The following is a 57,671-nucleotide window of genomic DNA, read 5'->3' as shown; positions in this document are numbered from 1 at the left end:
TTAGCCTATGTAGGCCAGATAAGACGCGCCCGCGTCGCATCTGGCATCTGCACCCAAATACCGTGTCGGATGCGGCGTGAACGCCTTATCCGACCTACAAAACCTGCACGTTAGTTTCCCGATGGACATTTTTCCAGCAATTACACCTCCGTCGATAATTAACTATTGACGAAAAGCTGAAAACCACTAGAATGCGCCTCCGTGGTAGCAATTCTTTTTAAGAATTGATGGTATGCGAAGGTGGCGGAATTGGTAGACGCGCTAGCTTCAGGTGTTAGTGTCCTTACGGACGTGGGGGTTCAAGTCCCCCCCCTCGCACCAAAAACCACGTTGATATTGCTCGCACTGGGCGAAGGTGGCGGAATTGGTAGACGCGCTAGCTTCAGGTGTTAGTGTTCTTACGGACGTGGGGGTTCAAGTCCCCCCCCTCGCACCAAACGAGGCGATATCAAAAAAAGTAAGATGACTGTGCGAAGGTGGCGGAATTGGTAGACGCGCTAGCTTCAGGTGTTAGTGTCCTTACGGACGTGGGGGTTCAAGTCCCCCCCCTCGCACCAATTATCTTTACTTCCTTCCTTGTTTTTTCATCCCTGATTCAAATTCATTATCATCAGCATGACGCCAGCAATAAGCACCAGGCACGATGGTAGCAAAATGTAATGCCGTAACTGTTTGTGATACAACATCACCGGCGTCAACACCAATCCCATCAGAATGACAATCCGCCACTGATCCGGCGATAAATCCGCATACGTCAGCCCTGCAATCAGCAATCCTGGCAGAAACACTCCCCAGCCACTGCCCAGCATACGTTGCAACATGGTTTCATCTCTTTCATTGATAATGATAACCAATATCATATGATAATTTTTATCATTTGCAAGTCAGAGAAATCCCTTGCTATCGAATAAACCTATCGCTAGGATTAGCAATCATTATCATTTAGATTACTATCCCGATTATGGCCTATCGTTCCGCACCGCTCTATGAAGATGTTATCTGGCGAACGCATCTCCAGCCGCAGGATGCTGGGCTTGCACAAGCAGTACGTGCGACGATCGCCGAACATCGTGAACATTTGCTCGAGTTTATCCGTCTGGATGAACCCGCCCCGCTTAACGCCATGACGCTGGCGCAATGGTCATCACCGAATGCGTTAAGTTCTCTGTTAGCTGTTTATTCCGATCATATCTACCGCAATCAACCAACGATGATCCGCGAGAATAAGCCGCTGATCTCCCTGTGGGCGCAATGGTACATCGGCCTGATGGTGCCGCCATTAATGCTGGCCCTGTTAACGCAGGAAAAAGCATTAGATGTGACGCCGGAACATTTCCTCGTTGAGTTTCACGAAACCGGACGCGCCGCCTGTTTCTGGGTCGATGTGTATGAAGATAAAAACGCAACACCACATTCACCGCAGCAGCGAATGGAAACGTTAATCAGCCAGGCGCTTGTTCCGGTTGTGCAGGCACTAGAAGCAACGGGAGAGATTAACGGTAAACTTATCTGGAGCAATACCGGTTATTTGATCAACTGGTACCTCACTGAGATGAAGCAGCTGCTCGGCGAGGCGACGGTTGAATCGCTGCGCCATGCCCTCTTTTTTGAGAAAACGCTCACTACCGGTGAAGATAATCCACTCTGGCGTACCGTGGTGCTGCGCGACGGCCTGCTGGTGCGCCGCACTTGCTGCCAGCGTTATCGCTTGCCGGATGTGCAGCAATGTGGTGACTGTACGCTGAAATAGAAAAATTTGCCGGGGAAGTAAACCCGGCATTAAGCGTATTAATAGGGGTGCAACACGTTACTTGCTTCGCAATGACGCATACATAACAGAATGTCTGCGGCCTCCAACAACCCTGCATCAGAACTGACGCCCAGTTTCGACATTACATTAAATTTATGCGCGCGGATCGTTTTGATATTGCGTTTAAGCTGCTCGGCAATTTGTGTCATTGAGTAGCCACGCGACATAAAACGCAATATTTCTCTCTCCGTCGGGCTTAGCGTCCGGCTTTGGTTAATGTACCACTGATTGTTCAATCGGTCGGTCGCCTGACGCACACCATTTAATGACAAAAAGAGTTCCTGATGAAAAATCTCCAGCGTCGACGCTTTACTTAATACACCGTCCAGCGGTGATGGCGACAATGAACCAATCAGCCGAGCTTCAATATCATCATCCGCAATAACTAAACGTCGGGTACGCGGAAACTTAATCGCCAGTTCAGTCAGGCAAGATAATCCCTCTCTGCGTTTACTTCTCATGGCAGAAAAAGAAAAAATGACCGCCGCAAATGAGATCCGCGACATGGCATCCTGAAATGACTCCTGACTGGTATAGATATGGAGCTTATAAGGGTTACCTGCAAACTTTCTGAATAAACTCTCAATACCGATACTGCTCATGACGCATTTTTCTATGAGTGCGACATTTCTCTTCTTAATTCGGCTGTGTTCCATTCTGCGGCATCTCCATAAACAGAAGGCAAGTTAAGTTCTCTTGCACCCTGCGCGCTATTTATCCATGCATACATTTCAGCGTTGCTGTGAATTGCCAGTCGACGCATCGCACTGTTTTTTTGGGCGCTGATAGTTTTATTACTTTTCTTAAGCAATGAAGCTATCTGGTTGATGCCCCATCCTTTACCTAATAGCCGCAGTACTTTGCGCTCTGAAAGAGTGAGAATAACGGAGCGATAGCTAAAATCATGCGTTTCAGTCATTGCCGGAGAGGTCAGCATGGCACTGATACGCTCTGCGTGCGTATTGCCAGAACGCACGGTCTTGACCAGATTCTCAATGGGTTCAACATCAGACAATAATGTCGCCGTAGGGCACATGAGCAGTTCTACCGCCTGGGAATACCAGGAGCGTGACACCATGAAAACCCAGTGAATTTCCCGATATTGTGAGATTAAAGAATAATAATGCTCACAAACAGAACGAGGATCTTCACTTTCACCGGCTAAATCTGCAATAACTAATCCGGAACGACGTAATTGTAATAAGGTAAGGTCCTCCGCAGAGGCGCTGGATATTATTTCATATTCAGGGAAGTGAGTCCTCATGACCTCTTTTAACCCTGCTTGCATAACAGGTATTTTACTGATAACAATTCCATTTTTGCAGCATCCTGGCAACATATTTCCTCCACATCCACTGTCTAAAAATCATGATGGTCTATTCAGGATATTCATTCCTTAAATGTTTCCAGCAAATTAATAGATTAAGCGAATAAATTATCCTTTGCATTCACTTTCATATCAGCATACTCCTGCTGCACAATAACTCCACTGCATGTGTCAGAAGGTTAGCATCAAATGATAACCTGGTGAAATAGCCTGGAGACATTTAAAATATCTACATTAAGTTGTTAGAAATACTTAATGAAAAACAGAATTCTCATTCATTTAATTTATAATTAAAAAATATTTCTTCTCGCAAAATAAAAAATCACACAATCAATATTTATTCAATAAAATCTGATAGTTTTATCTTTTTTAAAGCCTAAAAAAGCACTCAGTTATTGATAATCCCGATTCGTAAAAACCAGACCATACATTCATTATGCCGATAATATTCACGTTATAATTTGTTTACAGCTTGAGATTATTCGTTTTTTACCCTCCGAGCCTCTCCCGATAACCAGGATTAATCAGCGCAATTTTGATCTTAACCTGCCGCAAAACAACCGCGCTTCATGATACAAATGGATTCTCATAATTTGAACAATACGCAGCGCGTCTATGACAAAGGGCGAGTTATGCAAACTGAGCAACAGCGAGCCGTAACACGGCTTTGTATCCAGTGCGGATTATTTCTTTTGCAACATGGTGCGGAAAGCGCGTTGGTCGATGAACTTTCCTCACGACTGGGTCGGGCGCTGGGAATGGACAGCGTCGAAAGTTCTATCTCTTCGAACGCCATCGTACTGACAACCATTAAAGATGGGCAATGCCTGACATCGACACGTAAAAATCACGATCGCGGCATTAATATGCATGTGGTGACTGAAGTCCAGCACATTGTGATTCTGGCGGAGCATCATCTGCTGGATTACAAAGGCGTAGAGAAAAGATTTAGCCAAATTCAGCCATTACGTTACCCGCGATGGCTGGTAGCCTTGATGGTCGGCCTTTCTTGCGCCTGTTTCTGTAAACTCAATAACGGTGGCTGGGACGGTGCCGTCATCACCTTCTTTGCCAGTACGGCCGCGATGTATATCCGCCAGCTGCTGGCACAACGTCATCTTCATCCACAGATCAACTTTTGCCTCACCGCTTTCGCCGCCACCACCATTTCCGGTTTGCTTTTGCAACTTCCCACTTTCAGTAATACCCCCACCATTGCGATGGCCGCCAGCGTTCTCTTGCTGGTACCGGGCTTTCCGTTGATTAATGCCGTCGCCGATATGTTTAAAGGCCACATCAATACCGGACTGGCACGCTGGGCGATCGCCAGTCTGCTGACACTGGCTACCTGCGTCGGCGTGGTGATGGCACTGACGATTTGGGGGCTACGCGGATGGGTGTGATCGAATTTCTGTTAGCGTTGGCGCAGGATATGATCCTCGCCGCCATTCCTGCAGTCGGCTTTGCGATGGTGTTCAACGTTCCCGTTCGGGCGTTACGCTGGTGTGCGCTGCTTGGTGCGATAGGTCATGGTTCCCGAATGATCTTAATGACCAGCGGGCTGAATATTGAATGGTCAACCTTTATGGCCTCTATGCTGGTCGGCACCATTGGTATTCAATGGTCGCGCTGGTATCTGGCACATCCGAAAGTGTTTACCGTGGCGGCTGTTATCCCCATGTTTCCGGGCATCTCTGCTTATACTGCAATGATTTCGGCGGTAAAAATCAGCCAGCTAGGTTACAGCGAACCGTTGATGATTACCCTGTTAACCAACTTTCTTACAGCTTCATCGATTGTTGGTGCATTATCCATCGGCCTTTCCATTCCTGGATTATGGTTGTACCGCAAACGCCCTCGCGTATAAAATTGCCTCACTTAAAGCACGCGGATGAGAGACAGCCTCCTCTCCTCCGTGTGTTACTATAAAAGTTATCTCCCTTCTCGTTCATCGTTCCATATTTGAGAAACAGTATGTCTTCCAGAGTTTTGACCCCGGACGTCGTTGGTATTGACGCCCTGGTACACGATCACCAAACCGTTCTGGCAAAAGCTGAAGGCGGTGTGGTTGCCGTATTTGCTAACAATGCCCCGGCGTTTTATGCCGTCACGCCTGCGCGCCTGGCTGAACTGCTGGCGCTGGAAGAAAAGCTGGCGCGTCCAGGAAGCGATGTCGCTCTGGACGATCAACTCTATCAGGAACCGCAAGTCGCTCCCGTTGCTGTACCCATGGGGAAATTCGCCATGTATCCGGACTGGCAACCCGATGCCGACTTTATCCGCCTGGCGGCGCTATGGGGCGTGGCGCTAAGAGAGCCGGTGACCACCGAAGAACTGGCCTCATTCATTGCCTACTGGCAGGCGGAAGGTAAAGTCTTTCACCATGTACAGTGGCAACAAAAACTGGCGCGCAGCCTGCAAATCGGTCGTGCCAGCAACGGCGGACTGCCGAAACGAGATGTGAACACGGTCAGCGAACCTGACAGCCAAATTCCACCAGGATTCAGAGGGTAACGATGAAAAACGTTGGCGACCTGATGCAACGCCTGCAAAAAATGATGCCTGCCCATATCAAACCTGCGTTTAAAACGGGTGAAGAACTGCTGGCCTGGCAGAAAGAACAAGGGGCAATCCGCTCCGCCGCTCTCGAACGTGAAAACCGGGCGATGAAAATGCAGCGCACCTTTAACCGCTCCGGTATTCGTCCACTGCATCAGAACTGCTCCTTTGAGAACTATCGCGTTGAGTGTGAAGGGCAGATGAATGCGTTAAGCAAAGCACGCCAGTATGTCGAAGAGTTTGACGGCAACATCGCCAGCTTCATCTTTTCTGGCAAGCCAGGAACCGGCAAAAACCATCTGGCGGCGGCAATCTGCAACGAGCTACTGCTACGCGGTAAATCCGTATTGATCATCACCGTGGCCGATATTATGTCGGCGATGAAAGATACCTTCAGGAATAGCGGTACCAGCGAAGAACAACTGCTTAACGATCTGAGCAACGTTGATCTGCTGGTGATCGATGAGATCGGTGTGCAGACCGAATCGAAATACGAAAAAGTGATCATCAACCAGATCGTCGATCGCCGCTCTTCTTCCAAACGCCCAACCGGGATGCTGACCAACAGTAATATGGAAGAGATGACCAAGTTGCTGGGCGAACGCGTGATGGATCGTATGCGCCTGGGTAACAGTTTGTGGGTGATCTTCAACTGGGATAGCTACCGTAGCCGGGTAACGGGTAAAGAGTATTAATCCCAATTTCTGGCGGTATACTGCGACACAATTCCACCTTGAGTAATGATGATGAAAACTATTAAACATCTTCTGTGCTGTGCCCTTGCTGCCAGCGCATTAATTTCCACCGGGGTGCATGCTGCATCCTGGAAAGATGCGCTCTCCAGCGCCGCCAGCGAACTTGGCAACCAAAACAGCACGACACAAGAAGGCGGTTGGTCGCTCGCTTCATTAACTAGCTTGCTTAGCAGCGGGAACCAGGCCTTAAGCGCAGATAACATGAACAATGCCGCAGGCATACTGCAATACTGCGCCAAGCAAAAGCTAGCTTCGGTAACCGATGCCGAAAACATCAAGAACCAGGTGCTGGAAAAGCTGGGCCTGAACAGTGAAGAGCAAAAAGAAGACACCAACTATCTGGATGGCATTCAGGGTTTGCTGAAAACCAAAGATGGTCAGCAACTCAATCTGGATAACATCGGAACGACTCCGCTGGCAGAAAAGGTGAAAACCAAAGCCTGCGATCTGGTGTTAAAGCAGGGGCTAAACTTCATTTCCTGATCCGCGAAACGCCGCGTTTTAGCTGTTACCCGGCTGACGCGGCTCTCTCCTGCCCTTTTCCCTGCTCCTGTACGGTTTTCCCCCTGTTACACGGGAAGCGACCGTAATCAAAAAAGTCTGTTTATAAACTAATTCCTAACAACATCGCATTTTTTTGACACTAGAATTGCAGCAATATGGCGACGCCATTACATTGTGCTTCTCAAAAAGCTTAAACGTTGGCTAAACGGCCCGGTTTAGTGAGGATCGCCCGTTGTCAGAACTACTCTCTTTCGCCCTTTTTCTCGCCTCTGTGCTCATTTACGCATGGAAAGCGGGACGTAATACCTGGTGGTTTGCAGCCACATTAACGGTGCTGGGGCTATTTGTCGTTTTAAATATCACCCTGTTTGCCAGCGACTATTTTACTGGTGATGGTATTAACGACGCGGTTCTCTATACCTTAACCAACAGCCTGACCGGTGCTGGCGTCAGCAAATACATTCTTCCGGGTATCGGCATTGTGCTGGGGCTGACGGCGGTGTTCGGTGCTCTGGGCTGGATCCTGCGCCGTCGTCGTCATCATCCGCACCATTTTGGTTACAGCCTGCTGGCACTCTTACTGGCGCTGGGTTCAGTGGATGCCAGCCCGGCATTTCGTCAGATAACGGAACTGGTGAAATCCCAGTCACGCGACGGCGACCCGGACTTTGCGGCTTATTATAAAGAGCCGTCGAAAACTATCCCTGACCCGAAACTCAACCTGGTTTATATCTACGGCGAAAGTCTCGAGCGAACCTATTTTGATAACGAAGCTTTCCCGGATCTCACGCCTGAACTGGGCGCGTTGAAAAATGAAGGCCTGGATTTCAGCCACACGCAGCAGCTGCCAGGAACGGATTACACGATTGCGGGCATGGTGGCTTCTCAGTGCGGCATACCGCTGTTTGCCCCCTTTGAAGGCAACGCCTCCGCTTCTGTTTCCAGCTTCTTCCCACAGAACATCTGCCTGGGCGATATCCTGAAGAACTCGGGTTATCAGAACTATTTCGTGCAGGGCGCGAATCTGCGTTTTGCCGGTAAAGATGTGTTCCTGAAGTCGCACGGCTTCGACCATTTATATGGCTCAGAAGAGCTGAAAAGCGTGGTGGCAGACCCACACTATCGCAACGACTGGGGATTCTACGACGATACCGTGCTGGATGAAGCGTGGAAAAAGTTTGAAGAGCTTTCCCGCTCTGGCCAGCGATTCTCACTGTTTACCCTGACGGTCGATACCCATCACCCGGATGGTTTTATCTCGCGCACCTGTAACCGCAAAAAATATGATTTTGACGGTAAGCCAAATCAGTCATTCAGTGCGGTAAGTTGCAGCCAGGAGAACATCGCAACGTTTATCAACAAAATCAAAGCATCACCGTGGTTTAAGGATACCGTTATCGTCGTCTCGTCTGACCATTTAGCGATGAACAACACGGCGTGGAAATACCTCAATAAGCAAGATCGCAATAATCTGTTTTTCGTCATTCGTGGCGACAAGCCGCAGCAAGAAACGCTGGCGGTGAAGCGTAATACGATGGATAACGGCGCGACGGTGTTGGACATTCTCGGTGGCGATAACTATCTCGGACTTGGTCGTAGCAGTTTATCCGGGCAGTCAATGTCGGAAATCTTCCTCAATATCAAAGAGAAAACGTTGGCGTGGAAGCCGGATATCATCCGCCTGTGGAAATTCCCTAAAGAGATGAAAGAGTTCACCATCGACCAGCAGAAAAACATGATTGCCTTCTCAGGTAGCCATTTCCGTTTGCCGCTGCTGTTGCGGGTTTCAGACAAACGCGTGGAACCGCTGCCGGAAAGTGAATACTCAGCACCGCTGCGTTTCCAGTTGGCCGATTTTGCTCCACGCGACAATTTCGTCTGGGTTGACCGTTGCTATAAGATGGCACAACTCTGGGCTCCGGAACTGGCACTTTCCACCGACTGGTGTGTCTCGCAAGGGCAGCTTGGCGGTCAGCAAATTGTCCAGCATGTTGATAAAACAACATGGAAGGGCAAAACGGCATTTAAAGATACGGTCATCGACATGGCGCGTTACAAAGGCAATGTCGATACGCTGAAGATTGTTGATAACGATATTCGCTACAAAGCCGACAGCTTCATTTTTAACGTCGCCGGTGCGCCGGAAGAGGTGAAACAATTTAGTGGGATTTCCCGTCCGGAGTCGTGGGGCCGCTGGTCCAACGCGCAGTTGGGCGATGAAGTCAAAATTGAGTACAAGCATCCGCTGCCGAAGAAATTTGACCTGGTGATTACCGCCAAAGCATACGGCAATAACGCCAGCCGTCCTATTCCGGTACGCGTAGGCAATGATGAACAAACCCTTGTGCTGGGCAATGAAGTAACCACCACCACGCTGCATTTCGATAACCCAACCGATGCTGACACGCTGGTGATTGTGCCACCTGAACCCGTCTCAACCAACGAAGGGAATATCCTCGGACACTCGCCGCGTAAGCTTGGTATCGGCATGGTGGAAATTAAAGTGGTGGAACGTGAAGGGTAATTCCTGACTGATTTGTAGGTCGCATAAGGTGCGACCTACACACCTTCTCCGGCACACAACACATTATTAAGAAACAAAAAAAACAGCGCCCAACACTTCCCCGGACGCTGCATGGCAACTTTAATAATCTCGCCTTATAAGAAAGTAATTACACCCTTAATCAACTCACGATTGTTAATCACATCGCGCTCATAGGTTTCTGCCAGCGTGGCGAACGGATAGCGATGGGTTAACATCATGTCGGCAGTGATTTTTCCTTCCGCCATCAGTCGACCGACTTTAGCGAAATCTTCCGGCGTGGCGTTGCGGCTGCCCATCATCGTCGTTTCTTTTTTATGGAATTCCGGATCGGAGAACTGCAACTCACCTTTAAACAGACCGACAAATACCACCGTGCCGCCGTGACGAATCAGATTTACGGTGTTATTCATCGCATGTTGATTACCTGTCGCGTCGATCACTTTCTGCGCCAGCGAACCACCAAACTGCGCCCGCAGCTGCGCGTCAAAATCTTCGGCTGACGGGTCCAGCACGGGCAACTCCAGACGCGTTGCCACATGTTCTCGGCGTGCCGGACTGGTATCCGCCACCACCACCTGTGCGCCATCAGCTTTAGCGATTGCCGCCGCGCCCAGACCAATTGGCCCCGCCCCGACCACCAGCACCTGCTCGCCGGGAGCAATAGCCGCACGACGCACCGCATGAGCGCTAATAGCGAAAGGTTCAATCAATGCTGCCGCCTGCGGGTCAATACCGTCTGCGGGCAAAATGTTCGCCACCGGCACGCTCAAATACTCACTAAAACCACCATCCTGATGCACACCAATAACTGAAATTTTTTCACAGCAATTGGTGCGACCGCTTTTACATGCCGGGCATTGCTGACAGGCAACATAAGGGATCACCGCAACTTGCTGACCATTTTTAAGATCAGCAATATTTTTACCCAGCCCAACAATCTCCCCACATATTTCATGGCCTAAAACGCGTGGATAACTAAAAAATGGTTGATTTCCACCCCAGGCATGAATATCGGTACCGCAAATCCCGACAGACTTAATTTTTATTAATACTTCATTGTCACCCGGAATAGGTATCTCGCGTTGTTTCCAGACTAATTCTTTCGGCTGCTGGCAAATTAAAACATTCATCGTAGACATGATTCGGCTCTCCATTTTTTGTTGCCTTAGATATCAATGAAAATGAAAAATGGCAGCGGAACGGAAAATCTGTTTTGTGAAAACACACGCATAAAAATGTTTTAAATCGGGTTTTAATGGACTCACAAGGAGGAAAATATGAGTCGCTCACAAAATTTACGCCACAATGTGATTAACCAGGTCATTGATGATATGGCGCGGGGTCACATCCCTTCCCCACTTCCATCGCAAAGTGCGCTGGCGGAAATGTACAACATCAGCCGCACCACAGTGCGTCATATTCTCAGCCACTTACGCGAATGCGGCGTCTTGACGCAGGTTGGAAACGACTATGTTATTGCGCGTAAACCTGACCATGATGACGGTTTCGCCTGTACTACCGCTTCAATGAGTGAACAAAACAAAGTGTTTGAGCAGGCTTTTTTCACGATGATAAACCAGCGTCAGTTACGCCCTGGGGAAACTTTTTCTGAACTGCAACTGGCGCGGGCCGCGGGTGTCAGCCCGGTTGTAGTAAGAGAATATCTTTTAAAATTCGGCCGTTATAATCTTATTCAAAGCGAAAAGCGCGGCCAGTGGAGCATGAAGCAATTCGATCAATCCTACGCCGAGCAGCTGTTTGAGCTACGCGAAATGCTCGAAACTCATTCACTTCAGCACTTTCTCAACCTGCCTGATCATGATCCCCGCTGGCTGCAGGCGAAAACCATGCTCGAACGTCATCGGCTACTGCGTGACAACATCGGCAATAGCTTTCGCATGTTCTCGCAACTTGACAGAGATTTTCACTCCTTACTGCTTTCAGCTGCCGACAATATCTTTTTTGATCAATCGCTTGAGATCATCTCAGTCATCTTTCATTTTCACTATCAATGGGACGAAAGCGATCTTAAACAGCGCAATATCATTGCCGTCGATGAGCATATGACCATTCTCAGCGCTCTGATTTGCCGCAGTGACCTGGATGCCACCCTTGCGCTCCGTAACCATTTGAATTCAGCTAAACAATCAATGATTCGATCCATTAATGAGAACACGCGTTATGCTCATTAAGTACGGATTAAAAACAGCAAACTATTAGCGGGTGCACGGTTTTATCAAAAGATAAATACCGGAAAATTCCCGCTTACCTATGCTCACAATCAGTCGACTAAAAATGTTTTTGTGAGCGGTAGTAAAGTCCTAAAACTTTTACCTGCCGTTAATGTCAACCTTGCGTAATGCACAATTACGTAAACAATTAAAATTATAAATACAGGAGTCCGGCGTGGAAAAAGAAAATATCACCCTCGATCCGCGTTCTTCATTTACTCCATCTTCGTCGGCAGATATTCCCGTGCCACCAGATGGATTAGTTCAACGCAGTACCCGAATTAAACGCATTCAAACCACCGCCATGTTGTTATTATTTTTTGCGGCGGTAATCAATTATCTCGACCGCAGTTCACTGTCGGTAGCAAATTTAACGATTCGTGAAGAATTGGGATTAAGTGCCACCGAAATCGGCGCTTTGCTCTCCGTGTTTTCACTCGCTTACGGGATTGCGCAACTTCCTTGCGGCCCACTATTGGATCGTAAAGGCCCGCGCCTGATGCTGGGACTGGGGATGTTCTTCTGGTCACTGTTCCAGGCAATGTCTGGCATGGTGCACAGCTTTACGCAGTTCGTGTTGGTGCGTATAGGTATGGGGATTGGTGAAGCGCCGATGAACCCATGCGGTGTAAAAGTCATTAACGACTGGTTCAACATCAAAGAGCGCGGACGCCCGATGGGCTTCTTCAACGCAGCTTCTACCATTGGCGTTGCCGTAAGCCCACCGATTCTGGCGGCGATGATGCTGGTGATGGGCTGGCGCGGGATGTTTATTACCATTGGTGTACTGGGGATTTTTCTCGCCATCGGTTGGTATATGCTCTATCGCAACCGCGAGCACGTTGAACTGACTGCCGTTGAACAAGCCTATCTCAATGCCGGTAGCGTCAATGCCCGCCGTGATCCACTCAGTTTTGCTGAATGGCGCAGCCTGTTCCGTAACCGCACAATGTGGGGAATGATGCTCGGATTCAGTGGCATCAATTACACTGCGTGGCTGTATCTGGCCTGGCTGCCAGGTTACCTGCAAACAGCCTATAACCTGGATTTAAAAAGCACCGGGTTGATGGCGGCTATCCCTTTCCTGTTTGGGGCTGCCGGGATGCTGGTCAATGGTTACGTTACCGACTGGCTGGTCAAAGGAGGAATGGCTCCGATTAAAAGCCGTAAGATCTGCATTATTGCCGGGATGTTCTGTTCTGCCGCCTTTACGCTGGTCGTACCGCAAGCGACAACATCCATGACAGCGGTTCTGCTGATTGGCATGGCACTGTTCTGTATTCACTTTGCCGGAACATCCTGCTGGGGCTTGATCCACGTCGCAGTTGCTTCTCGCATGACTGCGTCGGTGGGCAGTATCCAAAACTTTGCCAGCTTCATCTGCGCCTCTTTTGCGCCGATCATTACTGGTTTTATTGTTGATACCACCCACTCATTCCGTCTGGCGCTAATCATCTGCGGTTGCGTCACCGCGGCGGGTGCACTGGCATACATCTTCCTGGTCCGTCAGCCGATCAACGACCCACGTAAAGATTAATTTCCCTATGCCCGATAACATTTTGCTTATCGGGCATTTTTATGGCGATTAAAACGTTTCCCAGTTCTCTCCGCTATCTGCCACTGCCACTTTGCGCGGCGCAGATGGCGTCACAGTTTTTACTACTGCCGATGCTTCGCGCTGGCGTTGCTGCTCTTGCTGAATCCGGAACACTGCCACAGCTTCGGTCAGGCGACTGGCCTGCTCCTCCAGCGCGGCGGCGGCGGCGGCAGATTCTTCCACCAGCGCGGCGTTTTGTTGGGTTACTCGGTCCATCTCAGCTACTGCTAAGCCAACCTGATCGATACCACGGCTCTGCTCATCAGAAGCCGAAGCAATTTCGCCCATAATGTCCGTCACGCGGGTCACAGCGCTGACAATCTCTGCCATGGTTTCCCCGGCGCTTTCGACCAGCGTAGAGCCAACATCCACTTTGCCCACCGAGTCTTCAATCAGGCTTTTAATTTCGCGAGCCGCCTGAGCGCTACGCTGGGCCAGATTACGCACTTCTCCCGCAACCACCGCAAAACCGCGCCCTTGCTCACCTGCACGCGCTGCTTCAACCGCCGCGTTCAAAGCCAGAATATTGGTCTGGAAGGCAATGCCGTCAATTACGCTGATAATATCGGCGATTTTCTGCGAGCTGGTGGAGATATCGCGCATGGTCTGCACCACGTTATCCACCACTTTGCCGCCACGTTGCGCCGTTTCGGAAGCACTTAACGCCAGATGGCTAGCCTGACGCGCATTCTCGGCGTTCTGTTTCACCGTTGCGGTCAGTTGTTCCATGCTGGCTGCCGTCTCTTCCAGCGAAGCGGCCTGTTGCTCGGTGCGCGAAGAGAGATCGTTATTGCCGGTGGCGATTTCGCTGGCACCGCTATAGATAGCATTGGCCCCGTTGCGCACATCACCGACGGTACGCATCAGCTCCCCCTGCATATGGCGCAAACTCTCTGCCAGTTGCCCCATCTCATTAGAACCATCCACCTCAATCGGTTTCACCAGATCGCCACCTGCAATATGACGAATGCTGTCAATCAGGCGATTCATTGGCGCTACCAACGAGGCTTTAATACCGAACCAGACGGCGAAGATGACCGCCAGTACGACGATCATCACGCCCACCAGAATCCACATCGCCTGGCTGTAGGAGGCATTATTATCGCTGACGGCGATATCATAGAGCCGATCGTTTTGCTCCATGTAAGCCACATACTGCTTCTCGAAACCGTCCTGATATCCCTGAGTCGGCTGATCAAAGAATTCGTTGATTTTGCCTGCACCTAACAGTTGGATCAGTTCCGCCAGCGCATTGTGATAAATATCGTAATTACGTTTGATCTCTGCCGCTGCGGCGGTGCTCTGACGCGGGTCACGCGGCAATGCTTCGTAATCCGCCCAGTTTTTTTCCGCCTGTTTCAGCGAAATACTGGCACTCTGCATCAGCTCGGCAACGGTTGAACCGCTACCAATATTGTTCTGATCCATCATGTAGCGGATCCCCGCGCGGTTGAGGGTGTTACGCGTCTGCAACAACGCGACCCAGCTGCCATTCAGCGTGGATTGCTGCTGGCGAATGGTTTGTAAAACAGTGAAATTTTCTTTGTCATTCTTTAAGGCATTAAAGAACAGACCGCCTGATGTCAGTTGTAAAAGGCCAAAAACGGCCAAAACCAGCAGTAAGCTGGTCACGATCTTGATACGTTTTAACATGGTTTCTCTTTCCACTAGACAGATACACTGGTTGTCGGCCTGGTGGTGGAAAACTTTATGCTGTGGAAAAGCGTCGGCACTGCTTTTGTTGCAGCAAACTTGCGTTTTTTGTGAGGGTCACACTCTATAGCGGCAGTTTATGGTACAAAGTATCAATCTTCTTCGAACCAGTGATACTCCTATGGCTTATAGCATCGATATCATCTCCTGCATTACCGAACGATTTATGGCGTTAACAGCCACTGAAAAGCGTATCGCACAATTTATTCTTGATGACGTCTCTGCCGCAGTAGAGTTGCCAATTGCTGAGCTGGCACGGTTAACGCAAACCAGTCAGGCGTCGGTGACGCGTTTTGCCCGTGCACTGGGGTGCAAAGATGTCCGCGAGTTGAAAGTCAAACTGGCGCAGTCACTGGCTGTCGGGCAGCGGTTTATTCTCGATGTACCGGATCTTGACGGTGTTCAGGGGATCTACGAAGCGATTATTAGCGTGCTGGAAACGCATCGTCGTTCGCTGGATATGAATGCCATCAGCCAGGCTGTAAGCTGGTTAAGTCAGGCGCGGCAAATTCTTGCGTTAGGAACTGGCGGCGGTTCCACTATCTGTTCACAGGAGATTCAGTACCGTTTATTCCGTCTGGGGCTACCAGTGGTCAGTCAGAATGATGCCCTGATGATGAGAATGATGTGCTCGGCAGTGATGCCGCAGGATGTGGTGATTGTGCTGTCGCTGGGCGGTTATACACCGGAAATCATCGAAAGTGCGGCAATCGCCCGTCAGTATGGCGCGCGTGTTATTGCCATTACGCCAGCACAAACACCGCTGGCAGAACAGGTAGATCTGGTATTGCCGCTGCTGGTTCAGGAGAGTGATTACATCTTTAAACCCACGCCTTCCCGCTACGCGATGTTAGCCATGGTCGATGTACTGGCAACGGAACTGGCAATGGCAAATAAAGCGCAGGCGAAAGATCGCCTGCGGCGGATAAAACTGGTGTTAGACAGCCACCGTGGGGGCGCTAACCGCCAGCCACTTGGCGATTAGCATTGTCGGTTATGCTTCTTCAGGTTTGGTGATCACGACACTCTGGTTTTCACGCTCATTGGTGATAATAGCCAAAGCTTCTTCCCGGCTGACCTGACTTGCTGGCGTTACCAACGTCACCAGTACGCCAGCGACCAGGCTGCCCAGCACTGACGGAATACACGGGTTACCCCAGTAAGCCAGCCAGTCGGCATTCATCAGCACCACAATTGACATCACCATACCGCTCACTAACGCCGCCAGCGCGCCCTGCCAGTTAAAGCGTAGCCAGAAGCGACCGAGAATCGAGCAGATAAACAGCCCGGACATCAGCATCGAAATCATTTTGGTAATGTAGCTGATGATGTCATTAGAGGTCAGAGCAAAGACCAGCGCCAGGCCAATAACAAAGGTCAACATCCAGCGTGAGTAAGTAATGGCCTTGTCCTCCGGCGGCATTCTGCCGGTAATCATGGTGTAGACGTCGCGCATCATAATCGCCACTGCCGCAATGGCATCAGAACTGGCAGAAGACATGGTGGCAGAAAGCCCGGCAATCAGCACCACCAGCCCAAGAATGGCAGGTAAGAAGCTGGTCGCGAACAAGAAGGCATAGTTACTGTTTTCCAGATTCGGGTTCATGGTGAACGCCGCCATGCCGATAATGGCAGGCAGAATCGAGAAGAACAGATACAACACGCCAGTAATAACAAATGAACGCCGTACAGAGGGAACGTCTTTTCCCGAGTAAATACGCTGGCGATAAGATGGTGTGGCCAGTACGCCGACACCAATAACCAGCGCCAGCGAAAGCGCAGGCAGCACGCCCATTTTATCAATCGCAAACAGGCTCATCGCTTTTGGGTCCATCGCCTGCTCAATCGCACTCCAGCCACCAACGTGAACAACGGCAAGAATAGCCATTAATATAAAGCCAAAGAACAGAATTAGGGCCTGAATGGTATCGGTCCACACTACCGCCGAATAACCGCCGATAATAACGTAAATCGCAAAAGCTAAGGCAATAATTAATTTTGCCACCGTAAGATCAATACCTGTTGCCCAGGCAAGATACATACTTCCACCTAATATATGCGCCCCCAGCCAGCCAATAGAGGCAATAAATATCATCATGCCGACAATGTTTTTAATTAAATGACTGCCGCCAGTATAATAAGATATTTCTTCACTCATGGTCATAAAACGTAATTTACGTACCGGTGCAAACAGCCACGCCACCAGTAATATACCTACGGCCCCACCGACGCCATAAAGCATTCCGGCCCAGCCATTGCTGTAGCCAAAGCCCACTGCGCCCATACTGGAACCCGTGCCAACCATCGTGGCAACGGTTGACCCCAGCGTCAGAAACAGCGGCAGCGAACGCCCGCCCAGCAGAAAATCTTCTCCGCTTTTCTGATTACGAGAAACAAACCAACCAAGCCAAATCATGGCGATGGCATAAATAATAAAGCCGACTAAAAAGATATGACTGTTCATAATTCACATCCTGCCAGTAGAGAGAGAATAATGTAAGAGTTCCCGGAGTGCTGAATGTATTCAGCACTCAATTGCGGTCTGTTTTTTTAATTCTTAAATTTATTAGCGGGTCGCGTTATAACAGGTCACATCGACTTCGACTTTACAATCGACAACCAGATCAGCCACACAACAAATACGTGCAGGCGGATTCTCGCCAAAAAATTCTCTGAATACTTTATTAAATGACTGGAAATAGCGGGCGTCGGTCAGGATCACTTTCACGTGAACCACATCCGCCAGGCTATAACCGGCTTCAGTCATGATGTCGACACAGTTTTGGATCGCCAGTCGTGACTGTTCAACGATTCCGCCTTCTACCACTTCACCGTTTTTCATGGGTGTTTGCCCGGAGACGTACAGCCAGCCGCCCGCCTCAACCGCCCTGGCAAAAGGCAAATGCTGCCCGCCAGTGCCTGTTCCACCTTCCGTACCGTAACGTTTAATGCTCATATTCACTCCTTAATGTGAGGTCTGCCGGCGCAGGAAGCGTCCCGCACGGCCTGTAATATGTTTATCGCGACCATAGCTCATAACGCCGTTCACCATCACCGCCTCAATGCCATCTGCCGGGCGTTTGGGATCAGAAAAGCTGGCAACATCACGAATGGTTTGTGGATCGAACAACACCAGGTCCGCAAAATAGCCAACTTTCACCAGTCCACGCTGGGGCAGGCGAAAACGGCTGGCAGAAAGCCCGGTCATTTTGTGGATAGCCGTGGTCAGAGGGAATAAACCTTCATCACGGCAATAGTGACCCAGCACGCGAGGGAAGGCGCCCCATAAACGTGGATGCGGCATGGGATCATTGGGCAGGCCGTCAGAGCCAATCATACTGACTGGATAACTCAATACTCTGCGGACGTCGCGCTCGTCCATGTTGTAATAGATAGCCCCGGCAGGCATTAGCAGCTTCGCGGCCTCCAGCATACTCATCTGCCAGTCGATGGCGATTTGCGCCAGTGTTTTCCCGGCCTGCTGCGGATGTGTTTGTGACCAGGTGATCACAATATCGAATTCGTCGGTGACTTGTTTGAGATCCAGCGTTGAAGAGCTGGCTGAGTAAGGGTAGACATCGCAGCCAATTTCCTGGTGTTGACGCATTTGGTCAAAAAAAGCCAACGTTTCTTTTGTCCGCCCCCAGTTTTTCGCCCCGGCGCATTTATGGTGGGAAACCACGACAGGCACTTTGCCATGACGCCCAATACGAAACGCCTCATCCAGGGCATCGAGAATCGGTTCAAATTCAGAACGCAGATGGGTGGTATAAACGCCCTTCTCACCGGCTAATTCTTCCGCCAGCGCCATGACTTCTTCGGTAGTCGCCTGAGATGCTGTGGCATAGGCCAGCCCGGAACTTAACCCCAGCGCCCCCTGACTCAACGCCAGACGTAAGTCGGCGCGCATGGCGGCAATTTCATCCGCCGTCGCCGGGCGAAACAGGTCGTCCATATGGTTATTACGCAGCGCCGTATGACCAATCAGCGTGCCAACGTTCAGTGACGGCCTGGCTGCTTCCACTGCCTGGGCATAGCTTTCAACGGTAGGATAAATAAAGTGCTCCGCTTCCCCCAACAGATTCATCGGGTCAGGAACTTCGCCTTTCATTTTCGCCGACGCCGCACTGATCCCGCAGTTACCGACAATCACCGTGGTGATCCCCTGGCTGATTTTTGGCAGATATTCCGGGATGCGAATAACGTTGATATCGTCATGGGTATGAACGTCGATAAACCCTGGTGCCAGCACCCGCCCTTCCCCGTCAATGACCTGCTGCGCCGTAACGTTAAGCGCAGGGGCAATATCGACAATCCGATCACCTGTTATTGCCACGTCACCGCGAAATTCAGGGCCGCCGCTACCGTCGATAACGGTCACATTTTTGATTAACCAGTCAACCTGCATGTTCGTCACTCCATTTCTGCAATGGTGACAAGTTAACCATTTACAAGGATGAAAAACAGTGGAAAACTACGCAAAACCCAGATGATTTTATGATACTTTTATTCATAAACTATAAGATAAATAAACTAAATATTTATATTTCATTTAGTTACAAATGATACTCACATCCGATACGGTGAAAAACTTAAAAGGTAAATGTTATGAAATACCACTCAGAACCTCTGGTTCCCCATAAATCGGCCCTGATGCAAATGCCCGCAAATCTCCTTGCCGAAGATGTCTGTTTACCTGCCGCGATCATTAAAAAGCAGGCCCTGGAGAACAACATTACGTGGATGCAGCGTTATGCTGACGCGCGCGGCGTTTCGCTGGCACCGCACGGTAAAACCACCATGACGCCGTGGATTTTTCAGGCGCAGCAGGCGGCTGGTGCCTGGGCAATAGGTGTCGGTAGCGCATGGCAGGCTGGTGCGGCAATGGCGAGCGGTATTCAGCGAGTGCTGATGGTTAACCAGCTGGTCGGCAAGGCGAATATGCAGTTGATTGCCCGGTTGCAACAACATTACCCGACGGTCGATTTTATCTGCTGTATCGACAGCATTGAGAACGCCCGCGCTTTGTCTGCCTTTTTTGCCAGTCAGCAACAGACACTGAACGTGATGATTGAGCTGGGTGTTCCCGGCGGACGCTGTGGTTGCCGCTCAACGGATGCCGCACTGGCACTGGCTAAACAGGCGGCCCAATTACCAGGGCTACGTCTGCGCGGGCTTGAGTTATATGAAGGTGTTTTACACGGTGACGATCCACAACCGCAGGTAGAAGCTCTGCTGCGGGATGCCGCACAACTGGCCTGTGATATGGCAAGTCTGGTTGATGGCGAGTTTATTCTCACCGGAGCAGGCACGGTCTGGTATGACGTGGTGTGCAATATCTGGCTGGCGGCAGAAAAGCCTGATAACTGCCGCATTGTTATTCGCCCTGGCTGCTACATCACTCACGACACCGGGATCTACGACGCGGCACAACAACAGTTGCTTGCCCGCGATCCTGTGGCCTGCGATCTTGCAGGCGATCTCACATCTGCGCTGGAACTGGTCGCCATGGTGCAATCGGTGCCGGAAGCTGATCGTGCGGTGGTAAATTTTGGTAAGCGTGATTGCGCCTTCGACGCCGGACTGCCGCAACCAGTCGCCCACTACCGCAACGGCAAATCACTGGCATTTGATCCACAGGCGATTCGCAGTACAGGTATTATGGATCAGCACTGCATGTTGCAACTGTCAGCTAATAGCGACGTGCAAGTGGGGGATATTCTGGTGTTTGGCACATCGCATCCGTGCCTGACCTTCGACAAATGGAAAACGTTGTTATTGGCTGATGACGACTACAACGTACTGGCAGAGCTGGATACGCTGTTTTGATAGCGCAGATGGCGGGTTCCTTCCCGCCATTAATTGTATGTATATCCTTAAGTATCTATCAGCTACTTATGGATCGAATATCATCATAGATTGACTGGCTGATCTCTACCCCCTGTTGCTCACTGCGCAATCGTGCCTGGTAGCGACGTTCTCCCGGCAGGCGCGCGCCCTGAGCCTGCATCTGACTAAACAGCGTTTCCGCCCTTGCCAGATGCCTCCCTGCATCCTCACCAAGAAAACGCTGCGGATCGAGTGCCAGGATCAACTCTCCACCATACGGCAAACCACCTGCACCGTTATCCCACGCAAGAGACTCAGCACTGGTCATATCGCCAATCAGTGGTCCCGCAATCAGCTCCACCATCGCTGCCAGTGCCGAACCTTTATGACCGCCGAAGGTTAACATTGCTCCGTCCAACACAGCTTGTGGATCGGTGGTGGCATTGCCATGGCTGTCGATCCCCCAACCTTCAGGAAGTGATTTCCCGGCTCGCTGATGTAACTGAATCTCCCCGCGTGCCGCCGCACTGGTCGCCATATCAAAAATAAATGGCGGCAGCTTGTCGCGCGGCCAACCAAACGCGATTGGGTTAGTACCAAAAAGAGGTTTGCCCCCCCCTTTCGGCGCAACCCAGGCATGGCTTGGCGTGGTCGCCAGCGCCACCAGTCCGGCTTCAGTCAGCGGTTCAACATCCGCAAATAAGGCGGAGTAGTGAACACAATGATTAATTGCCAGTGCTGCAATCCCGCACTGACGCGTTTTCTCGATCAGTAACGGTAGTGCCTGCTGATAAGCCAACAGCGAATAGCCACCTTTGGCATCGGCCTTAACGATTGCCGGAGCCTGAGATTCCACTGTCGGCAGAGCATCGGCAGAGACTTTCCCTTTTCGCAGCGTGTCAACAATCCCCAGCAGTCGCCATAAACCGTGCGAGGCACAACCGTCGCGCTCCCCGGCGGTAACGTTTTTCGCGATCACCACTGCATGTTGCTCACTAAATCCGTTACTAATGAGCGCATGATAGGCTAGTGCGTAAGCCTCTGATAACGAGAGGATTACTCTATCCATTTTCTACTCCTTTATTCTTCTTCATCCCCGTTAAAGTTCGCCCGAGGAAGACAGGTGTATGCGCCCCAGTAATAAATTCCCAACGACATCAGCGCGACGACGATAGTATCCCACGGGTGCCCTATAATGCCGCTACCGCCAAAGCTACCCAGCCAGGAAAACAGCATAATCAGGGCATAGAAGGCAATAAGCCACAATGAAGATTTAATCTGCTGCGCCAGGCTGACATGCTGAACAGGCACTTTCGACTTGCAACTCACGTAAACCACAAACATTACGATTTGTAGCCCCAGCAGCCAGGAAAGCGTCCCCCAACCAGACCAAAAAACAATCAGTGCGGAAATCATAAAAGAGAGTGGGCCAAGCACCGCAAAACCACGAACGCGGAACGGGCGCGGCATATCAGGTGCATTACGGCGCAGTCCTGCAGCTGTAACCGGCGCGATGGCGTAGCTCAGTACCAGAGCCGCAGAAACCACGCTAATCAATTGCTCCCACGACGGGAACGGTAGCGTCCAGAAGATAGATAAACCAAACGTCAGCCACAGTGCCGGACGTGGAATACCTGACTCCTTATCGATATGAGTAAAGGTTTTAAAGAATGTCCCCGCCTTCGCCCAGCCATAGATCACACGCGGTGTCGCATTCATGTAAATATTGCCAGTGCCGCTGGGAGACATAATAGCATCACATACCACCATAAATGCCAGCCAGCCCATCCCGAGAGTAATGGCGATATCGCGATATGGCAGCGAATAGTTCTTACTGATCTCCGCCCAACCACCACTTAGCGATTCAGTTGGAATACTGCCCAAAAAGGCGACCTGCAACAGAACGTAGATGATGGTCGAGAGAATTACCGAGAGGATCAGCGCAAATGGGATGGTACGTTGCGGATTTTGCGCCTCGCTGGCTACGGAGATAATCGGTGTCAGTCCAAGGTAAGCGAAGATAATCCCACCCGCGCTAATTGCCGCTTCCACTCCTGACATACCAAATGGAGCCATACCCTGTATATGCAGATTCTCCGGTTTGAAGAAGGCAAATAACGTTATTACCACCAGCAACGGCACCAGAAACTTCAGCACGCTAATAAAATTGTTCGAGCGAGCGAAAGTTTTAACACTGTAGTAGTTCAGGGCAAAAAAGAAGCACAACAGTAAGAACTGCACCACCCAGCCTAACAGCGTCGGGTCACTACTCCCCGTCTGCGTCAGCGCAGGAAACCAGGCGGCGGCATATTGCCGTGCGGCTACAATCTCAATGGAGATCAGGCTGGAGAAGGCAATCAGGGTAATAAAACCCAGCAGATAGCCCATCAATTCGCCGTGCGAAAATACCGGGTAACGAATAATACCGCCCGCGCGGGGAAGCGCCGCCCCCAGTTCGCAGTAAATAATCCCCAGTAGCAGCACCGCAAAACCGCCAATAACCCAGGAAGCAATCCCTGCTGGGCCAGCGATCGATGCGACATGGCTGGCAGCAAACAGCCAGCCAGAACCGAAAATCGCCCCCAGACCAATAAAGGTCAAGTCGGTGAGCGTTAACTGCTTTTTAAACTTCCCCGACTCAACAACGACGGTTTGCGTGCTTTGGGTAGAAGGAATTGTCATAGTGATGCCCTTCAATGAGTCAACAAGGAGGAAATGGCTTCCCGGGTCCACTGGCCGTTAACCAAGCGCAGCAGGTTTAATGGATTACTGTCCTGCAGCGCAGGCGGTAATAGTGCAGCGGGTGCATTTTGCAGGCATACCGGGCGCAGAAAACGAGTAATGGCCAGCGTGCCTACGGACGTGCCGCGCGCGTCGGTGGTTGCCGGGAACGGACCACCGTGTACCATGGCATCGCAAACCTCGACGCCGGTGGGATAGCCATTGAACAATACGCGTCCGGCTTTATCAGCCAACAATGGCAATAAACGACCAGCCAGTTGCCGGTCATCCTCATCCGCCTGAAGTGTGGCAGTAAGTTGCCCTTGCAGAGCGTTAATTACCTGCAACAACTCCGCTTCATCAGCGGCTTCAACCACAATCGCGAGCGGCCCGAACACTTCCTCCTGCAACAGAGGATCTTTTTCAAGTATGTTTGCCGCCTGAGCCTGATAGAGACGAGTTTCTGCTCGTCCGGCTTGATGATTATCGTCCCCCGCCAAACACCGAATAGTCGGATGTTCTGCCAGTTTCTCCACGCTGTGGCGATAGTGCTCAAGCGTGGAGGCGTTTAGCATGAGTTGCGGTGTGGCGGCATTCACTTTCTCAACCAGTTGCTGTAAAAAGTCCGCGTTTTTCTCCCCTTTCAGCAACACAATCAGGCCTGGTTTAGTGCAGAACTGTCCACATCCCAACGTGAACGACGCGACTAAATCGCGGGCCAGCGTATCGGCACGTACTGATAGCGCCTGCGGCAGAATGAAAAAGGGATTGAGAGCCGACATTTCGGCAAAAACCGGTATCGGCTGTGGACGCTGTTGGGCCAAACGAAAGAGCGCCATGCCACCACGTAATGAGCCGGTAAAACCCACCGCCTGAATTGCGGGATGTTTCACCAGTTCAGCACCGATATCAGTACCGAAAATCATATTGAATACGCCTGCGGGCATGGCGCATTTAGTCACGGCACGAGCGATCGCTGATGCGATAATTTCTGCCGTTGCCATATGCCCAGGATGCGCTTTCACAACTACCGGGCATCCTGCAGCCAGTGCCGCTGCTGTATCACCACCGGCGATAGAAAAAGCGAGTGGAAAGTTGCTGGCACCAAATACCGCCACCGGCCCGAGAGCCGTTTTATACTGGCGCAAATCCGGTCGAGGCAGAGGCTGACGCTCCGGCAACGCAGTATCAATTCTTACCTCAAACAGATCGCCCCGACGTAATAACCCGGCAAACATGCGCATCTGCCCGCTGGTTCTTGCCCGCTCTCCCTGTAAACGCGCCAGGGGTAACGCTGTCTCCTGATGTGCCGTAGCGAACAGTTCGTCGCCTGCTGCATCAAGTTCATCGGCGATGGTTTCTAAAAAATCGGCACGTTGCCCGGCATTGGTCAGTGAATAGCACACAAAAGCCTGCTGCGCCGCAATAGCCGCCTGCTCGGCCTCCTCCACGGAGGCCGGGTAAAAACGTTGCCCGGTAGGTTCGCCATCCTGCGCTCGCAGGCTGACCAGCGACGGTTCACCGCTGGCAACACGTTGCCCGGCGATGAACTGTTGCCCGGTGAAAGGGAAAGTTTCAGTCATAATCTCTCCCCCACCTCAAAGGCCCACGTCCGGCAGCGCAGGGCGAGTCGCCAGCGATTTCTCAACGATCGCCACAACCTGGGCACGCGTTTCGCCTTCCAGCGCCAGACGCGGCGGGCGAGTAACCTCACTGCCACGCCCCAACAGGGCTTCACACAGCTTGATACACTGCACCAGGTCAGGGCGCGCATCGAGATGTAGCAGTGGCATAAACCAGCGATAGAGCGCCATAGCCTCGGCAAAACGCTGTTGTTTTGCCAAACGGAACAACGTCTCACCTTCGCGTGGGAAGGCGTTTGACATCCCGGAAATCCAGCCTTCAGCGCCCACCGCAATGCTCTCAACCACGACATCGTCCAGCCCGGCAAACAGCACAAAGCGATCGCCTACCGCATTGCGAAGATCGATAAAGCGCCGGGTATCACCAGAGGAATCTTTAAAGCAGACGATATTTTCGCAATCAGCTAGTGTTTCCAGGATATCAGGGGTGACATCGTTTTTATAAATCGGAGGGTTGTTATAGACCATGATCGGCAGGTCGGTCGCCATTGCCACACTGCGGAAGTGCGCTGCAGTTTCATGAGGCTTAGATGAGTAAACCAAAGCAGGCATCACCATAACGCCATCAACACCGACCTTCTCGGCCTCTTTTGCCATCGTCCGGGCAAAGGCAGTGGTGAACTCAGCAACCCCGGCAATCACCGGAATTTTTCCGCCAGCAGCATCTTTCGCTACTTCGATGATTTGCAGTTTTTCCTGAGTGGTAAGTGACGTGTTTTCTCCAACGCTGCCGCACACTACCAGGCCAGAAACCCCATCTTTAACCAAGTTTTTCATCACCGCATGTGTGGCATCCAAATCAAGTGAGTAATCACTACGGAACTGAGTGCTAACCGCCGGAAAAACGCCACTCCAGTTAATCGCTTTATTGCTCATCTTTGGTTTCCTTATTGTCAATCTGTTGCGTCAATGTGAATTAAAAGTGAATCTTCATTAACAGATTGACCTCTCCTTGCGCTGGCGGCTTGTCGATTTTCTTTCCCCAGGATGACGAAATTAGCACAATGCCCAGTTGTGATTTGTCGTGTTACCCCATCAACGTCATCCGAAAATCACGCGGAGTTGAGCCTGTCATCGCCTTAAATTGACGGCTGAACGCACTATGGTCGGTATAACCGCACTGCAAAGCGATATCGGTAATCGGCGTAGTTCCGGCAAGTAACTCGGTGGCCTTTTCCAGTCGAACTTTGTGGATCATCTGGCGAGGCGTCAGGTGAAAAATCCGCTTACAGTAGCGTTCAATTTGCGCCACAGACATTCCGCTCATTTCAGTCAACTCTTCCATAGAGATCGCACGGTAGTAGTGATTGCGAATGTGCTCATCGATGATCGCCAGGCGTTGCCAGGCTGGATGACGCGCATGTGCTTCCTGGAGATCATGTGAGATCCCCGCCATTCCGATCACACGCCCCTGCATATCGCGCAGTGCCAGTTTCTGCGTCAGACACCAGCCGCGTTCGCGACCGTTATAGAGATGCATCTCTAGTTGATCACGTAACGCAACCCCTTCGCGTAGCACACGCAGATCCTGTTCGGTATATCCTCGTCCCAATGCAGAAGGGAAAACATCTGCCGATGTCTTCCCCAGTAGCGATGTCACATTTTTAAACCCGCAGCGTCGCGCCAACGTCATATTGACTAACAGATAACGGGCCTGCATATCCTTAATAAAAAACACCACATTAGGAATGGCGTTGAGAAGTGGCGCAATCAGCGCCAGTGCATTTAACAACGCCTGAATATTTTGTGGACGCTGCCGCGCCAGCCCCTCGCAAATCTGACTAAGTTCATCAACGGCCAGCGCAGTTTCTTCACAAGGGGAAAACTCAAAAGTCTGATGACATATGCTGGACATAGTTGTTCCTCATAGCGATTGAGGATGAATGTTTATTAACCTTTGATTAACATGACAAGTACTGAAAGTGCATTTTGCGATCCTTCCGTGTATTTCCACTTTCCGTTGCTCTCACTACTGACGAACGCTTGTTCCTGGTCTAACACATCACTAACAAAATGATTAATATTAAAAAAACATGACCACTCCTGGTGTCGCGAAATAATTCACTGTGCTGATTTCGTCATTTCCCTTGCAGAAACCCTTCAAGCGATAAAGTTGCAATTACGCCAGCATTTAGAAACATTTTGTTAACCACATGGAGCCAGAGCATGCATGTTCCTCACCAAATCACTGAACTCAGGGCTATCGACTCCCATACCGGAGGCGAGCCGACCCGGTTGATTATTGATGGCTTTCCCGATCTCGGTAGCGGCAGCATGGCCGAACGGCGCGAACGTTTTACCCGGGAATTTGACTGTTGGCGCAAAGCCATAATTCTTGAGCCACGCGGCAACGACGTGCTGGTCGGCGCGCTACTGTGTGAGCCGCTTTCCCCTCATGCCACGGCGGGTGTCATCTTTTTCAATAATGCCGGATACCTGAATATGTGTGGGCACGGCACTATCGGGCTTGTTGCCTCACTGGCCTGGTTGGGTCGTATTAAACCGGGCGTTCATCGCATTGAAACCCCTGTCGGAGATGTAAACGCCACATTGCATGATGATGGCAGTGTGTCAGTTGAAAATGTTCCGGCCTGGCGCTGGCAAAAACAGGTAAGTGTGGAAACAGCGGTGGGTACAGTTACAGGAGATATCGCCTGGGGTGGTAACTGGTTTTTTCTTATTAATGATCATCCATTTGATATTGTGCCGGAACAAATCCCGCAGTTAACTGAATACGCCTGGGCGGTACGGGAAGGGCTCGATAATGCGGGGATCGTCGGTGAAAACGGTGGCATTATCGATCATATCGAACTTTTTGCCGATGACGATCAGGCGGATAGCCGTAGCTTCGTCCTTTGCCCAGGTAAAGCGTGGGATCGTTCTCCCTGTGGCACAGGCACCAGCGCCAAGCTGGCCTGTCTGGCAGAAGACGGAAAACTCGCCCCCGGCGATAGCTGGCGCCAGGCCAGTATTATTGGTAGCCAGTTTACGGCTCACTATACCCGCCATGGCGAGAAGATTATCCCCACCATTCGTGGAGAAGCCTGGGTATGCGGCGACAATCGCCTGCTCCTTAATCCGGACGATCCCTTCTGCTGGGGGATTAGCCTGTGAACAGCACGGAGGTCATTGTCATCGGCGCAGGCATCATCGGGGCCTCCTGCGCATGGCAACTGGCAAAACGTGGTGTGAGAGTCACGCTAATTGACAACGGCCGAGCCGGAGCGACAGCTGCAGGAATGGGGCATCTGGTCTGTATGGATGATGATCCCGCAGAACTGACGCTCTCTGCCTGGTCGCTGGAACTGTGGCGCACGTTGACGCCTCAGTTACCGGAAAGCTGTGCCTGGTGCGGCTGTGGCACATTGTGGCTGGCGGAAACACCAGAAGAACTGGAAATTGCCCGAGAGAAGCAGCGACGTCTGGCATCGCATGAGGTCAACAGCGAAATGCAAAGCGCTGCACAATTGGCTGAGCGGGAAGTTATGCTACGCCCGGGGTTATCCGGCGGGTTATGGGTGCCGGGCGATGGCATCGTCTACGCCCCAAACGTTGCCCGTTGGTTTATTGCCAATGCAGGCGATAAGCTGACACATCTGGTTGATCCGGCCATTCGTCTGGAAGAACCTACAGTGACATTACAGAGCGGTCGCCAATTACGCGCCGATGCGATCGTCGTCGCCTGTGGTCTGGGGGCCAATACGTTACTGGGGGAGCCATGGCTGCGCGCGAAGAAAGGCCAACTGGCGATTACCGATCGCTATGGTCCACTAGTCAATCACCAACTGGTTGAACTTGGCTACGGCGCCAGTGCTCACGGCAGCGGCACGTCAGTGGCCTTTAATGTGCAGCCTCGTCCCACCGGACAACTGCTGATTGGCTCTTCACGTCAGTTCGATAACGAGGATCGCGAACTGGACCTTCCACTCCTGGCCGCGATGCTGTCCAGAGCGCAACACTTTCTGCCGTCTCTGGCAACGCTCAATATTATTCGTTGCTGGAGCGGTTTTCGCGCCGCCTCGCAGGATGGTAATCCCCTTCTCGGCCCGCATCCTTCCCGTGCTGGCGTCTGGCTGGCTCTTGGTCATGAAGGGCTTGGAGTGACTACTGCCCCCGCCAGCGCGTCGCTGTTAGTCGCACAGTTGCTGGGTGAACGCAGCCTCGTATCTCCTGCCCCCTGGCTACCCGCAAGACTTATCTCCCTGGAGGCCAGCGCATGAGTGGCACCATTAGAATTTTTATTGCCGGACAGCCCTGGTTTGTCCCGACGGGTATTAGCGTAGCGGCGGCACTGGCCTTAACTGATAACCCCATTACGCGCCTTTCGGTGAGCGGGCAACCACGTACGCCCTTCTGCGGCATGGGCGTTTGCCAGGAGTGTCGGGTGAGCGTTAATGGTCGTCGGGTACCCGGTTGTCAGACCCTTTGCCAGCCAGACATGCAGATTGAAAGGAGCGGATATGCAGACCTTACAGTGTGACATTTTAATTCTCGGTGCAGGCCCGGCGGGGCTATCAGCGGCTCTGGCCGCAGCAAAGTGCGATAAGCAGGTCATCATCCTTGATGATAATCCGCTTCCTGGCGGTCAAATCTGGCGCGATGGTCCACAAAGTCAGCTTCCTCCACTGGCCCGCCATTACCGTGATGCCGTTGCCAACGAATCGCGGATTCGTGTGCTCAACGGAGCGAGGTTAATCGCCCGCCGCAGCGAAAATTGTGTACTGTTCGAAACTGCAGAAGACTACGGCACAGTAAGCTGGAATAAGCTGATTCTCTGCTGCGGCGCACGTGAACTTGCATTACCGTTTCCAGGCTGGACGCTGCCCGGTGTCAGTGGCGCGGGTGGGCTACAGGCACAAATGAAACAGGGGCTGCACATGGCAAATCAAAAAGTGGTTATTGCCGGAAGTGGGCCACTATTACTGGCCGTTGCTGACACCGTTCGCCGTGCCGGAGGCGAAGTGGTGGCGATTGTGGAACAAGCCCCACGCGCAGCGCTATTGCGCTTTGGCTTCGGACTATGGCGTTGGCCGGGTAAGCTGCGCCAACTGGCGACACTATTTCCTCGTCGTTATCTCAGTGCAAGCCAGGTTATCGCTGCACACGGCGACGCCACATTGCGTGCTGTCACCCTCCGACACAATGGTAGGGAAATCACACTGCCATGCGACAAATTAGCTATTGGCTATGGTCTAGTGCCTAATCTTGAACCTGGGTTGTTCTTCAGTTGTGCCATCAGCAATGATGCCGTGCAGGTGGATGAACTGCAGCGAACCTCGGTTAAAAACATCTATGCAGCCGGTGAATGTACTGGATTTGGTGGCAGTGAACTGGCGCTGATAGAAGGTGAAATAGCCGGACTTTGTGCGGCCGATCGCGCCCATGAAACAAAGTTTCTGCAACAAAAACGCACCAGGTGGCAGCGCTTCGCCCTCGCGCTTCATAAAACCTTTGCCCTGCCCGAAAGTCTCAAGCGCGTTGCGACACCAGAAACGCTGCTTTGCCGCTGCGAAGACATTCGCTGTGGCGATGTAGAGCAAGCACAAAGCTGGCTGCAGGCCAAATTAACGACCCGCTGCGGCATGGGAGCCTGTCAGGGGAGAACCTGCGCCGCTACCGCACGATGGTTGTACGGCTGGCCATTACTGGAACCGCGAGCCCCCCTTTCCCCCTCTCGCAGCGAAACGTTAATTGCCCTGGCGCAACAACCACCTTCGCCACATTAAATCCCTGATAATAATTTGGCGTTAAGGGCTTATCTGGTCTGGTAAATCTTACAAATTCAATATATTGCAGAATCTATCCAGGCCAGATAAGCGTAGCGCAGCTGGCAATTATTGAGCCGTAAACGAGGAATCTACCCAGAAAAAATTTCGTGATCTCAATCACATATTAGCTCGATGAATAATTCTTGCCCAACCGCTCACCGCCATTCCTGACCGCTTACGTCCCAAATATAACCACTCAGTTATTTACCTTACTTTACGCGCGCGTAACTCTGGCAACATCACTGCAGGATAGCGGTCAATTTACCTCCTCAAACGCAACGCAAACCTAGAACGGCTTCGGCCAACTATTAATCAATACATGCCAGGTTTTACTATGGATACTAAAAAGATATTCAAGCACATACCCTGGGTGATTCTTGGAATCATCGGTGCATTCTGCCTCGCGGTAGTTGCATTACGTCGGGGGGAGCACGTCAGCGCCCTGTGGATCGTGGTCGCCTCTGTGTCAGTGTATCTGGTGGCTTATCGCTACTACAGTCTGTACATCGCCCAGAAAGTGATGAAACTCGACCCCACGCGCGCGACGCCTGCGGTTATTAACAACGACGGTCTGAACTATGTTCCGACCAACCGTTACGTGTTGTTTGGTCACCACTTCGCTGCTATCGCCGGTGCGGGTCCGCTGGTTGGTCCGGTTCTCGCCGCGCAGATGGGTTACCTGCCTGGCACACTGTGGCTGCTGGCGGGGGTAGTGCTGGCCGGTGCGGTACAGGACTTTATGGTGCTGTTTATCTCTTCTCGCCGTAACGGCGCATCTCTCGGTGAGATGATCAAAGAAGAGATGGGGCCAGTACCGGGGACTATCGCGCTGTTTGGCTGTTTCTTAATCATGATCATCATCCTCGCCGTTCTGGCGCTGATTGTGGTTAAAGCCCTGGCCGAAAGTCCGTGGGGTGTCTTCACCGTTTGCTCAACCGTACCAATTGCGCTGTTTATGGGTATCTACATGCGCTTTATCCGTCCTGGGCGTGTAGGTGAAGTCTCTGTTATTGGTATCGTGCTGCTGGTTGCCTCTATCTACTTCGGTGGCGTAATTGCTCACGATCCGTACTGGGGTCCGGCACTGACCTTTAAAGACACCACCATTACCTTCGCACTGATTGGCTATGCGTTTGTTTCCGCACTGCTGCCGGTGTGGCTGATCCTCGCACCGCGCGACTATCTGGCAACCTTCCTGAAAATCGGCGTTATCGTCGGCCTGGCGCTGGGTATCGTGGTGCTGAACCCGGAACTGAAAATGCCTGCGATGACCCAGTACATTGACGGTACTGGCCCGCTGTGGAAAGGCGCTCTGTTCCCGTTCCTGTTCATCACCATCGCCTGTGGTGCGGTATCTGGCTTCCACGCGCTGATCTCTTCCGGTACGACGCCGAAACTGCTGGCTAACGAAACCGACGCGCGTTTCATTGGCTACGGCGCAATGCTGATGGAGTCCTTCGTGGCGATTATGGCGCTGGTTGCTGCGTCCATCATCGAACCGGGTCTTTACTTCGCGATGAATACCCCGCCTGCGGGCCTTGGCATCACCATGCCTAACCTGCATGAAATGGGTGGCGAGAACGCGCCGATCATCATGGCACAACTGAAAGACGTTACCGCACACGCGGCAGCGACTGTCAGCTCCTGGGGCTTCGTGATTTCGCCAGAGCAGATCCTGCAAACCGCGAAAGACATTGGTGAGCCTTCTGTCCTGAACCGTGCAGGTGGTGCGCCGACGCTGGCGGTAGGTATCGCTCACGTGTTCCACAAAGTGCTGCCGATGGCTGACATGGGCTTCTGGTATCACTTCGGCATTCTGTTCGAAGCCCTGTTCATCCTGACCGCGCTGGATGCGGGTACCCGTTCTGGCCGCTTTATGCTGCAAGACCTGCTGGGTAACTTCATCCCGTTCCTGAAAAAAACCGACTCTCTGGTTGCCGGTATCATCGGTACTGCGGGCTGTGTGGGTCTGTGGGGCTACCTGCTGTATCAGGGCGTGGTCGATCCGCTGGGCGGCGTTAAGAGCCTGTGGCCGCTGTTCGGTATCTCCAACCAGATGCTGGCAGCCGTAGCGCTGGTACTGGGCACCGTTGTGCTGATTAAGATGAAGCGCACCCAATACATCTGGGTGACTGTTGTTCCGGCTGTATGGCTGCTTATCTGCACCACCTGGGCGCTGGGCCTGAAACTGTTCAGCACCAACCCGCAGATGGAAGGCTTCTTCTACATGGCAAGCCAGTACAAAGAGAAGATTGCTAACGGTACTGACCTGACGGCACAGCAGATTGCCAACATGAACCACATCGTTGTGAACAACTACACCAACGCAGGCCTGAGTATTCTGTTCCTGATTGTGGTGTACAGCATCATCTTCTACGGTTTCAAAACCTGGCTGAAGGTGCGTAACAGCGACAAACGTACTGACAAAGAAACACCGTACGTTCCAATCCCGGAAGGCGGCGTGAAGATTTCTTCGCACCACTAACCGGTTGCCGGATGCGCTGCGCGTATCCGGCCTACAAAGTGTCTATCGTAGGCCGGATAAGGCGTTTACGCCGCATCCGGCAAATCCCCGGCCCGGACCTTCCGGGCTTTACGCATATCTGGAAGGCAAAATGTTTGGTAACTTAGGACAGGCAAAAAAATATCTCGGCCAGGCGGCAAAGATGTTGATTGGCATTCCAGACTACGACAACTACGTCGAGCATATGAAGACCAACCATCCCGACCAGCCGTACATGAGCTATGAAGAATTCTTCCGCGAACGCCAGAACGCGCGCTACGGCGGCGATGGTAAAGGCGGTATGCGCTGTTGTTAATGGAGAGAGCATGAACCCGATTGCAGTTACCCTACTCACCGGTTTTTTAGGCGCAGGCAAAACCACCCTGCTGCGCCATATTCTTAATGAACAGCACGGCTACAAAATTGCCGTGATTGAAAACGAATTCGGCGAAGTCTCCGTTGATGATCAACTGATTGGCGACCGCGCCACGCAGATCAAAACGCTGACCAACGGCTGCATCTGTTGTTCGCGCTCCAACGAGCTGGAGGACGCGCTACTCGACCTGCTGGACAATCTCGACAAGGGCAATATTCAGTTCGATCGTCTGGTTATTGAATGCACCGGCATGGCCGATCCCGGCCCGATTATTCAGACCTTTTTCTCCCATGAGATTTTATGCCAGCGCTACCTGCTGGACGGCGTGATTGCGCTGGTGGATGCGGTACATGCCGATGAGCAGATGAACCAGTTCACCATCGCCCAGTCACAGGTTGGCTACGCCGACCGTATTCTGCTGACCAAAACCGACGTCGCAGGCGAAGCAGAAAAACTGCGTGAACGCCTGGCGCGCATCAACGCCCGCGCACCGGTCTACACCGTCACCCACGGCAACATCGATCTGGGCCTGCTGTTCAACACCAACGGTTTTATGCTGGAAGAAAACGTTGTCAGCACCAAACCGCGTTTCCACTTTATCGCGGATAAACAAAACGATATTTCGTCGATTGTGGTAGAACTGGATTATCCGGTAGATATCAGCGAAGTTTCCCGCGTGATGGAAAACCTGCTGCTGGAATCGGCAGATAAACTGCTGCGTTACAAAGGGATGCTGTGGATTGACGGCGAACCTAATCGCCTGCTGTTCCAGGGCGTCCAGCGCCTCTACAGCGCCGACTGGGACCGCCCGTGGGGCGATGAAAAACCGCATAGCACAATGGTGTTTATCGGGATTCAGCTGCCGGAGGATGAGATTCGGGCAGCGTTTGCGGGGTTGAGGAAGTAATTTTAGATGATGGCCGCCATGTGGCGGCCTGAATTATTTTTTATTCTGATCGCGCAGCATCGCTTCACGTAAAATTGCGTTCAGGCGAGTTTGATAGCCTTTACCTGGTCGCTTCAACCATTCCATCACATCAGCATCAATACGCACCGAAGCCTGAGTTTTCAATGGCCGATAAAACTTACCGCGTTCTGCGTTAGACCATTGCTCATCGCTGGAAGGTGGGATATCACTGTAATCAATATCTTCGTCGGATTTATTCGCCAGCGCCTTCAGTTCGGCCTCATGCTGCACATCGAGTGAAGAGGAGGTCCCTCGTTTATGTTTAACCATGCTCATAGCGGCTCCGTTCGTTGTGGCTCATCAAACACTAACACCGCATCTTCAAAGCGGATGCCATGTTTCACCCGATTACTTTTGGCCTTGTTTGCATCCCATTCAAACTCCATTGGCATAGTTGCCATCCCCAATTGTATATACAAAAATGTATCTACAATCATTCTGCAATTATAGCGTTGATGTTGGAAATAGCATCACGTTTTGGATAATCAACCATGAAATTGACAATGAGTGAGTTGGACTTGATTCATCCAATAGAATTTCTCGCCTGACATGGCACACTAAACACCTCGCTGTCGTTAAGGGATTACCGTGAAAAACTACAAAGTTATTACTCCGCTTTTTCCTACCTATGCGCAAGTTAAGGCTATGATGAAAGCCGTCTCAGGCTATTCCCTGAAAGCGGTACGCAATATGATTACCGCCATTCACGAGCAAACCGGTACGCCGCAAAAACCCGTTGACTGGTCGGAACCTGACCTGTGGATCAGCGAACGCTTAACGGGTGAAGATGCCGACATCGCCCGTCGTATTTGGGATACCGATAATCACATATTGAACCCGCGCCACAGCTACGGCTGCTACTTATTTCTCAACTATCCTCAGTTTGAGCTGATGGAAAGCACGCCAGATGATACCTGGCAGCCCACCTCGCGCGGGCAAAAATTCCTGCAAGATGACGAAAAAACGCTGCGTTCACTGGACGACCAGGAAGGCATTCTGCAACTGCTTGAGCTGCTGGCTGGCCGGGAAATGTCGCGCCGCGCCGATTTATTGCCGGAATGGCAGGCCTTTTTGCATCAGCATTCGAAATTCGCGTCAGCAAGTTCAGTGAAAAGCACGCTCTACTCCCGTCTCTATAACCTTATCGACCGTGACATGGTTAACCGTGAAGGCATGAGCTATCGCATCACCGATACCGGGCGCGCCTGGCTTGGAAAAGCGTTGCCTGCACGAAAAAGCGATCCGCGTAAAGAGCTGTTGGAAGCGGTAAAACGCTATAACGAACAGCAAAAAGAGCTGCTGCGCGAACAAATCAGCACGATGAACCCGTACAAATTTGAGCAACTGGTTGGTCAATTACTGGAAGCAATGGGCTACGAACAGGTTGAAGTGACCAAAGCCTCAGGCGACAAAGGTGTGGACGTGATTGGTCAGGTGCAGGTCGGCATCACCACTATTACCGAAGTGGTGCAGGTCAAAAGAATGCTGAACACTATCACTCGCCCGTATATCGACCAGTTGCGTGGGGCGTTGCCTTACCACAAAGCCATTCGCGGTACGCTCATCACCACCGGGAAATTTGCGGCGAAATGTGCAGAAGCGGCGCTCTTTCCGGGTGCCGCGCCCATTACGCTTATCGACGGCGATCGTTTACTGGAACTGTTAATCGAAAATAACGTCGGCATTCGCCGCAGCAATGCAGTGGAATTGCTGGATGTAGATTTGCAGTTGTTTGATGAGCTGGAGATGGATTAAAGGGCGAAATCCGCCGCCTCAACCATTACAATAGCGACCCAATTTATCTGAACAGAGTTCATCATGGCCAAAGCACCAACTAAAAAAGCCAAAGCAAAAAAAGGCTTTGAAGAAACATTATGGGATACCGCAAACCAGCTTCGCGGTAGCGTTGAATCCTCCGAATACAAGCACGTGGTGTTGAGCCTCGTGTTCCTGAAATTCATCAGCGATAAGTTTGAAGCACGCCGCAAAAAAATGATTGCCGATGGGCAAGCAGACTTCCTTGAGATGGAAGTGTTCTACCAGCAGGACAACATTTTCTACCTGCCGGAAGAGGCGCGCTGGTCATTTATCAAACAAAATGCCAAACAGGACGATATTGCGGTCCGTATTGACACCGCCCTCTCGACCATTGAGAAACGTAACCCAACGCTGAAAGGCGCGCTGCCAGACAACTACTTCAGCCGTCAGAATCTGGAAACCAAAAAACTGGCGTCACTGATTGATACCATCGACAACATCGAAACGCTGGCACACGAAACTGACGTTGAAACGTTATCGAAAGAAGACCTGGTCGGACGCGTTTACGAATACTTCCTCGGTAAGTTTGCCGCAACTGAAGGCAAAGGCGGTGGTGAGTTCTACACGCCTAAATGTGTGGTTACGCTGTTAACTGAAATGCTCGAACCCTTTCAGGGCAAAATTTATGACCCGTGCTGCGGCTCGGCAGGGATGTTCGTGCAGTCGGTGAAGTTTGTCGAGAGCCATCAGGGTAAAAGTCGTGATATCGCGCTGTATGGTCAGGAACTGACAGCCACGACGTATAAACTGGCAAAAATGAACCTCGCTATTCGCGGTCTTTCAGCTAACCTCGGCGAACGACCGGCAAACACTTTCTTTAGCGACCAGCACCCGGACCTGAAAGCTGACTACATTCTGGCGAACCCGCCGTTCAACCTGAAAGACTGGCGCAATGAAGCCGAATTAACCAAAGACCCACGTTTTGCTGGGTATCGTATGCCGCCAACCGGTAACGCCAACTACGGCTGGATTTTGCATATGCTCTCCAAGCTGTCGGCTAACGGCACAGCAGGTTTTGTACTGGCAAACGGTTCGATGAGTTCTAACACCAGCGGCGAAGGCGAGATCCGTGCACAGATGATCGAAAATGATCTGATCGACTGCATGATCGCCCTACCTGGACAGTTGTTTTACACCACGCAGATCCCGGTGTGTTTATGGTTTATGACCAAATCGAAGGCTGCCGACCCGGCCAAAGGTTATCGTGATCGTCAGGGCGAGACGCTGTTTATTGATGCGCGTAACCTCGGCACCATGATTAGCCGCACAACTAAAGAGTTAACAGCGGAAGATATTGCCACAATCGCCGATACTTACCATGCCTGGCGCAGCACGCCGGAAGAACTGGCTGCACGGATTGCGCGTGGTGACAGCAAGCTGGAAAAATATGAAGACCAGGCTGGCTTCTGCAAAGTTGCGACCCTGCAAGACATTAAAGATAACGGCTACGTTCTGACACCGGGCCGCTATGTAGGTGCAGCTGAGCAGGAAGAGGACGGCGTGGCATTTGAGACCAAAATGCGTGAATTGTCGAAGACGTTGTTTGAGCAGATGAAGCAGGCGGAAGAACTGGATCGTGCGATTCGCCAGAATCTGGAGGCGCTGGGTTATGGGGAGTAAGTGGGAAACAGTTAGACTTGGTGATTTAACAAAGTGGTCATCAGGTGGAACACCTAATAAATCGGAGGATTCATATTGGAATGGTACTATTCCGTGGATTAGCGCGTCCTCTATGGAAGGTCATTTATATAGCGATTCAAAGCTAAAAATAACTGAAGATGGCTTAATAAATGGCTCTCGACTCGCCCCTGCTAATAGCATTCTTCTTTTAGTAAGAGGCAGTATTCTTCATCAAAAAATTCAAGTAGGTTTGGCTACAAAGGCTGTTGCATTTAATCAAGATGTAAAATGTCTCATAGTCAATAATGATATGATTGATCCTTGGTATCTTTTGCTATGGTTTAAAGCAAAAGAACAAGATCTACTAAAAATAGTAGAAAGCACTGGGATAGGCGCAGGGAAGCTTGACACTAAATTATTAATGGATTACCCAGTTGAAATTCCACCAAAAGAGATTAAAGAATATATCCGTTTTTTGGGGAAAGCGATTTTTGATAAAATAACGCTCAACGAAAATATAAACTATAATTTGGAAAAAATGTCCCAAACCTTGTTCAAATCCTGGTTTGTGGATTTTGATCCGGTGATTGATAACGCTCTGGATGTCGGAAATCAAATCCCGGAAGCCCTGCAAGCTCGTGCCGAATTGCGTCAAAAAGTACGTAATAGTGCAGATTTCAAACCACTTCCGACGGAAATCCGCTCGCTTTTCCCAAGTGAATTTGAAGAAACGGAGTTAGGTTGGGTACCAAAAGGTTGGGAAATTGGAAAACTTCAAGACTTACTTATTTTACAAAGAGGATTTGATCTTCCTTCTACCCAAAGAAATATCGGTTTACACCCAATAATAGCTGCTAGTGGCTATAATGGCACACATGACATCGCAATGGTGAAAGCCCCTGGGATTGTTACTGGCCGCTCTGGTGTATTAGGTAATGTTTTCCTAATCCTTGAAGACTTCTGGCCTCTGAATACAACGTTGTGGGTAAAAGAGCTAAAACATGCTACACCATGTTACGGATATGAGTTACTTAAAATGATAGATTTCTCTTCATTTAATGGCGGTTCAGCTGTTCCAACATTAAACCGTAATCATATTCACAATTTGGATTACTTGCTTCCACCAAGAAATTTAATTGAGAAATTTGAGTTATTTTCTATGTCGTTATATAGACAAGTTCACGAATTCAAAAAACAAGCCCAAACCCTAACAGCCCTCCGCGACACCCTGCTCCCGAAACTCATCTCCGGCGAGCTATCCCTGGAAGATCTTCCGGATCTCAGCACCGATACAGAAGCTGCATAACGCATTTTGCCCCTGTAAAATCAGGGGCTTTCTGGTAAGGTTTTCTACTGATACGGGAATGCTTACCAGAAATTAGCCAGGGTTGGAGCGCGATATGAGTCTCTCTTTCAGTGAAGCAAAATTAGAACAAGCGATCATTGAACTGTTACAGGATCAGGGATATCAACACCTGATCGGCGATAATGTCCCACGTTCAAGTCTCGATCAGGTCATTATCGAAGACGATCTCCGTCATTATTTAGCGGCACGCTACCAGCCTGATGGCATTACTGAAGAAGAGATTCAGCGACTGATCAAACAGTTCACCACGCTCCCCGCTTCCGATCTTTATGAAAGCAACAAAACATTTTGTCGCTGGCTGGCAAATGGTTTTCTGTTCAAACGCGACGATCGGCAACAAAAAGATCTCTATATTGAATTGCTCGACACCCGGCATCTACCTGCCGCACTGCGCCAGATATTTGACGCCGAAGATGTCCCGTTGCAACAGGCGGCGGAACTCCCGCCCTCCTATATTAATCCGCCGCTTAACCGGATTAAGATTGTTAACCAGCTTAAAATCTCCGGTAAAGATAATCAGACTCGTATTCCTGACGGCATTCTCTATATCAACGGTCTGCCACTGGTCGTCTTTGAATTTAAAAGTGCGGTGCGCGAGCAGGATGCCAGTATTGGCGATGCCTGGAAGCAGCTCTGTAAACGCTATCGCCGGGATATTCCGCAACTGTTTATCTACAACGCGCTCTGCATTATTAGCGATGGCGTAAATAACCGGATGGGCAACCTGTTTGCGCCCTATGAATACTTTTACTCATGGCGCAAAGTCACCGGTAATGAAAACCGTGAACAGGACGGAATTCCGTCATTGCACTCAATGATTCAGGGGCTGTTTCATCCGGTACGTCTGCTGGATGTGATTAAAAACTTTATCTGCTTCCCGGATAAAGCCAGGCACGAAGTAAAAATTTGCTGCCGATATCCGCAGTACTATGCCGCCCGCAAACTCTATTACAGCATCAAGCAAGCGCGTAAACCTTTCGGTAGCGGTAAAGGCGGCACCTACTTTGGCGCAACGGGCTGTGGCAAAAGTTACACCATGCAATTTTTAACGCGTCTTTTGATGAAGAGCGTGGAGTTTGCCAGCCCGACCATTGTTTTGATCACCGACCGCACCGATCTGGACGATCAGCTTTCTGCGCAAATGTGCAATGCCAAAAATTACATTGGCGACGACACCATCGTTCCTGTTACCAGCCGTGAAGATTTGCGTAATCAACTGGCGGGACGCAATAGTGGCGGTGTATTCCTGACAACGATCCATAAATTCACCGAAGACACCGAACTCCTTTCTGAACGCAGCAATATCATTTGCATCTCGGACGAAGCACATCGCAGCCAGGTTAACCTCGACCAGAAAGTCATCGTCGATAAAGAAAGCGGAAAAGTGCGCAAAACTTATGGCTTTGCGAAATACCTGCACGATTCACTGCCAAACGCCACCTATGTTGGCTTTACCGGCACACCGATTGACGCGACGCTCGATGTCTTCGGTGAGGTGATCGACAGTTACACCATGACCGAATCCGTTCAGGATGAAATCACTGTACGCATCGTGTACGAAGGCCGTGCGGCTAAAGTGATCCTGGACTCCAGCAAACTGGAAGAAGTCGAAAAGTATTACGAAGAGTGCGCAAACGCAGGCACCAATGAGTGGCAAATCGACGAAAGCAAGAAAGCCACGGCTACCATGAATGCGGTTCTGGGTGATGAAGATCGGTTAAAAGCCCTCGCGGAAGATTTTGCTAAACATTATGAAAAACGCGTAGCCGAAGGTTCCACCGTAAAAGGCAAAGCCATGTTTGTTTGCACCAGCCGTGAAATTGCCTGGGATTTCTACCGCCAGCTTAAAGCTATTCGCCCTGCCTGGTTTGAAGTGAAGCAAGCCCCCGATGGCGTCGTCCTGACGGAACAGGAGCAGAAAGAGTTACCTCCTTCAGAAATGGTGAAGATGGTCATGACGCGCGGTAAAGATGACGACGAGGCGCTTTATGATTTACTGGGCACAAAAGAATATCGTAAAGAGCTGGATAAGCAGTTCAAAAACGCTAAATCGAATTTCAAAATTGCCATTGTCGTTGATATGTGGCTGACCGGTTTCGACGTTCCTGAACTGGATACTATCTATATTGATAAACCCTTACAAAAACATAACCTTATCCAGACCATTTCTCGCGTTAACCGTAAACTGGAAGGCAAAAGTAAAGGGTTAGTGGTGGACTATATCGGCATTAAGAGTCAGATGAACCAGGCACTGGCAATGTATTCCCGCATTGATGCCACCAACTTTGAAGATATTCAGCAATCGGTAATAGAAGTTAAAAACCATCTCGATTTGTTGGGGCAAGTCTTTTACGAATTTGACAGTCGGGATTATTTTAGTGGTGAGCCGCAAGCGCAATTATCCTGCCTCAACCGCGCGGCGGAATTCGTTCTGAGTACCCAGAAAGTTGAACGTCGTTTTATGGGACTGGTTAAACGCATGAAAGCCGCCTACGACGTCTGCTGCGGCAGCGAAGCATTATCACAGACAGAACGTGACTATATTCACTATTATCTTGCTGTTCGTTCAATTGTTTTCAAACTGACGAAAGGTGACGCACCGGATGTTACCCAGATGAATGCACGCGTTCGCGAAATGATTGCAGAAGCGTTAAAAGCTGATGGCGTAGAAGAGATTTATTTTCTTGGCGATAAAAAAGCGGAATCCATCGATATTTTTGACGAAGATTATCTGGCGCGAATTAACAAGATCAAACTTCCGGCAACGAAGATCCAGTTATTACAAAAATTACTGGAAAAAGCAATCAGCGACTTCAAGAAAGTGAACCAGTTGCAAGGGATTAACTTCACCCGCCGCTTCCAGGCGATTATAGATCGTTATAATGAGCGGCGAGAAGATGATGTACTCAACGGTGAAGAATTCGATACATTCAGTCAGGAAATGACCGATATTATCTATGATATTAAAACCGAAATGGGCACCTGGGCCGACTTAGGCATTGATATTGAAGAAAAAGCCTTTTTCGACATTCTTGCTCATATGCGCGATAAATATCAGTTCACCTATGACGATGAAAAAATGCTGTCACTGGCAAAAGAGATGAAAAGCGTGGTTGACAACACATCGAAATATCCTGACTGGAGTAAACGCGATGATATTAAAGCGAAACTGAAAGTTGAACTTATTCTGCTTCTACACAAGCATAAGTTCCCGCCAGTAGCGAATGATGATGTTTATATGGGTGTGCTGGCACAGGCAGAGAATTTTAAAGAACATCATATGAGTGCTTTAAATTACTATGAACGCCGGATACACTTTGTTATCCGGCCATTGTGAATTAACGTTAATTTCTCTTCCAGATATCTCCAGTAACGCTTTTATTATTTTCTATTTTTAGCTGGACTTTCCCTGTATTTACTGATGATATGTCCAGGTATTTAGCGCGGTGCGGATGTGCGCCAACACACCCGCACCGCTAATCACAATCCCTATTTCTAAGGAATAGTAATCATGACTGACACGCATTCTATTGCACAACCGTTCGAAGCAGAAGTCTCCCCGGCAAATAACCGTCAATTAACCGTGAGTTATGCGAGTCGCTACCCGGATTACAGCCGTATTCCCGCCATCACCCTGAAAGGTCAGTGGCTGGAAGCCGCCGGTTTTGCCACCGGCACGGCGGTAGATGTCAAAGTGATGGAAGGCTGTATTGTCCTCACCGCCCAACCACCCGCCCCCGAAGAGAGCGAACTGATGCAGTCGCTGCGCCAGGTGTGCAAACTGTCAGCGCGTAAACAGAAGCAGGTGCAGGAGTTTATTGGGGTGATTGCCGGTAAACAGAAAGTCGCCTGATACATTGACCCGGTAGCGCCAGTGCTACCGGGTATTATTCGCCACGTTATACCAACGCGCTCTCCATCTGTTTTTCAAATGCCTGACGGATTAATCCCATAATGTAAGGAAGTTGTGCGAGGTCGCTGAAACCAATTTCTACATCGCCATTGCCCCAGCGCCCAACATTTGTGACATCTTTGGCAATACCTTTCGGATCGACCAGTTCATGAAACTGCATATTAAGCGACAATCGCAGTCGGCTTTTTTGCGGCACAACATCAACAAAATTCGTTTCCGCTTTAAACGCAATATAGAGCTTCAATACTTCCTGCGTGATCCCTGCGTCCAGGCGCATAACTTCATCGCGAAGATGATCGAATAACACCCGGCTATGCGAACCATCAGCAAGAAAAGGATAATCACTCAGGCTGTAACTGGTTTTGTTCTCCGGCTGCGCCCGATAAACAGCTAAAACCTCTTCAGGAAGAGCAGGCGCTTGCCAGACCTGAACCGCGAGATCGGCCAGACGATCGGCTCGGGCGTGAATGGCAGCTTCATCCCATTTTTCGCACTGTCCAAGACCGATATTCAAATAGAGCGGGCTATGTTTAAAGCCATCTTCAATATCGCGTTTTTCCGCGAAAGGTCTGTCACTGTAGCGGGAGTTATAGCGCGTTAATGTGAGATTCCCCAACGTATGCAACAGTTCTTTATGCACACGCTGCCAGTCGCTTCCCAGCTCTTCACGCCATTTAGCCGACAAATTTTCGTTCTGCGGCATAATGTGCTCAATCGTAAACTCTTCCACGCGCTCTCTGCGTTTATCGTTTTCCAGTCGTCGTAACCAGTAACTGCGACTGCGGAAGTTATAGAGATCGCGAACTTTTAATTCCCGTTTAAATTCATCATCGTTGGGGAAACGACGATATGAAGGTAGATTCAGAAAATGTACCTGAATACTTTCCAGATAATTTTCTTTATTAATAACTTTATAAAAAGTGGCAAACGTCTTGTTAAGAGAATTTGTCGGAATCGCACATACTGCACGGCGGAAAACATAAGATTCAATTGAACGAATTATGCTCAGGAAATCTTCGTGAGACAAATCGCCATTTTTATAGTCATGATAAAGCGCCAGTAAGAAAGGATACGCTACATCGACCTTTAACTCGCGCAAATCCTGAAAAGCCGTAGCAAGCGATTTGTCACTTTCTTTTCCCAATGCCATTGCACAGTAATACTCCGCGTAGATGTGAATATCTTCAACCAGCCGATCTACGCCTTTTTCAGCAACACTCTGGCTACGGGCATGTAGTTTAAATGCCTCATAGACTTCATCTGTCCGAGGGATCTCCCCCGTTTTTACCGTCAGATAATGACGCATAAAACTGTCAAAATATTCGCTGTAACCTTGCTGACCAAAAGCGACTTCCATTGGACGCCAGTGATCTTCATACAACCGGGTTTGATGCTCTGGTTCGAGGCCCATCAGGATAAAATTGCGCACCAGATCGGCCTGACTTAACGCCTTACCGGTGGAGTTCATACTTTCAAAAATCAGTTGCGGATTATCCTGGCCACGATTAAGTGCCACATCGACAATTAATAACTTTGCTAACCCACGACATAAGGGGATCAAGTCATCACCGAGTTTGGCAATTTGCTCATCAAAGAAAGTAAAGTTTTCCATTATTCGATGGGAATAGTTTTCTGGCATTGGTCTTTGTTTTATTAACGCCAGTAGACTGTCTTTATCAGTCTCGGTCAGCAGTAATTTAAAACCTTTCTCGCCGGACTCATAAGGATTGAGCAAATAATAATTACGCAATTTCATTGCCGAAAAGCCATCAAAAACTTCGTCTTCGCCAAGATGGCGCGATAAAGCCTCAATCAGCAACATTGCGGTCGTCAGCCGCTGCTGACCATCAATGACCAGCAACGGAGAAATACCAGAAACCTGATACAACCCCTGCTCAATATAAACAACCGAACCGATAAAATGCGCTGATATATCGTCACGCTTTCCGGCACGAATGATGTCGTCCCAAAGTTGCCGACATTGTTGCCCGGTCCATGAATAGGTGCGTTGATAAATGGGAATAACAAACTGCTGCGAACGTTTTAAAAAATCGAGTAGGCGAGCCTCTGTGGCTTTCATCCTGGCGTCCTTCCGTGAAGCAATAATGACGCAATAATAACCACTTCCTTGTGAAGGTTATAGCGAAATCCGGTTTATCCGCGATGAATTGCCCCCTCACTCCACATCCTCCCTGCGTAACCCAATATCTCTCAACCGCTCATCACTCATCTGCTGTAACACGCGTCGGGTCTGCATTTGCCGCCGCCAACGCCTCACCGCCTGCCAGAGTTGCACCAGGCCGATAAACGGCGCTTTAGCTCTGTTTTCGTGAAATTCCATCTGCTGCCTCCTCATCTTTCAGAGGCTTCATCATCCGCCTTCTGGCAGTTCACAATACAGATGCAAATATTAGTTTTATTTAACATACAGACAGGTTAAAACAACATCTGCATCCGGTTTTTTAGCCTCATCTGTACCGGTTTTTCTCTCTGTATGGTCCAAATAAGGAGTACAGCATGACGCGTTATCAACATCTGGCGACTCTGCTTGCCGAACGGATTGAGCAAGGGCTGTATCGTCACGGGGAGAAATTGCCGTCGGTGCGTAGCTTGAGTCAGGAGCACGGCGTCAGCATCAGCACCGTGCAGCAGGCGTATCAGACGCTGGAAACGATGAAGCTCATCACTCCGCAGCCGCGTTCGGGGTATTTTGTCGCACAACGTAAAGCCCAGCCGCCAGTGCCACCAATGACGCGTCCGGTGCAGCGCCCGGTGGAAATTACCCAGTGGGATCAGGTACTGGATATGCTGGAGGCGCATAGCGACAGTTCCATTGTTCCGTTAAGCAAAAGCACGCCGGATGTCGAAACGCCCAGCCTGAAACCGCTGTGGCGGGAGCTAAGCCGGGTGGTGCAGCATAATCTGCAAACCGTTCTCGGTTATGACTTGTTAGCCGGCCAGCGGGTATTGCGCGAGCAGATTGCCCGCCTGATGCTCGACAGCGGCTCGGTGGTCACCGCCGATGACATCATCATCACCAGCGGCTGCCATAACTCGATGTCGCTGGCGTTAATGGCAGTGTGTAAACCGGGCGATATTGTCGCGGTCGAATCCCCCTGTTATTACGGTTCGATGCAGATGCTGCGCGGCATGGGCGTGAAAGTGATTGAAATCCCAACCGATCCAGAAACTGGCATCAGCGTTGAAGCGCTGGAACTCGCGCTGGAACAGTGGCCGATTAAAGGCATCATTCTGGTGCCAAACTGTAATAATCCGCTGGGATTTATTATGCCGGACGCACGCAAACGGGCCGTTCTCTCTCTCGCTCAGCGTCATGATATTGTGATTTTTGAAGATGATGTCTACGGCGAACTGGCGACGGAGTATCCGCGCCCGCGGACCATTCATTCCTGGGATATCGACGGCCGGGTGCTGCTGTGCAGTTCGTTCAGTAAAAGCATTGCACCAGGCCTGCGCGTGGGCTGGGTCGCGCCGGGACGTTATCACGATAAACTGCTGCATATGAAATATGCCACCAGCAGCTTTAATGTGCCGTCCACGCAAATGGCGGCGGCAACGTTTGTGCTGGAAGGTCATTATCATCGCCATATCCGGCGGATGCGGCAGAATTATCAGCGCAATTTGGCGCTTTATACCTGCTGGATACGGGAATATTTTCCCTGCGAAATCTGTATTACGCGCCCGAAAGGCGGATTTTTACTGTGGATAGAATTGCCTGAAAAGGTCGATATGGTCTGCGTCGCGCGACAGCTGTACCGCATGAAAATCCAGGTGGCGGCAGGCTCGATTTTCTCGGCTTCCGGCAAATACCGTAATTGTCTACGCATCAACTGCGCTTTACCGCTCAGCGAAACCTATCGCGAAGCACTGAAGCAAATTGGCGAGGCCGTGTATCGGGCAATGGAATGAATTCGAAATAGTGGCGAAGCGCCTGATTTCCTCTCACGAATCGCGTGTGACTCGTTTTATCTTTGCAGGGTCATCGTCACGTTCCAGCCTGAATTAAGCAAAGTACGCTTTGTTCATGCCGGATGCGGCGTGAACGCCTTATCCTGCCTACAAACCGCGCAAATTCAATAGATTGTAGAGAAAATGTAGGTCTGATAAGCATAGCGCATCAGGCAGCTTTGCGTTTGTCATCAGTCTCTGATTAGTACTCGATCCATGGATCACGCTTGCTTTCAGGCAAGGGCTGATCTAATGCCTGCATTTGTTCTGCCGAAAGTCCGGTATATCGTTGTATCCATTCAGGATCGGCCCCATTCTGCAACAACAATCGGAGGAGGCTCCGTTCCCCTTCTACTTTCCCTTCTTTCCTCCCCCTCTCCCTTCCCAACAGCCATCCATCATTATGAATTCGCTCTGCAATTGTCATTATTCGCTCCCTGTGGTGTGGCATTCGCCTGGTAAGTTCGCTGATAAACGCCTTAAAACGCGCTTCATCGCCAGTCAGTAAAATGTAATTTAACAGCGCAGTTATCTGGCTGTCATTAGCGCACCCTGTAACCAGTAATACTGCCAGTTGATCAATAAGCCCCATTAGATCGCGCTGGCGAATATGCTTTTGGATCAACTCCAACAGGGCGACTCTGCGGTGTTGCACAATCTCGTCGTCTGGCACGACAGTGATATCCACCAGCGGGAACGCGGCGGTATAAAGCTTCCGTGCGATAGTCGGGTCGGCAAATTCGTCCAGCCAGCACAAAGACCAGGGATAAGGACTACGGCTACCGTGATAAAACAGCATCGGGATGACCAGCGGTAGCGGTCGGCGTTTATCATGTTCGATATGGCGCTGCATCACCGCCATGGAATAGCGCATCAGGCGAAAAGCCATGTGAATATCCTCGCGGCTCTGATGTTCAATCACCACATAGATATAGCCATCGCCTTCGCGGGTCTTTACCGACCATAAAATATCGGAGTGTAGCGCCCGCAATTTTTCATCGACAAAGCTGGCGGATTCCAGTTTTAAGGTGTCGAGATCGCACAGTTCACGTAAATCTTTAGGTAAGTGAATCTCCATAAAATCCCGCGCAGTGTCAGGGTGCGTGAGAAAGGTTTTAAATAATGCATCATGCGGCGTACTGGTCGTGAAGTTTGTCATGGCGATCCGTCACCTGTAGATAAGATGGTCTGACTTTAGCGGCTAACAAAACCACTCTCACCCGGCAATTTCCCATTCCCCGAGGCGCTTTCCAGGCTATTTTTATTCTTCTGCAAACGATACATTTTTCCGGAAACAAGCTCGCGTTTTACATGTCCTGTACCCGGCAGATATTCCCCTTCCCACCGCGCTCTTTTGATTAACCGCAAATTTTAATTACACTTAAGGTGTATATTTTCTATGCAACCCATCAATTAAAGAGGTGTAATGTTCTGATGACTATTTGTAATCGTTATACATTCTGACCCGAAGTCAGAAAGTATTTCTCTGTCTGTGTGTTCACAGGCAGTGTGGTTGATTACATGAAATTCAGTACATTTGCAGTCTCGTTGCCCTTCTCACCTGCCTTTCGTCATTACCGACGGTATTGAATTTCGTTTTCCCCGTTGAGGTTCTCCGGACAAGGAGTTGTTTGTTATGCCACGTTTTTTTGCCCGCCATGCCGCCACGCTGTTTTTCCCGATGGCGTTGATTTTGTATGACTTTGCCGCGTATCTGTCGACGGATCTGATCCAGCCTGGGATCATTAATGTGGTCCGTGATTTTAACGCCGATGTCAGTCTGGCCCCGGCTGCCGTCAGTCTCTATCTCGCTGGCGGTATGGCGTTACAGTGGCTGCTGGGGCCGCTCTCCGACAGAATTGGCCGCAGGCCGGTGCTGATTACCGGGGCGCTAATTTTTACCCTTGCCTGCGCCGCGACAATGTTCACAACGTCTATGACACAGTTTCTTATCGCGCGTGCAATTCAGGGCACCAGTATCTGTTTTATTGCCACCGTTGGTTATGTCACGGTGCAGGAGGCGTTCGGACAGACAAAAGGGATCAAGTTGATGGCGATTATCACCTCCATCGTACTGATTGCGCCGATTATCGGCCCGCTTTCCGGCGCAGCTCTGATGCACTTTATGCACTGGAAAGTCCTTTTTGCCATCATTGCGGTTATGGGTTTTATCTCATTTGTTGGCTTACTGCTGGCGATGCCAGAGACAGTGAAGCGCGGCGCGGTTCCGTTTAGCGCCAAAAGCGTATTACGCGATTTTCGTAATGTCTTTTGCAACCGTCTGTTCCTCTTTGGCGCAGCAACCATCTCTTTAAGCTATATCCCGATGATGAGCTGGGTGGCTGTCTCGCCGGTGATCCTGATTGACGCAGGCGGCTTAACAACTACGCAGTTCGCCTGGACACAGGTTCCGGTGTTCGGCGCGGTGATTGTTGCGAATGCCATCGTGGCGCGTTTCGTTAAAGATCCGACCGAACCGCGGTTTATCTGGCGTGCCGTACCCATTCAACTGGTCGGCCTCTCGCTGTTGATTATCGGCAATCTGCTGTCGCCGCACGTCTGGCTGTGGTCGGTGCTGGGCACCAGTCTGTATGCTTTCGGGATTGGTTTGATTTTCCCGACCTTATTCCGCTTTACGCTGTTTTCCAATAACTTACCGAAAGGGACCGTCTCCGCATCGCTAAATATGGTGATCCTGATGGTGATGTCGGTCTCGGTCGAAATCGGCCGCTGGCTGTGGTTTAACGGCGGTCGCTTGCCGTTTCATCTGTTAGCCGTTGTGGCGGGCGTTATCGTCGTTTTCACCCTGGCGGGATTGCTCAATCGCGTGCGCCAACATCAGGCTGCCGAGCTGGTGGAGGAGCGGTGATTTTTGCGCGATCCTGCCGTCAGGCTCTATTCTTAACGTTATGAATAAACTCATCGAACTCAGACGCGCCAAAAGGTTGGCGCTCTCTTTACTGCTTATCGCCGCTGCTACCTTTGTCGTTACGCTGTTTTTGCCGCCCAATTTTTGGGTGAGCGGCGTGAAGGCGATTGCTGAAGCGGCGATGGTCGGCGCGCTGGCTGACTGGTTTGCGGTGGTGGCGCTATTTCGCCGCGTGCCGATCCCGATCATTTCTCGTCATACGGCGATTATCCCGCGTAATAAAGACAGGATTGGTGAAAATCTCGGCCAGTTCGTGCAGGAAAAATTTCTCGATACCCAGTCGCTGGTGGCATTGATTCGACGTCACGAACCGGCGTTGTTGATTGGCAACTGGTTTAGTCAGCCGGAAAACGCCCGCCGCGTTGGTCAGCATCTGTTGCAGATCATGAGCGGTTTTCTTGAACTGACCGATGATGCACGCATTCAGCGCCTACTTAAGCGCGCAGTCCATCGGGCGATTGATAAGGTCGATCTCTCCGGCACCAGTGCATTGATGCTGGAGAGTATGACCAAAAACGATCGCCATCAGGTGCTGCTGGATACGCTGATCGCACAGTTGATCGCCCTGCTTCAGCGCGATAAATCGCGCAAGTTTATCGCCCAGCAAATTGTTCGCTGGCTGGAGAGCGAGCATCCGCTAAAAGCCAAAATTTTGCCCACTGAATGGCTGGGCGAACATAGCGCGGAGTTGGTTTCTGACGCGGTGAATTCTTTGCTTGATGATATTAGTCGCGATCGTGCGCATCAGATCCGCCATGCGTTTGATCGCGCCACCTTCGCCCTGATCGACAAGCTGAAAAACGATCCGGAAATGGCAGCGCGAGCCGATGCCGTAAAAAGCTATCTGAAAGAAGATGAAGCTTTTAACCGCTATCTCAGTGAATTGTGGGGGGATTTACGGGAATGGCTGAAAGCGGATATCAACAGCGAAGATTCTCGTGTGAAAGAACGTATCGCACGAGCGGGTCAATGGTTTGGCGAAACGTTAATTGCCGATGATGCCTTGCGGGCGTCGTTAAATAGTCATCTGGAACAAGCCGCGCACCGTGTCGCGCCTGAGTTTTCCGCATTCCTGACGCGCCATATCAGCGATACGGTAAAAAGCTGGGATGCGCGGGATATGTCGCGGCAAATCGAGTTAAATATTGGCAAAGATCTGCAGTTTATCCGTGTCAACGGTACGCTAGTTGGCGGTTGTATTGGGCTAATTTTGTATTTGCTGTCGCAGCTCCCGGCCTTGTTCCCCCTCGGCAATTTTTAGAAATCCATGAAAAACTAAGTGGCTAACCGCGAGAGAGATCAAATAAACCACACTAAAAGAATGGTAATAATGTGGCCTCTTTTCATTATCTCCCGTGGTACGGGGAAGGAAAATCATGTCACTTGTCACCGATCTACCCGCTATTTTCGATCAGTTCTCTGAAGCTCGCCAGAAAGGCTTTCTCACCGTCATGGATCTCAAGGAGCGCGGCATTCCGCTGGTTGGCACCTACTGCACCTTTATGCCGCAAGAGATCCCGATGGCAGCCGGCGCGGTTGTGGTTTCGCTCTGTTCCACCTCTGATGAAACCATTGAAGAAGCCGAGAAAGATCTGCCGCGCAACCTCTGCCCACTGATTAAAAGCAGCTATGGCTTCGGCAAAACCGATAAATGCCCCTATTTCTACTTTTCTGATCTGGTGGTCGGTGAAACCACCTGCGACGGCAAAAAGAAAATGTATGAATACATGGCGGAGTTTAAGCCCGTGCATGTGATGCAATTGCCCAACAGCGTTAAGGACGATGCCTCGCGTGCATTATGGAAAGCAGAAATGCTGCGCTTGCAAAAAACGGTAGAAGAACGTTTTGGGCACGAGATTAGCGAAGATGCTCTGCGCGATGCCATTGCGCTGAAAAACCGCGAACGTCGCGCACTGGCCAATTTTTATCATCTTGGGCAGTTAAATCCTCCAGCGCTTAGCGGCAGCGACATTCTGAAAGTGGTCTACGGCGCAACCTTCCGGTTCGATAAAGAGGCGTTGGTTGACGAACTGGATGCAATGACCGCCCGCGTTCGTCAGCAGTGGGAAGAAGGCCAGCGACTGGACCCGCGTCCACGCATTTTAATCACCGGCTGCCCAATTGGCGGCGCAGCAGAGAAAGTGGTGCGCGCGATTGAAGAGAATGGCGGCTGGGTTGTCGGTTATGAAAACTGCACCGGGGCGAAAGCGACCGAGCAATGCGTGGCGGAAACGGGCGATGTCTACGACGCGCTGGCGGATAAATATCTGGCGATTGGCTGCTCCTGTGTTTCGCCGAACGATCAGCGCCTGCAAATGCTCAGCCAGATGGTTGAAGAATATCAGGTCGATGGCGTAGTTGATGTGATTTTGCAGGCGTGCCATACCTACGCGGTGGAATCGCTGGCGATTAAACGTCATGTGCGTCAGCAGCACAACATTCCTTATATCGCTATTGAAACAGACTACTCCACCTCAGATGTCGGGCAGCTCAGCACCCGTGTCGCGGCCTTTATTGAGATGCTGTAAGGAGTGGCAGTGGCATATTCGATTGGCATTGATTCCGGCTCAACCGCCACCAAAGGGATCTTACTGGCAGACGGCGTGATTACGCGCCGTTTCCTCGTTCCAACACCCTTTCGCCCGGCAACAGCAATTACTGAAGCCTGGGAAACTCTGCGCGAAGGGTTAGAAACAACGCCGTTTCTGACGCTCACCGGCTACGGGCGGCAACTGGTGGATTTTGCCGATAAACAGGTGACGGAAATCTCCTGTCACGGGCTGGGCGCTCGGTTTCTTGCGCCAGCAACGCGCGCGGTAATTGACATCGGCGGTCAGGACAGCAAAGTGATTCAGCTTGATGATGACGGTAACCTGTGCGATTTCCTGATGAATGACAAATGCGCGGCGGGCACCGGGCGTTTCCTGGAGGTGATCTCGCGCACGCTTGGCACCAACGTCGAACAGCTCGACAGCATAACGGAAAATATCACGCCGCACGCCATCACGAGTATGTGTACAGTGTTTGCCGAATCAGAAGTGATCAGCCTGCGCTCAGCGGGCGTCGCGCCAGAAGCGATTCTCGCTGGAGTGATTAACGCGATGGCGCGGCGGAGTGCCAATTTCATTGCTCGTCTCTCCTGTGAAGCGCCGATTCTGTTTACTGGTGGCGTTAGTCATTGCCAGACGTTTGCCCGGATGTTGGAAACTCACCTGGGAATGCCGGTAAATACCCATCCTGATGCGCAATTTGCTGGCGCAATTGGCGCAGCGGTAATTGGTCAACGAGTGAGAAAACGCCGATGAAAGAGTTTTTATTTTTATTTCACTCCACGGTCGGCGTCATACAAACCCGCAAGGCGTTGCAGGCAGCGGGCATGACTTTTCGCGTCAGCGATATTCCCCGTGATTTACGCGGCGGCTGCGGGTTATGCATTTGGCTGACCTGTCTGCCCGGCGAGGAAATACAATGGGTGATCCCTGGGCAGACCGAAGCGATATATTGCCAACAGGGCAGCAACTGGCAGTGCGTGGTGCATTACGATTCAGAAGCGTCAACCAGGCAATAAGATCTTTAAATATAACGCCCGGATATTTGGCTGCACATAATCCTGCATGAAGGAAGTTGTATTAAATATCTCGCCTGCTGTGAAATATTTCCCATCCACAAAATGAGCGATTTTTGATAGCACCTTGCTATTGCGCGTCTAAAATACAATATACATTGTATTATACTTAAACCCATAATTATACATAGAGCAATAAAATGATTACCGGGTGTGGTAATGATAAAGATAAGTTTCAGTGTGAAGCTTATCTTTACCCACACCCCCTGATTATTTTAGATTTAGAAGAATATTTCACAATTCAAGGATAAAAATATGGGCTCCACATTTAACATATACGGCGATATTCTTCCAACACTCGACATGTATTCGGGACTAAAACCTTGCCATAAAAAAAGCAACCAACCATTTGACATTAACACGGAAATTGAAACCATACAAAAACAAATTAATTATGATATAAATCATTTGAATGATGGTTTTATTAAGCGTGTACTGAATGTTTTTATTCACCTTATCTCTAATCCCGACAATCTCGAATTAACCTTAAATCGATATTCATCAACAACAGAACAAATCATCGCCAAAACCAAAAGAAATGGTTTAAATGAGTTTGAAATTAACGATCTAAAAATAATATTTAATCGACAAGATGATAATGAAAGCGTATTAACTGTTTACCACAAAGATATAAGTCATAGTTGCAATGTTAAAACCGAGCAACTGCAGCAGTTTATTAAAATAATGGAACAAAAAGCGCAACTACCAATCTATATTGACAAGAACAATTTGAAAGAGAGCATTTTCTCTGTTTTGCGAAATGACCCACAGCACGTAGAAAAAGAGCAATACCTTCCCTTTGATAAGTTTTTAACACATGCCTGCAAAAGTTCAAATTCATTTGAAGTGAAATTAGATGCCACTCATCAATATCGACATCTGAATAACTTCATGATTTCTTTTGACCCAGTAGAAAGTCAATTAACCATACGGGATAATAATAACGAGACTGAAACTATCTCGTTGACAAACTTACAATGGGAAAATGTGCTGCAATACTACAGAGAAAATCACCAGCAGCCAAATATATCAGGATCACGAAATCTCACGGATAATAGAGATAAAATAAAAAATACAATATCCACCTCTGAAATTATAGAGTGCGCCTCTCCTGAAATAAAAAGTAGCGTCCTGAACGATCTTTATAGCATTGCTAATTTCCTCCCGGACAATAATCTGACACCAAATGAGAGCTGGAAAAGATTTTGTCATACATGTGAGCGCTTTTACGTTGCTCAGAAGAGTATCACTGGAGATAAGAGTGAACGTCTTACGCGAAAACTCTCTGTCTCTGATGCAGGAATTACAATGACCTTCAAGATAGGTGATATTGTCATCAATACTATTAGCACTGCTATTCCTAAAGATGAATCGGGTCAACGGTGTATCAAAGGGTTGAATTTAGCGGGAATGGATTTAACCGGCATAGACTTGTCTAAAATGGCTCTAAGGAATGTCAATTTTAATGGCAGCATTCTTAGAAAAGCGGATTTCTCCGGTACGATCTGTGAAGGCGTGGATTTTACAGATTGTGATCTGCGTAATGCAAAATTCGAAAATGCCACATTAGAAAATAATGATTTTCGTAAAGTTCGCCACTTGACTTATGTAAATTTCAAAAACGCAAATCTACGAAACTGTAACTTCAGCGGAAAAGTTCTCACTGGCGTTAATTTTACTGGAAGTGACCTTAGTAAGGCTTATCTTGAACACATAGATTTCACATCAGTCATTCTATATGAAACATCTGCAACATCTGCAACATCTGCAACATCTGATACTTCTAAAATACCTGAAATACCTGGAGCACCAAAAATACCTGCAACACCTCGAATACCTGGTACACCTAAAGTAATTCTTACTGGAGCAATACTAAATTATTCCGATCTATCGGATAAAGATCTTTCAGAATATGATCTTACTGATACTGTCTGCATGTTTACCAATTTTACAAACGCTAATTTAACAAAATGCAAACTGTTTAATACAAACTTTTCTGCTGCAACATTTAACAATACTAATTTCACTGGTACAGAAGGTTCTAATATTCTATTTAACCATGCATGGTTGTTCAATACGATATTTATAGATACGACTTTTAAAAATGCCTGTTTTTTCAATGCCAAAGTGAATAATGTTTCTCTTAAGAGTGCATATCTTTACAATGATAATATCGATAAAAAAGCCAAGAACAGTACCGAGCAACAGGACAGTAACAGTTTTAATCAAGCCCGTTTAAAGAAAGAAGTGAATAGCAGTTTTTCCATTCCGGGTTTAACGTCTTATCAGCCAACGTATATAGTTGACGAATAGTTCAATAATCACCCAAACAGAGTGAGTATGGCAGAGGATATAAATTGTTAACCGCCTCATCTATCATTCATGGATGAGGCGCATTTGTCAGCCAACGTAAGCTGAAAATGTTCTGCCATCCAAAGACAAACGCCGCAACTCCCCTGCGGCGTTTACTATTTCATCGCCCCGCGTTAAGAATTCATTAAGCTTCATCCGTATACTCCTTATCTGTCGCACTGAATTTGACGAGAAAAAAGCAATAATAAGGAGCAACAAGTTGAAAAAGCGCATCACCTTTATCGTTTTTCTTTGCGCCATCGTGGCGGTAAGCCTGTTTTTTGTGCAATCCTGCGTCCGTAAAAGCCAGCATGTCGCAGGGTTTCAGAATTATCAGGCCACTATCGATGGTAAAGAGATTACAGGAGTAACTAAAAATATCTCCTCACTGACCTGGTCTGCGCAGAGCAATACTTTGTTTAGCACTATCAACAAACCTGCAACCATCGTTGAAATGACGACCGAGGGCGATCTGATCCGCACCATTCCGCTCGATTTCGTTAAGGATCTCGAGACGATTGAATACATTGGTGATAATAAATTTGTCATCAGTGATGAACGTGATTATGCCATTTATGTGATTTCACTTAACGCTGATTCGGAAGTGAGCATCCTCAAAAAAATAAAAATCCCATTGCAGGAAACGCCAACCAACTGTGGCTTTGAAGGGCTGGCTTATTCCTCTCAGGACCATACCTTCTGGTTTTTTAAAGAGAAAAATCCGATAGAGGTCTACAAAGTAACCGGGCTATTGCGTAGCGATGAGTTGCATATCAGTAAAGATAAAGCATTGCAGCGTCAGTTTACTTTGGATGATGTTTCTGGTGCGGAATTTAACCCACAGAAAAATACGCTACTGGTGTTGTCACATGAGTCACGCGCCCTGCAGGAAGTGACCGTGACAGGTGACGTTATCGGCGAAATGTCGTTAACCAAAGGCAACTATGGCCTTTCACATAACATCAAGCAGGCGGAAGGGATAGCGATGGATGCCAGTGGCAACATCTATATCGTTGGCGAACCCAATCTTTTTTATCGCTTTACGTCGACAAAATCACAATAACAGTCTGGCAGGCTCGCTTTTTTTGTTATTAAATTGTTAACTCAATTAATACAAATCAGGCAGAACATGAATTCGACATCGCATCCCGTAGAACGTTTTTCTTTCAGCACCGCGTTATTCGGGATGCTGGTTCTGACCCTAGGTATGGGTTTAGGCCGCTTTCTCTAT

At 49.9% G+C, this 57,671-nt stretch carries 49 protein-coding genes, 3 tRNA genes and 2 pseudogenes (1 of these 54 cut by a window edge); 35 read left to right on the top strand and 19 right to left on the bottom strand.

Annotation, left to right across the window (positions count from 1 at the left end; genetic code table 11):
• Positions 1-234: 234 nt before the first annotated feature.
• The 3 genes from QUE74_RS26795 (at position 235) to QUE74_RS26785 (ending at position 557) form a co-directional block, all read left to right on the top strand.
• A tRNA-Leu gene (locus QUE74_RS26795) sits at positions 235-321 on the top strand.
• Positions 322-349: 28 nt separating this feature from the next.
• A tRNA-Leu gene (locus QUE74_RS26790) sits at positions 350-436 on the top strand.
• Between the two features lie 34 nt (positions 437-470).
• A tRNA-Leu gene (locus tag QUE74_RS26785) sits at positions 471-557 on the top strand.
• Positions 558-584: 27 nt separating this feature from the next.
• Here QUE74_RS26785 and QUE74_RS26780 read toward each other — a convergent pair.
• Positions 585-821, bottom strand: a complete 237-nt coding sequence (locus tag QUE74_RS26780) for a DUF1435 domain-containing protein (protein ID WP_072271683.1) — start codon at positions 819-821, stop codon at positions 585-587.
• A 140-nt stretch (positions 822-961) separates the two neighbouring features.
• On the opposite strand from QUE74_RS26780, the gene fhuF reads away from it, so the two are divergent.
• Entirely contained in the window at positions 962-1,750 is a 789-nt protein-coding gene (gene fhuF, locus QUE74_RS26775; RefSeq protein WP_000331607.1) for a siderophore-iron reductase FhuF, read from the top strand.
• A 38-nt stretch (positions 1,751-1,788) separates the two neighbouring features.
• On the opposite strand, the gene bglJ is transcribed toward fhuF, so the two are convergent.
• Together bglJ and QUE74_RS26765 are read right to left on the bottom strand one after the other, a co-directional pair.
• A complete protein-coding gene (gene bglJ / locus QUE74_RS26770; RefSeq protein ID WP_001353481.1) occupies positions 1,789-2,466 on the bottom strand; it encodes a DNA-binding transcriptional activator BglJ in 678 nt (225 codons plus the stop codon).
• A complete protein-coding gene (locus tag QUE74_RS26765) occupies positions 2,424-3,149 on the bottom strand; it encodes a helix-turn-helix domain-containing protein (RefSeq protein ID WP_000936635.1) in 726 nt (241 codons plus the stop codon). The genes bglJ and QUE74_RS26765 overlap by 43 nt, the downstream gene beginning before the upstream one ends.
• 620 nt (positions 3,150-3,769) lie before the next feature.
• On the opposite strand from QUE74_RS26765, the gene QUE74_RS26760 reads away from it, so the two are divergent.
• The 6 genes from QUE74_RS26760 (at position 3,770) to opgB (ending at position 9,479) form a co-directional block, all read left to right on the top strand.
• Complete coding sequence (locus QUE74_RS26760; protein WP_001361172.1) at positions 3,770-4,540, top strand: threonine/serine exporter family protein; 771 nt, start codon at positions 3,770-3,772, stop codon at positions 4,538-4,540.
• The gene (locus tag QUE74_RS26755) at positions 4,531-5,004 is read left to right on the top strand and encodes a threonine/serine exporter (RefSeq protein ID WP_000538188.1); all 474 of its coding nucleotides are present in this window, start codon (positions 4,531-4,533) and stop codon (positions 5,002-5,004) included. Before QUE74_RS26760 ends, QUE74_RS26755 begins: the two co-directional genes overlap by 10 nt.
• Before the next feature lie 107 nt (positions 5,005-5,111).
• Positions 5,112-5,651: a primosomal protein DnaT gene (dnaT, locus tag QUE74_RS26750; protein WP_001328314.1), complete on the top strand. Its 540-nt coding sequence runs from the start codon at positions 5,112-5,114 to the stop codon at positions 5,649-5,651.
• Between the two features lie 2 nt (positions 5,652-5,653).
• A complete protein-coding gene (gene dnaC / locus QUE74_RS26745; RefSeq protein WP_000799911.1) occupies positions 5,654-6,391 on the top strand; it encodes a replicative helicase loader DnaC in 738 nt (245 codons plus the stop codon).
• 48 nt (positions 6,392-6,439) lie between these two features.
• Positions 6,440-6,934: a DUF2501 domain-containing protein YjjA gene (gene yjjA, locus QUE74_RS26740; protein ID WP_077627047.1), complete on the top strand. Its 495-nt coding sequence runs from the start codon at positions 6,440-6,442 to the stop codon at positions 6,932-6,934.
• Positions 6,935-7,187: 253 nt separating this feature from the next.
• Positions 7,188-9,479, top strand: coding sequence for a phosphatidylglycerol--membrane-oligosaccharide glycerophosphotransferase (gene opgB / locus QUE74_RS26735; protein WP_001292673.1), 2,292 nt, complete (start codon positions 7,188-7,190; stop codon positions 9,477-9,479).
• Positions 9,480-9,613: 134 nt separating this feature from the next.
• On the opposite strand, the gene lgoD is transcribed toward opgB, so the two are convergent.
• On the bottom strand, positions 9,614-10,639 hold the full coding sequence (gene lgoD, locus QUE74_RS26730; protein ID WP_000106051.1) for an L-galactonate oxidoreductase: 1,026 nt from the start codon (positions 10,637-10,639) through the stop codon (positions 9,614-9,616).
• Between the two features lie 138 nt (positions 10,640-10,777).
• On the opposite strand from lgoD, the gene QUE74_RS26725 reads away from it, so the two are divergent.
• Positions 10,778-11,692, top strand: coding sequence for a GntR family transcriptional regulator (locus QUE74_RS26725; protein WP_000091572.1), 915 nt, complete (start codon positions 10,778-10,780; stop codon positions 11,690-11,692).
• A gap of 214 nt (positions 11,693-11,906) precedes the next feature.
• Entirely contained in the window at positions 11,907-13,268 is a 1,362-nt protein-coding gene (locus QUE74_RS26720; protein ID WP_000410144.1) for an MFS transporter, read from the top strand.
• A 48-nt stretch (positions 13,269-13,316) separates the two neighbouring features.
• On the opposite strand, the gene tsr is transcribed toward QUE74_RS26720, so the two are convergent.
• A complete protein-coding gene (gene tsr, locus QUE74_RS26715; RefSeq protein ID WP_000919558.1) occupies positions 13,317-14,981 on the bottom strand; it encodes a methyl-accepting chemotaxis protein in 1,665 nt (554 codons plus the stop codon).
• Positions 14,982-15,162: 181 nt separating this feature from the next.
• Between tsr and QUE74_RS26710 the strand changes: the two genes are divergently transcribed.
• A complete protein-coding gene (locus QUE74_RS26710; protein WP_000331734.1) occupies positions 15,163-16,026 on the top strand; it encodes a MurR/RpiR family transcriptional regulator in 864 nt (287 codons plus the stop codon).
• A 9-nt stretch (positions 16,027-16,035) separates the two neighbouring features.
• Here QUE74_RS26710 and QUE74_RS26705 read toward each other — a convergent pair whose 3' ends face one another.
• From QUE74_RS26705 to QUE74_RS26695, 3 genes are all read right to left on the bottom strand, one after another.
• Positions 16,036-17,505: a sodium:solute symporter family protein gene (locus QUE74_RS26705; protein WP_001084239.1), complete on the bottom strand. Its 1,470-nt coding sequence runs from the start codon at positions 17,503-17,505 to the stop codon at positions 16,036-16,038.
• 102 nt (positions 17,506-17,607) lie between these two features.
• Complete coding sequence (locus tag QUE74_RS26700; protein WP_000023754.1) at positions 17,608-17,997, bottom strand: RidA family protein; 390 nt, start codon at positions 17,995-17,997, stop codon at positions 17,608-17,610.
• Between the two features lie 9 nt (positions 17,998-18,006).
• Positions 18,007-19,449, bottom strand: coding sequence for an N-acyl-D-amino-acid deacylase family protein (locus tag QUE74_RS26695; protein WP_286331881.1), 1,443 nt, complete (start codon positions 19,447-19,449; stop codon positions 18,007-18,009).
• A 200-nt stretch (positions 19,450-19,649) separates the two neighbouring features.
• Between QUE74_RS26695 and QUE74_RS26690 the strand changes: the two genes are divergently transcribed.
• Complete coding sequence (locus tag QUE74_RS26690) at positions 19,650-20,870, top strand: amino acid deaminase (protein WP_000873758.1); 1,221 nt, start codon at positions 19,650-19,652, stop codon at positions 20,868-20,870.
• Positions 20,871-20,928: 58 nt separating this feature from the next.
• On the opposite strand, the gene QUE74_RS26685 is transcribed toward QUE74_RS26690, so the two are convergent.
• The 5 genes from QUE74_RS26685 to QUE74_RS26665 form a co-directional block, all read right to left on the bottom strand.
• Positions 20,929-21,939: an Ldh family oxidoreductase gene (locus QUE74_RS26685; protein ID WP_000376329.1), complete on the bottom strand. Its 1,011-nt coding sequence runs from the start codon at positions 21,937-21,939 to the stop codon at positions 20,929-20,931.
• 11 nt (positions 21,940-21,950) lie between these two features.
• Positions 21,951-23,552 (bottom strand): APC family permease, encoded by a 1,602-nt coding sequence (locus QUE74_RS26680; protein ID WP_286331880.1) that lies wholly within the window; start codon positions 23,550-23,552, stop codon positions 21,951-21,953.
• A gap of 11 nt (positions 23,553-23,563) precedes the next feature.
• Positions 23,564-25,174, bottom strand: a complete 1,611-nt coding sequence (locus QUE74_RS26675; RefSeq protein ID WP_000140785.1) for an aldehyde dehydrogenase (NADP(+)) — start codon at positions 25,172-25,174, stop codon at positions 23,564-23,566.
• A gap of 15 nt (positions 25,175-25,189) precedes the next feature.
• Complete coding sequence (locus QUE74_RS26670; RefSeq protein ID WP_000066036.1) at positions 25,190-26,110, bottom strand: dihydrodipicolinate synthase family protein; 921 nt, start codon at positions 26,108-26,110, stop codon at positions 25,190-25,192.
• Positions 26,111-26,261: 151 nt separating this feature from the next.
• On the bottom strand, positions 26,262-27,089 hold the full coding sequence (locus QUE74_RS26665; RefSeq protein ID WP_000094800.1) for an AraC family transcriptional regulator: 828 nt from the start codon (positions 27,087-27,089) through the stop codon (positions 26,262-26,264).
• A gap of 311 nt (positions 27,090-27,400) precedes the next feature.
• Between QUE74_RS26665 and QUE74_RS26660 the strand changes: the two genes are divergently transcribed.
• The 7 genes from QUE74_RS26660 (at position 27,401) to yjiA (ending at position 34,788) form a co-directional block, all read left to right on the top strand.
• Positions 27,401-28,348 (top strand): 4-hydroxyproline epimerase, encoded by a 948-nt coding sequence (locus QUE74_RS26660; protein ID WP_000558405.1) that lies wholly within the window; start codon positions 27,401-27,403, stop codon positions 28,346-28,348.
• Complete coding sequence (locus QUE74_RS26655) at positions 28,345-29,454, top strand: NAD(P)/FAD-dependent oxidoreductase (protein ID WP_001089195.1); 1,110 nt, start codon at positions 28,345-28,347, stop codon at positions 29,452-29,454. Before QUE74_RS26660 ends, QUE74_RS26655 begins: the two co-directional genes overlap by 4 nt.
• Entirely contained in the window at positions 29,451-29,714 is a 264-nt protein-coding gene (locus QUE74_RS26650; protein ID WP_000017085.1) for a (2Fe-2S)-binding protein, read from the top strand. Before QUE74_RS26655 ends, QUE74_RS26650 begins: the two co-directional genes overlap by 4 nt.
• A complete protein-coding gene (locus QUE74_RS26645; RefSeq protein WP_001194127.1) occupies positions 29,695-30,960 on the top strand; it encodes an NAD(P)/FAD-dependent oxidoreductase in 1,266 nt (421 codons plus the stop codon). The genes QUE74_RS26650 and QUE74_RS26645 overlap by 20 nt, the downstream gene beginning before the upstream one ends.
• Positions 30,961-31,336: 376 nt before the next feature.
• Positions 31,337-33,487: a pyruvate/proton symporter BtsT gene (gene btsT / locus QUE74_RS26640; RefSeq protein ID WP_001314407.1), complete on the top strand. Its 2,151-nt coding sequence runs from the start codon at positions 31,337-31,339 to the stop codon at positions 33,485-33,487.
• A gap of 130 nt (positions 33,488-33,617) precedes the next feature.
• On the top strand, positions 33,618-33,821 hold the full coding sequence (locus tag QUE74_RS26635) for a YbdD/YjiX family protein (RefSeq protein WP_000467861.1): 204 nt from the start codon (positions 33,618-33,620) through the stop codon (positions 33,819-33,821).
• Between the two features lie 10 nt (positions 33,822-33,831).
• On the top strand, positions 33,832-34,788 hold the full coding sequence (gene yjiA / locus QUE74_RS26630; protein WP_001355122.1) for a GTPase: 957 nt from the start codon (positions 33,832-33,834) through the stop codon (positions 34,786-34,788).
• Positions 34,789-34,821: 33 nt separating this feature from the next.
• On the opposite strand, the gene QUE74_RS26625 is transcribed toward yjiA, so the two are convergent.
• A complete protein-coding gene (locus QUE74_RS26625) occupies positions 34,822-35,124 on the bottom strand; it encodes a BrnA antitoxin family protein (protein ID WP_000063154.1) in 303 nt (100 codons plus the stop codon).
• Positions 35,125-35,138: 14 nt separating this feature from the next.
• Positions 35,139-35,240: pseudogene (locus QUE74_RS26620) on the bottom strand (BrnT family toxin); the annotation flags it as partial.
• A 196-nt stretch (positions 35,241-35,436) separates the two neighbouring features.
• Here QUE74_RS26620 and QUE74_RS26615 point away from each other — a divergent pair.
• From QUE74_RS26615 to symE, 5 genes are all read left to right on the top strand, one after another.
• Positions 35,437-36,603 carry a restriction endonuclease gene (locus QUE74_RS26615; protein WP_000800827.1) on the top strand — a complete coding sequence of 389 codons (1,167 nt, stop codon included), beginning with the start codon at positions 35,437-35,439 and terminating at the stop codon, positions 36,601-36,603.
• Between the two features lie 63 nt (positions 36,604-36,666).
• Entirely contained in the window at positions 36,667-38,286 is a 1,620-nt protein-coding gene (locus QUE74_RS26610) for a type I restriction-modification system subunit M (protein ID WP_001029746.1), read from the top strand.
• Entirely contained in the window at positions 38,276-39,592 is a 1,317-nt protein-coding gene (locus QUE74_RS26605) for a restriction endonuclease subunit S (protein ID WP_000535013.1), read from the top strand. The genes QUE74_RS26610 and QUE74_RS26605 overlap by 11 nt, the downstream gene beginning before the upstream one ends.
• A gap of 94 nt (positions 39,593-39,686) precedes the next feature.
• Positions 39,687-42,989: a type I restriction endonuclease subunit R gene (locus QUE74_RS26600; RefSeq protein ID WP_000058878.1), complete on the top strand. Its 3,303-nt coding sequence runs from the start codon at positions 39,687-39,689 to the stop codon at positions 42,987-42,989.
• Between the two features lie 174 nt (positions 42,990-43,163).
• Positions 43,164-43,505 carry an endoribonuclease SymE gene (gene symE / locus QUE74_RS26595; protein ID WP_000132619.1) on the top strand — a complete coding sequence of 114 codons (342 nt, stop codon included), beginning with the start codon at positions 43,164-43,166 and terminating at the stop codon, positions 43,503-43,505.
• Positions 43,506-43,551: 46 nt separating this feature from the next.
• Here symE and QUE74_RS26590 read toward each other — a convergent pair whose 3' ends face one another.
• The 3 genes and pseudogenes from QUE74_RS26590 to QUE74_RS26580 all read right to left on the bottom strand — a co-directional run bounded on the left by QUE74_RS26590 (position 43,552) and on the right by QUE74_RS26580 (position 45,906).
• Positions 43,552-44,715, bottom strand: coding sequence for a GmrSD restriction endonuclease domain-containing protein (locus QUE74_RS26590; protein WP_100224495.1), 1,164 nt, complete (start codon positions 44,713-44,715; stop codon positions 43,552-43,554).
• Between the two features lie 276 nt (positions 44,716-44,991).
• Positions 44,992-45,645 (bottom strand): annotated as a pseudogene (locus QUE74_RS26585) (DUF262 domain-containing protein); the annotation flags it as partial.
• Between the two features lie 96 nt (positions 45,646-45,741).
• The gene (locus tag QUE74_RS26580; RefSeq protein ID WP_000394281.1) at positions 45,742-45,906 is read right to left on the bottom strand and encodes a DUF1127 domain-containing protein; all 165 of its coding nucleotides are present in this window, start codon (positions 45,904-45,906) and stop codon (positions 45,742-45,744) included.
• A gap of 176 nt (positions 45,907-46,082) precedes the next feature.
• On the opposite strand from QUE74_RS26580, the gene QUE74_RS26575 reads away from it, so the two are divergent.
• Positions 46,083-47,495, top strand: a complete 1,413-nt coding sequence (locus QUE74_RS26575; RefSeq protein ID WP_000199307.1) for an aminotransferase-like domain-containing protein — start codon at positions 46,083-46,085, stop codon at positions 47,493-47,495.
• Between the two features lie 241 nt (positions 47,496-47,736).
• Here QUE74_RS26575 and QUE74_RS26570 read toward each other — a convergent pair whose 3' ends face one another.
• The gene (locus QUE74_RS26570; RefSeq protein ID WP_000181205.1) at positions 47,737-48,693 is read right to left on the bottom strand and encodes an Rpn family recombination-promoting nuclease/putative transposase; all 957 of its coding nucleotides are present in this window, start codon (positions 48,691-48,693) and stop codon (positions 47,737-47,739) included.
• A 477-nt stretch (positions 48,694-49,170) separates the two neighbouring features.
• Here QUE74_RS26570 and mdtM point away from each other — a divergent pair, with 477 nt between their 5' ends.
• From mdtM to QUE74_RS26530, 8 genes are all read left to right on the top strand, one after another.
• On the top strand, positions 49,171-50,403 hold the full coding sequence (gene mdtM / locus QUE74_RS26565) for a multidrug efflux MFS transporter MdtM (RefSeq protein ID WP_001136997.1): 1,233 nt from the start codon (positions 49,171-49,173) through the stop codon (positions 50,401-50,403).
• 40 nt (positions 50,404-50,443) lie between these two features.
• Positions 50,444-51,724: a DUF445 domain-containing protein gene (locus QUE74_RS26560; RefSeq protein ID WP_001037418.1), complete on the top strand. Its 1,281-nt coding sequence runs from the start codon at positions 50,444-50,446 to the stop codon at positions 51,722-51,724.
• 115 nt (positions 51,725-51,839) lie between these two features.
• On the top strand, positions 51,840-52,991 hold the full coding sequence (locus QUE74_RS26555; protein WP_001355120.1) for a double-cubane-cluster-containing anaerobic reductase: 1,152 nt from the start codon (positions 51,840-51,842) through the stop codon (positions 52,989-52,991).
• Between the two features lie 9 nt (positions 52,992-53,000).
• Positions 53,001-53,768, top strand: coding sequence for a putative 2-hydroxyacyl-CoA dehydratase activator YjiL (yjiL, locus tag QUE74_RS26550; protein WP_000331740.1), 768 nt, complete (start codon positions 53,001-53,003; stop codon positions 53,766-53,768).
• On the top strand, positions 53,765-54,031 hold the full coding sequence (locus QUE74_RS26545; protein WP_000657672.1) for a putative Se/S carrier protein: 267 nt from the start codon (positions 53,765-53,767) through the stop codon (positions 54,029-54,031). Before yjiL ends, QUE74_RS26545 begins: the two co-directional genes overlap by 4 nt.
• Positions 54,032-54,343: 312 nt before the next feature.
• The gene (locus QUE74_RS26540; RefSeq protein ID WP_000535883.1) at positions 54,344-56,401 is read left to right on the top strand and encodes a pentapeptide repeat-containing protein; all 2,058 of its coding nucleotides are present in this window, start codon (positions 54,344-54,346) and stop codon (positions 56,399-56,401) included.
• Positions 56,402-56,660: 259 nt separating this feature from the next.
• Positions 56,661-57,503, top strand: coding sequence for an SdiA-regulated domain-containing protein (locus tag QUE74_RS26535; protein WP_001355119.1), 843 nt, complete (start codon positions 56,661-56,663; stop codon positions 57,501-57,503).
• Between the two features lie 66 nt (positions 57,504-57,569).
• On the top strand, positions 57,570-57,671 hold the 5' end (the start) of the coding sequence (locus QUE74_RS26530; protein WP_001089438.1) for an MFS transporter. 1,077 nt of this gene lie beyond the right edge of the window; the window shows 102 of its 1,179 coding nt (coding positions 1-102); it begins with the start codon at positions 57,570-57,572; its stop codon lies off the right edge, out of view.

The sequence above is a fragment of the Escherichia sp. 10290 genome, assembly GCF_030295155.1.
In the GTDB taxonomy this organism is placed as follows: Bacteria; Pseudomonadota; Gammaproteobacteria; order Enterobacterales; family Enterobacteriaceae; genus Escherichia; species Escherichia coli_F.
Note: the sequence above shows the minus strand (reverse complement) of the source record. Positions and strands in the feature narration are given on the sequence as shown.

Coding starts and splice junctions, on each gene's coding strand:
- QUE74_RS26780 (WP_072271683.1), bottom strand. CDS start 821: ATGTTGCAACGTATGCTGGGCAGTGGCTGGGGAGTGTTTCTGCCAGGA.
- fhuF (WP_000331607.1), top strand. CDS start 962: ATGGCCTATCGTTCCGCACCGCTCTATGAAGATGTTATCTGGCGAACG.
- bglJ (WP_001353481.1), bottom strand. CDS start 2,466: ATGGAACACAGCCGAATTAAGAAGAGAAATGTCGCACTCATAGAAAAA.
- QUE74_RS26765 (WP_000936635.1), bottom strand. CDS start 3,149: ATGTTGCCAGGATGCTGCAAAAATGGAATTGTTATCAGTAAAATACCT.
- QUE74_RS26760 (WP_001361172.1), top strand. CDS start 3,770: ATGCAAACTGAGCAACAGCGAGCCGTAACACGGCTTTGTATCCAGTGC.
- QUE74_RS26755 (WP_000538188.1), top strand. CDS start 4,531: ATGGGTGTGATCGAATTTCTGTTAGCGTTGGCGCAGGATATGATCCTC.
- dnaT (WP_001328314.1), top strand. CDS start 5,112: ATGTCTTCCAGAGTTTTGACCCCGGACGTCGTTGGTATTGACGCCCTG.
- dnaC (WP_000799911.1), top strand. CDS start 5,654: ATGAAAAACGTTGGCGACCTGATGCAACGCCTGCAAAAAATGATGCCT.
- yjjA (WP_077627047.1), top strand. CDS start 6,440: ATGATGAAAACTATTAAACATCTTCTGTGCTGTGCCCTTGCTGCCAGC.
- lgoD (WP_000106051.1), bottom strand. CDS start 10,639: ATGTCTACGATGAATGTTTTAATTTGCCAGCAGCCGAAAGAATTAGTC.
- QUE74_RS26725 (WP_000091572.1), top strand. CDS start 10,778: ATGAGTCGCTCACAAAATTTACGCCACAATGTGATTAACCAGGTCATT.
- tsr (WP_000919558.1), bottom strand. CDS start 14,981: ATGTTAAAACGTATCAAGATCGTGACCAGCTTACTGCTGGTTTTGGCC.
- QUE74_RS26710 (WP_000331734.1), top strand. CDS start 15,163: ATGGCTTATAGCATCGATATCATCTCCTGCATTACCGAACGATTTATG.
- QUE74_RS26705 (WP_001084239.1), bottom strand. CDS start 17,505: ATGAACAGTCATATCTTTTTAGTCGGCTTTATTATTTATGCCATCGCC.
- QUE74_RS26700 (WP_000023754.1), bottom strand. CDS start 17,997: ATGAGCATTAAACGTTACGGTACGGAAGGTGGAACAGGCACTGGCGGG.
- QUE74_RS26695 (WP_286331881.1), bottom strand. CDS start 19,449: ATGCAGGTTGACTGGTTAATCAAAAATGTGACCGTTATCGACGGTAGC.
- QUE74_RS26690 (WP_000873758.1), top strand. CDS start 19,650: ATGAAATACCACTCAGAACCTCTGGTTCCCCATAAATCGGCCCTGATG.
- QUE74_RS26685 (WP_000376329.1), bottom strand. CDS start 21,939: ATGGATAGAGTAATCCTCTCGTTATCAGAGGCTTACGCACTAGCCTAT.
- QUE74_RS26680 (WP_286331880.1), bottom strand. CDS start 23,552: ATGACAATTCCTTCTACCCAAAGCACGCAAACCGTCGTTGTTGAGTCG.
- QUE74_RS26675 (WP_000140785.1), bottom strand. CDS start 25,174: ATGACTGAAACTTTCCCTTTCACCGGGCAACAGTTCATCGCCGGGCAA.
- QUE74_RS26670 (WP_000066036.1), bottom strand. CDS start 26,110: ATGAGCAATAAAGCGATTAACTGGAGTGGCGTTTTTCCGGCGGTTAGC.
- QUE74_RS26665 (WP_000094800.1), bottom strand. CDS start 27,089: ATGTCCAGCATATGTCATCAGACTTTTGAGTTTTCCCCTTGTGAAGAA.
- QUE74_RS26660 (WP_000558405.1), top strand. CDS start 27,401: ATGCATGTTCCTCACCAAATCACTGAACTCAGGGCTATCGACTCCCAT.
- QUE74_RS26650 (WP_000017085.1), top strand. CDS start 29,451: ATGAGTGGCACCATTAGAATTTTTATTGCCGGACAGCCCTGGTTTGTC.
- QUE74_RS26645 (WP_001194127.1), top strand. CDS start 29,695: ATGCAGACCTTACAGTGTGACATTTTAATTCTCGGTGCAGGCCCGGCG.
- btsT (WP_001314407.1), top strand. CDS start 31,337: ATGGATACTAAAAAGATATTCAAGCACATACCCTGGGTGATTCTTGGA.
- QUE74_RS26635 (WP_000467861.1), top strand. CDS start 33,618: ATGTTTGGTAACTTAGGACAGGCAAAAAAATATCTCGGCCAGGCGGCA.
- yjiA (WP_001355122.1), top strand. CDS start 33,832: ATGAACCCGATTGCAGTTACCCTACTCACCGGTTTTTTAGGCGCAGGC.
- QUE74_RS26625 (WP_000063154.1), bottom strand. CDS start 35,124: ATGAGCATGGTTAAACATAAACGAGGGACCTCCTCTTCACTCGATGTG.
- QUE74_RS26610 (WP_001029746.1), top strand. CDS start 36,667: ATGGCCAAAGCACCAACTAAAAAAGCCAAAGCAAAAAAAGGCTTTGAA.
- QUE74_RS26605 (WP_000535013.1), top strand. CDS start 38,276: ATGGGGAGTAAGTGGGAAACAGTTAGACTTGGTGATTTAACAAAGTGG.
- QUE74_RS26600 (WP_000058878.1), top strand. CDS start 39,687: ATGAGTCTCTCTTTCAGTGAAGCAAAATTAGAACAAGCGATCATTGAA.
- symE (WP_000132619.1), top strand. CDS start 43,164: ATGACTGACACGCATTCTATTGCACAACCGTTCGAAGCAGAAGTCTCC.
- QUE74_RS26590 (WP_100224495.1), bottom strand. CDS start 44,715: ATGGCATTGGGAAAAGAAAGTGACAAATCGCTTGCTACGGCTTTTCAG.
- QUE74_RS26580 (WP_000394281.1), bottom strand. CDS start 45,906: ATGGAATTTCACGAAAACAGAGCTAAAGCGCCGTTTATCGGCCTGGTG.
- QUE74_RS26575 (WP_000199307.1), top strand. CDS start 46,083: ATGACGCGTTATCAACATCTGGCGACTCTGCTTGCCGAACGGATTGAG.
- QUE74_RS26570 (WP_000181205.1), bottom strand. CDS start 48,693: ATGACAAACTTCACGACCAGTACGCCGCATGATGCATTATTTAAAACC.
- mdtM (WP_001136997.1), top strand. CDS start 49,171: ATGCCACGTTTTTTTGCCCGCCATGCCGCCACGCTGTTTTTCCCGATG.
- QUE74_RS26560 (WP_001037418.1), top strand. CDS start 50,444: ATGAATAAACTCATCGAACTCAGACGCGCCAAAAGGTTGGCGCTCTCT.
- QUE74_RS26555 (WP_001355120.1), top strand. CDS start 51,840: ATGTCACTTGTCACCGATCTACCCGCTATTTTCGATCAGTTCTCTGAA.
- QUE74_RS26545 (WP_000657672.1), top strand. CDS start 53,765: ATGAAAGAGTTTTTATTTTTATTTCACTCCACGGTCGGCGTCATACAA.
- QUE74_RS26540 (WP_000535883.1), top strand. CDS start 54,344: ATGGGCTCCACATTTAACATATACGGCGATATTCTTCCAACACTCGAC.